The organism is Holosporales bacterium (assembly GCA_031263535.1).
Taxonomy (GTDB): Bacteria; Pseudomonadota; Alphaproteobacteria; order UBA3830; family JAIRWN01; genus JAIRWN01.
The window spans coordinates 1-56,764 of the sequence record JAISFO010000026.1 but is presented as its reverse complement, the minus strand read 5'-3'; the positions used below and the strand labels follow the sequence as shown (position 1 = coordinate 56,764).

At 44.5% G+C, this 56,764-nt stretch carries 45 protein-coding genes, 4 tRNA genes, 1 other RNA gene and 2 pseudogenes; 15 read left to right on the top strand and 37 right to left on the bottom strand.

Features of this window, described 5'->3' with window-relative positions; genetic code table 11:
- On the top strand, positions 1 to 485 hold a 485-nt coding region (locus LBL30_03240), incomplete at its 5' end, for a hypothetical protein (protein MDR1032103.1).
- Positions 486 to 643: 158 nt separating this feature from the next.
- On the opposite strand, the gene LBL30_03235 is transcribed toward LBL30_03240, so the two are convergent.
- The 10 genes and pseudogenes from LBL30_03235 to LBL30_03190 all read right to left on the bottom strand — a co-directional run bounded on the left by LBL30_03235 (position 644) and on the right by LBL30_03190 (position 11,097).
- On the bottom strand, positions 644 to 1,126 hold the full coding sequence (locus LBL30_03235; protein ID MDR1032102.1) for a crossover junction endodeoxyribonuclease RuvC: 483 nt from the start codon (positions 1,124 to 1,126) through the stop codon (positions 644 to 646).
- A 1,085-nt stretch (positions 1,127 to 2,211) separates the two neighbouring features.
- Positions 2,212 to 3,903 carry a hypothetical protein gene (locus LBL30_03230; protein MDR1032101.1) on the bottom strand — a complete coding sequence of 564 codons (1,692 nt, stop codon included), beginning with the start codon at positions 3,901 to 3,903 and terminating at the stop codon, positions 2,212 to 2,214.
- Between the two features lie 135 nt (positions 3,904 to 4,038).
- Positions 4,039 to 4,236: pseudogene (locus tag LBL30_03225) on the bottom strand (hypothetical protein).
- An 87-nt stretch (positions 4,237 to 4,323) separates the two neighbouring features.
- A complete protein-coding gene (locus LBL30_03220; GenBank protein MDR1032100.1) occupies positions 4,324 to 6,348 on the bottom strand; it encodes a DUF927 domain-containing protein in 2,025 nt (674 codons plus the stop codon).
- Entirely contained in the window at positions 6,345 to 6,587 is a 243-nt protein-coding gene (locus LBL30_03215; GenBank protein MDR1032099.1) for a hypothetical protein, read from the bottom strand. The genes LBL30_03220 and LBL30_03215 overlap by 4 nt, the downstream gene beginning before the upstream one ends.
- Positions 6,588 to 6,925: 338 nt before the next feature.
- On the bottom strand, positions 6,926 to 7,822 hold the full coding sequence (locus LBL30_03210) for a hypothetical protein (GenBank protein MDR1032098.1): 897 nt from the start codon (positions 7,820 to 7,822) through the stop codon (positions 6,926 to 6,928).
- A 189-nt stretch (positions 7,823 to 8,011) separates the two neighbouring features.
- Positions 8,012 to 8,087: transfer RNA gene (locus tag LBL30_03205), tRNA-Ala, on the bottom strand.
- 22 nt (positions 8,088 to 8,109) lie between these two features.
- Positions 8,110 to 8,724 (bottom strand): 30S ribosomal protein S4, encoded by a 615-nt coding sequence (rpsD, locus tag LBL30_03200; GenBank protein MDR1032097.1) that lies wholly within the window; start codon positions 8,722 to 8,724, stop codon positions 8,110 to 8,112.
- 113 nt (positions 8,725 to 8,837) lie between these two features.
- Positions 8,838 to 9,153: a transfer-messenger RNA gene (ssrA, locus tag LBL30_03195) on the bottom strand.
- A gap of 27 nt (positions 9,154 to 9,180) precedes the next feature.
- Positions 9,181 to 11,097, bottom strand: a complete 1,917-nt coding sequence (locus LBL30_03190) for a PBP1A family penicillin-binding protein (GenBank protein ID MDR1032096.1) — start codon at positions 11,095 to 11,097, stop codon at positions 9,181 to 9,183.
- A gap of 110 nt (positions 11,098 to 11,207) precedes the next feature.
- On the opposite strand from LBL30_03190, the gene recO reads away from it, so the two are divergent.
- From recO to LBL30_03170, 4 genes are all read left to right on the top strand, one after another.
- Positions 11,208 to 11,984 carry a DNA repair protein RecO gene (gene recO, locus LBL30_03185; GenBank protein ID MDR1032095.1) on the top strand — a complete coding sequence of 259 codons (777 nt, stop codon included), beginning with the start codon at positions 11,208 to 11,210 and terminating at the stop codon, positions 11,982 to 11,984.
- A tRNA-Val gene (locus LBL30_03180) sits at positions 11,975 to 12,049 on the top strand. Before recO ends, LBL30_03180 begins: the two co-directional genes overlap by 10 nt.
- A gap of 259 nt (positions 12,050 to 12,308) precedes the next feature.
- Positions 12,309 to 12,533, top strand: a complete 225-nt coding sequence (locus LBL30_03175) for a hypothetical protein (protein ID MDR1032094.1) — start codon at positions 12,309 to 12,311, stop codon at positions 12,531 to 12,533.
- A complete protein-coding gene (locus tag LBL30_03170) occupies positions 12,533 to 12,916 on the top strand; it encodes a type II toxin-antitoxin system VapC family toxin (protein MDR1032093.1) in 384 nt (127 codons plus the stop codon). The genes LBL30_03175 and LBL30_03170 overlap by 1 nt, the downstream gene beginning before the upstream one ends.
- Before the next feature lie 47 nt (positions 12,917 to 12,963).
- Here the strand turns inward: LBL30_03170 and LBL30_03165 are convergent.
- The 10 genes from LBL30_03165 to hslV form a co-directional block, all read right to left on the bottom strand.
- A tRNA-Leu gene (locus tag LBL30_03165) sits at positions 12,964 to 13,049 on the bottom strand.
- Between the two features lie 60 nt (positions 13,050 to 13,109).
- Positions 13,110 to 13,688 carry an RsmD family RNA methyltransferase gene (locus tag LBL30_03160; protein ID MDR1032092.1) on the bottom strand — a complete coding sequence of 193 codons (579 nt, stop codon included), beginning with the start codon at positions 13,686 to 13,688 and terminating at the stop codon, positions 13,110 to 13,112.
- A complete protein-coding gene (locus tag LBL30_03155) occupies positions 13,676 to 14,392 on the bottom strand; it encodes an rRNA pseudouridine synthase (protein ID MDR1032091.1) in 717 nt (238 codons plus the stop codon). The genes LBL30_03160 and LBL30_03155 overlap by 13 nt, the downstream gene beginning before the upstream one ends.
- Positions 14,393 to 14,522: 130 nt before the next feature.
- Complete coding sequence (locus LBL30_03150) at positions 14,523 to 15,113, bottom strand: hypothetical protein (GenBank protein MDR1032090.1); 591 nt, start codon at positions 15,111 to 15,113, stop codon at positions 14,523 to 14,525.
- Positions 15,103 to 16,518 carry a sigma-54 dependent transcriptional regulator gene (locus LBL30_03145; protein MDR1032089.1) on the bottom strand — a complete coding sequence of 472 codons (1,416 nt, stop codon included), beginning with the start codon at positions 16,516 to 16,518 and terminating at the stop codon, positions 15,103 to 15,105. The genes LBL30_03150 and LBL30_03145 overlap by 11 nt, the downstream gene beginning before the upstream one ends.
- 16 nt (positions 16,519 to 16,534) lie before the next feature.
- Complete coding sequence (locus LBL30_03140; protein ID MDR1032088.1) at positions 16,535 to 18,550, bottom strand: HAMP domain-containing protein; 2,016 nt, start codon at positions 18,548 to 18,550, stop codon at positions 16,535 to 16,537.
- 124 nt (positions 18,551 to 18,674) lie between these two features.
- Positions 18,675 to 18,917 carry a hypothetical protein gene (locus LBL30_03135; protein MDR1032087.1) on the bottom strand — a complete coding sequence of 81 codons (243 nt, stop codon included), beginning with the start codon at positions 18,915 to 18,917 and terminating at the stop codon, positions 18,675 to 18,677.
- Positions 18,907 to 19,920: a tRNA dihydrouridine synthase DusB gene (gene dusB, locus LBL30_03130; protein MDR1032086.1), complete on the bottom strand. Its 1,014-nt coding sequence runs from the start codon at positions 19,918 to 19,920 to the stop codon at positions 18,907 to 18,909. The genes LBL30_03135 and dusB overlap by 11 nt, the downstream gene beginning before the upstream one ends.
- A 2-nt stretch (positions 19,921 to 19,922) precedes the next feature.
- Positions 19,923 to 21,245 carry an ATP-dependent protease ATPase subunit HslU gene (hslU, locus tag LBL30_03125; GenBank protein ID MDR1032085.1) on the bottom strand — a complete coding sequence of 441 codons (1,323 nt, stop codon included), beginning with the start codon at positions 21,243 to 21,245 and terminating at the stop codon, positions 19,923 to 19,925.
- Positions 21,242 to 21,811 carry an ATP-dependent protease subunit HslV gene (gene hslV / locus LBL30_03120; GenBank protein MDR1032084.1) on the bottom strand — a complete coding sequence of 190 codons (570 nt, stop codon included), beginning with the start codon at positions 21,809 to 21,811 and terminating at the stop codon, positions 21,242 to 21,244. Before hslV ends, hslU begins: the two co-directional genes overlap by 4 nt.
- A 57-nt stretch (positions 21,812 to 21,868) precedes the next feature.
- Between hslV and LBL30_03115 the strand changes: the two genes are divergently transcribed.
- A complete protein-coding gene (locus LBL30_03115) occupies positions 21,869 to 22,222 on the top strand; it encodes a histidine triad nucleotide-binding protein (protein ID MDR1032083.1) in 354 nt (117 codons plus the stop codon).
- Positions 22,223 to 22,228: 6 nt separating this feature from the next.
- Positions 22,229 to 23,179 (top strand): acetyl-CoA carboxylase carboxyltransferase subunit alpha, encoded by a 951-nt coding sequence (locus tag LBL30_03110; GenBank protein MDR1032082.1) that lies wholly within the window; start codon positions 22,229 to 22,231, stop codon positions 23,177 to 23,179.
- Here LBL30_03110 and mnmA read toward each other — a convergent pair.
- Positions 23,150 to 24,244, bottom strand: coding sequence for a tRNA 2-thiouridine(34) synthase MnmA (mnmA, locus tag LBL30_03105; protein MDR1032081.1), 1,095 nt, complete (start codon positions 24,242 to 24,244; stop codon positions 23,150 to 23,152). The genes LBL30_03110 and mnmA overlap by 30 nt on opposite strands.
- Before the next feature lie 173 nt (positions 24,245 to 24,417).
- Here mnmA and LBL30_03100 point away from each other — a divergent pair, with 173 nt between their 5' ends.
- Complete coding sequence (locus LBL30_03100) at positions 24,418 to 24,714, top strand: hypothetical protein (GenBank protein ID MDR1032080.1); 297 nt, start codon at positions 24,418 to 24,420, stop codon at positions 24,712 to 24,714.
- Between the two features lie 42 nt (positions 24,715 to 24,756).
- Here LBL30_03100 and rodA read toward each other — a convergent pair whose 3' ends face one another.
- The 5 genes from rodA to LBL30_03075 form a co-directional block, all read right to left on the bottom strand.
- Complete coding sequence (rodA, locus tag LBL30_03095) at positions 24,757 to 25,878, bottom strand: rod shape-determining protein RodA (GenBank protein ID MDR1032079.1); 1,122 nt, start codon at positions 25,876 to 25,878, stop codon at positions 24,757 to 24,759.
- On the bottom strand, positions 25,856 to 27,595 hold the full coding sequence (gene mrdA, locus LBL30_03090) for a penicillin-binding protein 2 (protein MDR1032078.1): 1,740 nt from the start codon (positions 27,593 to 27,595) through the stop codon (positions 25,856 to 25,858). Before mrdA ends, rodA begins: the two co-directional genes overlap by 23 nt.
- A complete protein-coding gene (locus LBL30_03085) occupies positions 27,588 to 28,055 on the bottom strand; it encodes a hypothetical protein (protein MDR1032077.1) in 468 nt (155 codons plus the stop codon). Before LBL30_03085 ends, mrdA begins: the two co-directional genes overlap by 8 nt.
- Before the next feature lie 107 nt (positions 28,056 to 28,162).
- Positions 28,163 to 29,356 carry a dicarboxylate/amino acid:cation symporter gene (locus LBL30_03080; protein MDR1032076.1) on the bottom strand — a complete coding sequence of 398 codons (1,194 nt, stop codon included), beginning with the start codon at positions 29,354 to 29,356 and terminating at the stop codon, positions 28,163 to 28,165.
- Positions 29,357 to 29,479: 123 nt separating this feature from the next.
- On the bottom strand, positions 29,480 to 30,649 hold the full coding sequence (locus tag LBL30_03075) for an aminotransferase class V-fold PLP-dependent enzyme (GenBank protein MDR1032075.1): 1,170 nt from the start codon (positions 30,647 to 30,649) through the stop codon (positions 29,480 to 29,482).
- Positions 30,650 to 30,740: 91 nt separating this feature from the next.
- Here LBL30_03075 and LBL30_03070 point away from each other — a divergent pair, with 91 nt between their 5' ends.
- The 4 genes from LBL30_03070 (at position 30,741) to LBL30_03055 (ending at position 33,885) form a co-directional block, all read left to right on the top strand.
- Positions 30,741 to 31,409 (top strand): alpha/beta hydrolase, encoded by a 669-nt coding sequence (locus LBL30_03070; GenBank protein MDR1032074.1) that lies wholly within the window; start codon positions 30,741 to 30,743, stop codon positions 31,407 to 31,409.
- Positions 31,399 to 32,670 (top strand): tyrosine--tRNA ligase, encoded by a 1,272-nt coding sequence (gene tyrS / locus LBL30_03065; protein ID MDR1032073.1) that lies wholly within the window; start codon positions 31,399 to 31,401, stop codon positions 32,668 to 32,670. The genes LBL30_03070 and tyrS overlap by 11 nt, the downstream gene beginning before the upstream one ends.
- A 244-nt stretch (positions 32,671 to 32,914) precedes the next feature.
- On the top strand, positions 32,915 to 33,097 hold the full coding sequence (locus tag LBL30_03060) for a septum formation initiator family protein (protein ID MDR1032072.1): 183 nt from the start codon (positions 32,915 to 32,917) through the stop codon (positions 33,095 to 33,097).
- Positions 33,098 to 33,249: 152 nt separating this feature from the next.
- Positions 33,250 to 33,885, top strand: coding sequence for a hypothetical protein (locus LBL30_03055; protein ID MDR1032071.1), 636 nt, complete (start codon positions 33,250 to 33,252; stop codon positions 33,883 to 33,885).
- Between the two features lie 170 nt (positions 33,886 to 34,055).
- On the opposite strand, the gene rpoC is transcribed toward LBL30_03055, so the two are convergent.
- From rpoC to rpmH, 6 genes are all read right to left on the bottom strand, one after another.
- The gene (gene rpoC, locus LBL30_03050; GenBank protein MDR1032070.1) at positions 34,056 to 38,189 is read right to left on the bottom strand and encodes a DNA-directed RNA polymerase subunit beta'; all 4,134 of its coding nucleotides are present in this window, start codon (positions 38,187 to 38,189) and stop codon (positions 34,056 to 34,058) included.
- Positions 38,190 to 38,203: 14 nt separating this feature from the next.
- Positions 38,204 to 42,382, bottom strand: coding sequence for a DNA-directed RNA polymerase subunit beta (gene rpoB, locus LBL30_03045; GenBank protein ID MDR1032069.1), 4,179 nt, complete (start codon positions 42,380 to 42,382; stop codon positions 38,204 to 38,206).
- Positions 42,383 to 42,590: 208 nt separating this feature from the next.
- Positions 42,591 to 44,399, bottom strand: coding sequence for a hypothetical protein (locus LBL30_03040; protein MDR1032068.1), 1,809 nt, complete (start codon positions 44,397 to 44,399; stop codon positions 42,591 to 42,593).
- Between the two features lie 76 nt (positions 44,400 to 44,475).
- Complete coding sequence (locus LBL30_03035; GenBank protein ID MDR1032067.1) at positions 44,476 to 45,342, bottom strand: hypothetical protein; 867 nt, start codon at positions 45,340 to 45,342, stop codon at positions 44,476 to 44,478.
- Positions 45,339 to 45,950 (bottom strand): thioredoxin domain-containing protein, encoded by a 612-nt coding sequence (locus tag LBL30_03030; GenBank protein ID MDR1032066.1) that lies wholly within the window; start codon positions 45,948 to 45,950, stop codon positions 45,339 to 45,341. The genes LBL30_03035 and LBL30_03030 overlap by 4 nt, the downstream gene beginning before the upstream one ends.
- Before the next feature lie 84 nt (positions 45,951 to 46,034).
- Positions 46,035 to 46,172 (bottom strand): 50S ribosomal protein L34, encoded by a 138-nt coding sequence (gene rpmH / locus LBL30_03025; protein ID MDR1032065.1) that lies wholly within the window; start codon positions 46,170 to 46,172, stop codon positions 46,035 to 46,037.
- Positions 46,173 to 46,359: 187 nt separating this feature from the next.
- On the opposite strand from rpmH, the gene LBL30_03020 reads away from it, so the two are divergent.
- Positions 46,360 to 48,774: a PBP1A family penicillin-binding protein gene (locus tag LBL30_03020; GenBank protein MDR1032064.1), complete on the top strand. Its 2,415-nt coding sequence runs from the start codon at positions 46,360 to 46,362 to the stop codon at positions 48,772 to 48,774.
- 34 nt (positions 48,775 to 48,808) lie between these two features.
- Here LBL30_03020 and LBL30_03015 read toward each other — a convergent pair whose 3' ends face one another.
- The gene (locus LBL30_03015; GenBank protein ID MDR1032063.1) at positions 48,809 to 49,564 is read right to left on the bottom strand and encodes an NAD kinase; all 756 of its coding nucleotides are present in this window, start codon (positions 49,562 to 49,564) and stop codon (positions 48,809 to 48,811) included.
- 39 nt (positions 49,565 to 49,603) lie between these two features.
- Complete coding sequence (gene dnaE / locus LBL30_03010; protein ID MDR1032062.1) at positions 49,604 to 53,077, bottom strand: DNA polymerase III subunit alpha; 3,474 nt, start codon at positions 53,075 to 53,077, stop codon at positions 49,604 to 49,606.
- Between the two features lie 117 nt (positions 53,078 to 53,194).
- On the opposite strand from dnaE, the gene LBL30_03005 reads away from it, so the two are divergent.
- Both LBL30_03005 and LBL30_03000 read left to right on the top strand, forming a co-directional pair.
- Positions 53,195 to 53,647 carry an NUDIX domain-containing protein gene (locus tag LBL30_03005; protein ID MDR1032061.1) on the top strand — a complete coding sequence of 151 codons (453 nt, stop codon included), beginning with the start codon at positions 53,195 to 53,197 and terminating at the stop codon, positions 53,645 to 53,647.
- Between the two features lie 592 nt (positions 53,648 to 54,239).
- Positions 54,240 to 54,316, top strand: a tRNA-Met gene (locus LBL30_03000).
- A gap of 155 nt (positions 54,317 to 54,471) precedes the next feature.
- Here LBL30_03000 and LBL30_02995 read toward each other — a convergent pair.
- The 3 genes and pseudogenes from LBL30_02995 to LBL30_02985 form a co-directional block, all read right to left on the bottom strand.
- Complete coding sequence (locus LBL30_02995; protein ID MDR1032060.1) at positions 54,472 to 54,609, bottom strand: hypothetical protein; 138 nt, start codon at positions 54,607 to 54,609, stop codon at positions 54,472 to 54,474.
- A 347-nt stretch (positions 54,610 to 54,956) separates the two neighbouring features.
- Positions 54,957 to 55,442, bottom strand: a complete 486-nt coding sequence (locus LBL30_02990) for a hypothetical protein (GenBank protein MDR1032059.1) — start codon at positions 55,440 to 55,442, stop codon at positions 54,957 to 54,959.
- Positions 55,443 to 55,874: 432 nt separating this feature from the next.
- Positions 55,875 to 56,679, bottom strand: a pseudogene (locus tag LBL30_02985) (DUF927 domain-containing protein).
- Positions 56,680 to 56,764 lie beyond the last annotated feature (85 nt).

Sequence of the window (56,764 nt, the reverse complement as noted above, 5' to 3'; positions counted from 1 at the left end):
GTGAGGCGTATTTGAAGGTCTTTGATCTGGAGTCCGAGACTGGGGTAGAGATGTTTTCTATCAACATCAACGAGGTAAGAGCTCATTTGTTTAACTTATCGGCTAAGGGGAATATTTTGAAGAACATTGGCTGTATGAACACGTATCTCAAGCGATATCTGTATCTGAACATGCTGAACTTGGTGGAAGACGATGAGATAGATGCTACTGCTGAGAGAGCCTCAAGCTCGAAAGACCGCAATACCAAGCAGATTGTCCTGGAAAAGCCAGTAAAGACAGGAGACAAGGTACTTTCAAACAACCCCAAGGTAGAGAGCTATATTAGCAAGGCTGAATCCATTCATAATCCTAATGAGATGAATAGCTTCATTGCTAACTTGAAGGATGAGAAACTAGCTTCGACGGAGAAGCTCGCTATCTGGAATCCTATTGCAGAAACAGCCAAGCTGCAAGGATGGCAGTTGGTTAATGGAGCTTATATGTGAGTAGGGAAGATGAATTGTCGTGGGTGCTATCTGTTTTTAGTTAACAGATAGGCCATGAGAAGGAAAGCTAAAAGTACGAGCAGGCAAGCAAAGCCTTTGAATAATTCAGTCCAAGCAAATGAGCCTGACACTTTCATCAACCTCAGGTAGTAATCTACCTATGCTGCCTTATATAGAGGATTATTGCAACTGCAGCTACCACAAATAGCTATAGCCAATGCATCTGCGCCGTCTTTCGATACTGCAGGACATTCCTTCCCTAAAATCATCTTCACCCTCTGAGCTACTAAGTCCTTATCTGCCAATCCATAGCCAGACACATATCGCTTTACAATAGTAGGTGGAAACTCTTTAATTTCCACTCCTTCAATGGTAATCCTCAAAGCTACAAGAGCAGCGCCTCTGGCACAACCAAGCTTCAATGTAGACCGAGGATTCTTCGCATTAACAAAAATATCTTCAATTGCTGCTATGTCCGGTCGATATTGAGCCACGACATCAGATAACTTCGTAAATATATAACTCAGCCTAACACCCAACTCATCTTTGGGCCTAGTCTTAATCACTCCATGACCTACGTAAGATAATTGCTTTACCCCTCGCACATCACCAACGCCACTAATCGTTACCGAATTACTCACTCGATAGCCATCTTCTATCACTCCTCACCCAGTAGCACACAACCCAGGGTCTATGCCTAAAATAATCATCCACATCACCACATATATAAAATTACAGACAACTTATAGGCAAAAACCTTACAGAGGAAGACTGGCTGGGATAATTTAGCGGTATTGCCGGCATTTAATGAGCGGTTAGAAAGGGGCGTTTGGTATGGGTTAGCTATGTTACTGGCGAGTTTGTTGTGTGGACGGGCAGACTTGTTTAGCGCAGATCCGTCTGGCCGGGAGTATTGCGAATAAGGCTGTCTAGAGGCGAAGTCAACACAATCGCGTTTAAATAGCCGTGTAGCCAGATTCATTGGTTAATGTGGTTTATCCCCCCTATGAACAGAGTTTAATCTAACTCTACGGTCGATTGTGATAGGTGTTTAATTAACTTCTTAAATCAAATTAAAGGGTGGAGGTGGGGCGCGGTACACAACCAGACTAGTCTGTTCTGGCTGGGGTGTAGTGGTTGGTGAGATGGGTTGGCTAGCTCTATTTTGGCAGTAAAAAAGTAATTCATTTTTGGCTGTGCACTGCGAGTTTAAGTGGTATCACACACCCTCTTTTTTCAAAGAAACTGGCTAGCTATGGCTGGCTGATGGCTAGCCCAACCAAAACCTCAGCACATGGCTGTACACTGCGGGTTTGAGCGCATCATGGCTAGGTTGGCTAGCTGCTTACGGAGATCATATACGCGGAAACGAGTTGATAACTAAAAATGTAAAAACTAAATAAAATTGAAGCAATTGCACAGAAAGCAATAGAGGAGGATAAAGAAGAAGAAGAAGAAGAAGAAGAAGAATCTTCTTTCTCTCTCTCTTCTCTATATTAGCGTTCCGAAGCTTTTTCCTTATAGAATAATTATTCCCCCCTTTTTTTAGTTGTTGACAAAATTGCCTAAAACAACTTACATATAGTTGTGTATGTATAACACTTGAAAATGACCTAGCCAACCTAGCCAATCTAGCCAACCTGCTCTCTAATCGCCTTCCAGAGCCATTTTTGCTTGGCACAAAAGCTAGCCACACTATAAGGTCTACCTAGCCAACCTAGCCAACCTATGAGATTTTTTCTATTAACGCTGTTAGAACATTCCGAGTTTTGTTTTGTCCGAAGGTAATATAGTAGTCGTTAATATCTTTGGCTCTAGGGGGGGAGGGAAATAAGCTCTCAAAAATTCTGAGTTCCTTGGAATCAAAATGTATGTAAATGGGAATGCTTTGAAATTTTCTTCCTGCATCTATTTGAGCCCCCTCTGTACAAGAGAGGAAGACCTCTCCTTCTCGGCGACGTTGTTTATAGATATGCCTATAGTCGGATAAGCATATGACTTCACTTCCTATTACTCTGCTGACTGTCAGGGCGTTAGCAAACCCCTCACAATAGATTCTTCTCTTTACGGTTTCTTGTTGCTCCTCACCTAACGGAAAGCTTGCATTTTCGGGGATAGAAAAGAAGCCGTGTCCTTTACCATTACCAAACTGTAGTTTAGTTGAGGGAAAATTAATTCCATCCTCGCTAAGATGTGAGAACAACTCAATACCCCAGTACTTATCATTAACAAGAGAGTTTGTTAAAGTGAAGTCAAAGTACTCCACCACTAAAATCCCTTTGGGGAGAATAAGTTGGCCGTTCATACACAAATCTTCCTGCAGCACTTTGCAGTTGTGTGGTTCTAACCCCCGCGACTTTAAATAAGGGTGTGTTTGTTGCGTGCTACAACGACTCAATAGGAGTTTTATTATCTCTGGTAGGGAGGCGTCTTTAGAAAAGTAAGTATCCTTACTTGGCTCATTATCTTTACCAGACGAGTCTGTTGAGTTTTCTTCACTCAATACTAGAAGAGTTTGTGCACTTTCTTTTAAGTTCGCCACACTTGATTCAGACGTCTCTGAAAGCGTATTATTCAAGACGTCATCAAACGAATATTCCTCACTTGATTCATTTAAAACCGATTCAAATGAAGGCTCCTCAATTGTAGATGTTTCAGGTGAGGTTGTTTCTATATTTAAGGCTACACCAAACTTCTCTTTTGCTAGAGCAGCAACAAGCCTCCTTGCTCTTTTGTCTCCATACAATTGGTAATAGTCGTTAATATCTGTCGGATTGCGCGAACTGTCTCCTTTCAATTCTTTAAAAGCAAGCTTGTCCTCCTCTGTAAACGGCACGTGAATATACGGGAATTTCGTCTTCTCAGCGTTCTTTATTCCGTTATCATCGCTATCGGCAAAAATGAAAACTATGTCCTTACTGCAAAAGTGTAAGCTGGGAGAAATCCTCGGTTGAGACTTTTTACACGCCTTATAGGCTCCCTTAATCCCCGCACACACATTCACTAAATTATGACAGTTCAAGGCCACCATCACTGGCCAGTTCAACAGAAGGTTTATTGTTAAGCCAGTAGCATATCCCTCGCACAACACTGTAGAATTAGGCGCTCCTCCTTTAATGAGAGCAAACAGATTCATAAATGGCAGATTAAAAAGAAATTTCTTCTCAAACTCCCCTTCCTTGTTTTTGTAAGGAAGAATGTACTGAATGTTTCGCCGTTCCAAGTTGAAGTCATAGCAGGGGATAATTAAGCTCCCAGCGGGAATGGTCAGCTTGTTGAAGAAGATGAATTCTCTTTCACACACCTCAACGTCAATATTATGAAGCCCCTTCTCTTCTAAGTAAGGGTGTCGGCCTTTCTTTGTTAATTGCAGCAAGTTATTAATATCCTGCAGGTACTCAGCTGGAACCAACTGCATTTGGACTGATGAGTTATTTTTTACCAGACTCGTCTTGTATGCTGCTGCCTTACCAGTTGAGACTGTTCTGGGGGGGGTGTCTTTCGATACCAGACGAGTCTGTGCGCATGAACTACGACACGAGTGTCCACCGTCAAGAACATCCATCGCACCATAAAAGTCTACCCTCTTAACATTCTCAACAAGATTGATTACCGACCCCTTCGTATTACAACCAAAACAGTAATAGCCAGCTTGGTTAAGAATTAGAGACGGGGTTCTATCATCATGTGCGGGATTAATGCAGTGGGTTAGGTAGTTACTACCCTTTCTATATACCTTCAAACCCAGCATTCTCGCGACACTAGGACAATCGTTGTTGGCTATAATTCTGGCTTTGCGATCAATCCAGTCGGGAGGTCCAGATTTTACTCTGTCCATTTAATTCATAAGACCTTGCTGCTGGCGTTTTTCTTTCCAACTAATACTATTAGTGCATCTGCCTGTCTCGGCCTCTTCGCCCTCATCTACCTCACGAGTTTCACCTTCTGGCATTGGTATAACGATCTTATAAACACATAAACGGGCATGGTCGATCGATACCCGACTAATAAGTGTCTTCTGCCTTTTCTTATTCGCCCAATTCTCCCTCTGCAGCCACTTCATATTTTCTAACGCTAACAGCAGATTCCGGGCAGAGACATCTTTACAAAACTCACTCTTAAAAGAATCCCTAATGATAAAATAAGTGGTGTCCTCATGATTTAACATCCTCCACCCCCAGGAAGGAGTTAATACCCCTATCTGATCATGTAGCGTAACAACGCTTTGGCTTGTGTTTCTTTTAACAATGGGGAATCTCCCGTTATTGGCTTTTAACTTAGTCAGGAAGGAGTCGATAATAAATTCCTCCCTACTTTCGCAAATACTATCCCTCTCAAACCAAGCCTCACATATCGAATTCCTTATAGCCAGCGCACTGCTAAGAATATCCTCTCTCGCCTTCCTCTTGTCTATTGAACCTAAGGTTATCGCTCTCAAATCAAGAGCCATCAAGCCAATCGCCTGCTGACAAATTGGAATAGTTAACCTCTCTCGTAATATGTGATCGATATCCATGCCTTTATAGCTTACGAGAATACTATCCCGTGCCTCATTGAAGTATTTGTTCACAAATTCAATAAGTTTATCCTGATCGTAGTTGACATCAGGATGACTCAACAACTCCCTCACAAAAGCGTGAGCAATACCTCCAAAGTTCTGCTCAACCCCACCTATTATAGCTGCACACAGAGAAGTCAAATTCTCGTGACCGTGTAGGTTTTGTACTACGCTATCGGTTCTCAACCATGTAATGTCAAAATCAACTATCCTTGATAAGCTTCCTTCTATTACTGGTTTCTTGGCCGAATTCATTATCTGCTCAAACGATTTTTCTGAAGAGCTGAGAATCGTGCACTGGTAAGCCTTCTGCTTTTTTGAGCTACCGGATTTCAGACAACGCCCCCTTTCTAATCCAGAACTAGCAGCAAAAACAAATTTGTCGATTTCACCTGCATGATCGCAACAAAAATGCATCTCATCATAGACAACAACGGTGTTATTATTTTCGAGTGCCTTATTCTCCATATCGTTACAGGTGCTATTCCAAGTGAAAAAAGCATTATTGCTAGGCTTGCGATAAAGCGACAAAGCTAATTTCAAAGCGGTGCTTTTCCCCTTACGCGATTGCCCCACCAAATTAAAAATAGGTGCAATCGCAATTGGAACAAAAGGCAACAGCGAAGCAGTCAACGCGTAATAGGTAGCCGCTTGCAGAAGTGGATTGCCAAATAAGTACTTCCCCACATTAGCATCCCATTCTGCTGGTGATCTTCCCATAGGAGATTGGGTGGCCATCTCATAAGAAATATTACTAACCGTTCTAGCTAATGATAGCGGATCAGCAATGTAGCTTACGTCCTCAGAAGTTATATAAAAGAGTTCACCCTCATATGAATGCCACCCACTTTGGTCGAAGAGCTTTATCCTACGTAGACCAGATTCCTTGGAATATATGTGATCAATTATTTTCTGTTTCGTCCCTCGACGCAGGCCTTTACTTTCGAGAAATGGTATGAGCAGTTCTCCTCTTTTTCCCGAGAGCAACTCTCTAGGAATATCAACAACTCGTGAGGTATCAGCTTCCGTCTGGATTTCCACCCTCACCAATCGGTCATCATTTTGATCGATGATCATATTAAGACACTCAACGCCACACGACTCTGTATTAGGTCCCCCCAAGCTATTGACCGGTTTGTCAGTAACACTCGTATTGGGAACGCCACCAAAGATAGACTTAGGTAAATCTTGATTCGCTTCACTAATAGGCTTGGAATCAGCCGTAGATTTGATAGAATCATCCTCGATTTTTGAATTTGCCCCTTGCTCATCAGCGGGGGCGGTTGTTACATCTTTATCAATCATCGAGCCACCTCTGGCTTTTTAGGTTTCTTAGCCGCTCTTTGCTCGAGATACTCAATGACGCTTTCAACGGGGTAGGCGACTTGCTTGTATCCGATGTTCTCCTTCCCTTTTATGCCTTTGCCTTCGCTGTCGTACGTTCGCATTGTTTTTGCCCGCAGCATTCCGCCTGTCACAGCGTACAATTCGTCCCTCGTGATATAGGGCGACTTCCAGTCTTTGAACAAAATTCTAAAATCCATACAAAACTCCTTAAAAAAACATTCATCAAGCACCTACTTAATTCAGATGCAACAACAATATACATCGAAAAACTCTAGGAAAAGTGCGAGATTGATGTCTATTTTACGACGGTCGTAACGACCGTCGTTCCTGTATGGTCAGTTAAAACCAGTCTTGGCTTGGGTTTTAGACTGCTACGCATCAAAACAGAATTAACTGACGACCGTCGTAACGGCAGCCGTTAAATTTCAGCGTCTCAATGACTTCAAATAGGCAGATTTCTTGGACTACCCACGATGTTGTAATCATGCAACAAATGCAGATCATCTTTTACGACGGTCGTCAGCTATTTTAAGCGTTAAGGCTTATTTAGAACTTTTTTAGGCGCTTTTGACTGCCTTTTCCAGCATTCTTGGCTACCTTTGAGAAGGGTAATAATTGATTCCAAGAGATTAAACGAAATCTCTACTTTCTCCGTTTCCCCTTTATGATTTGGAAAACTGAACTTAAGGATATTGCTGTTTTCTTTGTGATTAACCGATAATCCTATCTCTTTGAGAGCAGTCACCACCTTTCCCCAAGCGCTTTGGTCTTTGATATCTTTGATTTTTATTGACTTTGACTTTATTCCTTCTAATTTATTTCCAGCTAAATAATTCAAAAACCTTACGTAATCTAGCTTTTGTGAACTCAGCCACTCCAAATTATGATACTGAACAATCTCATGCTTCTTCTTATGATGCTTCACTAGCTTCTTGGGTAAGCTCAGAGGGAATCTTGGATCTATGGCCTTCTCCTTATCCAGCCAGCTAATCACATCTATTATGTTAAAAATTTTATAAATTACCTTATGAGGTAATGAGGACAACGCAGACGCATATTCAATCGTGCGTTTAATATCTTCAGGTTTGTCATCTTTAATACTTAATTTCAATGGCAGTAAATAAGGACTATATTCGTATCTAATCTGGTCGGCCTTAAAGCCTACTATTTCTCGCTTTTGAAGCTCAAGCTTGTTGGCCAAAACAGCGCTGTCAATAATCTCATCAGCTTCTTTTATTAAAGAATGCTCCACAATTCCGCCATAACCCCCTGCTGGGTTATATCCTTTCATGTCTATCCCAAGCATAAGATACGGCAGCTCCAAAACCAGAACTGTATCTATGTCCAGATATCTTTCGACCTTTAAAGGATATTTCTCTTGTAACTCCTTTAACTCTTTTTTCTCCTCTGCAGTCAATTTTCTAAGGCTCATGTCTTTATTCCTAGATAAACATTCAACCAAAAGTAGTTCCTTATAGCATTAATCAATGCTTACCAATATTATTGAAATTTACAGAAACTTCAGTGATTTTCTTATAAAGAGTTGGACAGTAGTTGGATAAAATATAAAACCTTAAACAATCCTAAAAAACGAAATCACCAACAAATCCAGCAAAACTACTGGTGGAGTCGAGGGGGATCGAACCCCTGACCTCTACGCTGCCAGCGTAGCGCTCTCCCAGCTGAGCTACGACCCCTTTTGGCGTACTTTAAAACCTGTTAACGTGAGTAGAACTCAACCACAAGATTGGGCTCCATCATAACAGGATAAGGAACATCGACCAGCTTAGGAGCATGTATGAATTTGCCTTTCATAGAGCCGTGATCGATCTCTACATACTGAGGAACTGAGCTTTCGCCCGAGCGAACTGCTTCCAGCACGACGACGTTATTACGCATCTTTTCAACTAGTTCTATCGTATCGCTGTCCTTGACTCTGTAAGATGGAATGTTAACCCGTTTGCCGTTTACCTTTACGTGTCCGTGATTGACGATTTGGCGCGCTGAAAAAACAGTAGGAGCCAGTTTCATTCTGTAAATAACAGCATCCAGCCGTCTTTCTAAAAGTTCGATAAGATTTTCGCTGGTATCTCCATGCTTACGGGTTGCTTCCTGATAAAGAGAACGGAATTGTCGCTCTCCTATGTTGCCGTAGTAGCCCTTTACTTTCTGTTTAGCTTTCAGCTGTACCGCATAATCAGTAGGTTTTTTGCGATTCATGCCATGTTGCCCAGGTCCATACTCCCTGTCATTCACTGGACTTTTTGCCCGCCCCCACAGGTTTAACCCTAAGCGACGATCTATCTTATGTTTAGCTTGAATCCTTTTAGTCATTAAGCGCCTTTAAAACTCTTCAATAAACCAATAATTTACCATTGCTTCTAGCACATAAGCACAAAAAGCACAACAGTTAAGGATGAACGAGGCGGTTATACAGGATTAAACTTAATGGAGGGCGTTCTGTTACCCGGCACCCTCCGAACCGTGCTTTCAACGCTTAGTAGTTAGCCGTCAGGCTGCTACGCGCATATCAGGCAGTGCATAATCGTTTGCACTTATCAATTAGCCCGATAACGGCGGTACAATGCCGAGCAAAAATCATAACTTTCAATGCCCGTCGAGCCTAATTCACCCCCGCAGTTTTGGTGGAGGTGCCGGGTTCTGCCCCCGGGTCCGAATCATCTATTACTTATAACGTTTATCGCCATAGTCGCTTATGCAACACTGAGTATTATAACACAAAATTGTCCTATTGTTAAGAAAAAATATGAACGAGCGGCATTGCGAAGATTATCTGCGAGCATCCAAAGTGTTAATAAGATCACCTATATTTTTAGGCACACGCCCAAGTTGAGGGTAGGAGGTCAAATTTAACTGCGGAATATCAGAGGCTTTCAAAAATGATGCAAGGCCCACGCAAGCAAGCATAAAGTCACGCCATATGCTTGCTGGAAGCACTCCACCAAGGTTCTGCGTAGAGGTCATATCATCATGTCCTGTCCAAACACCTGCAGTGAATGAATGCGCCCCTCCAATAAAACATGCGTCGCGACCTTTATTACTGGTGCCGGTTTTACCGTAAGAACTTATTGGCAGCTGGCTTCGTTTACCAGTTCCGTACACCACTACGTTGGTCAGTATTTTGCGCATATTTAACACTACCTGATCTGGGAACACTTTCGCATTTACCTGAATCGGATTCTGGTAGAGAATTTTGCCGCTGGTCGTTTTTATGTTCGATATGGCGTAAGCAGGTATCCTGACCCCTCGGGTGTTAATGATATTATATGCGTCAACCAGCTCAAACAGCGATGTGTTACCGCTGCCCAGCGACAAGGTCAGGTCGTTGGGTAAATGCCCTTTTATGCCAAGCGTACGCGCTGTGTCGATTATCGACTGACACCCCAGTTTGCGGGCCAGCCTGACCGTAGCTGTGTTAACCGAAAAAACCAGTGCATCACTAAGCGATATTTCGCCCTTACTTGCCCAGTGATAATTTTTAGGGGACCACTCATCTATTCTTAAAGGAAGGTCACTTATCGTATTATGCGGCCTAAGCCCCTTATCAAGGGCGGAAAGGAACACAAAAAATTTAAAAACTGAGCCGCTTTGGCGCCCTGCCGTTGCGCGATTAAACTGGGACAGCTTATAGGAAAATCCACCCAGCATAGCCTTGATGGCCCCATATCCGTCGATGCATACAAGGGCAACCTGAGGGGGCACTTGTTTATTTTGCTTTATTAGGTTGTTTATATGCTTTGCCACAACCGCTTCCGCATGTGTCTGCATCCTGTAGTTAAGCGTAGTAGTTACAACCAAATCTTCGCTGCTTGAAGGAATCAGCTGGGCAATCGCCTCCATCACCCAGTCGGTAAAGCAGCGGTACCCCTCCCCGCCATGAGCGCTAGGTCGCAGGTTCTCTCTATGCTTATTTATCGCCAGCTCAGCTTGTTTTTGTGTAACGTATCCGGCTTGTATCATACTGACCAAAACTTTTATCGCACGCATATCTGCCTGATCAGGGTTATTAAACGGCGAGTATTTAGCTGGGCTTTTCAGGACAGCCGCAAGCTTAGCAGCCTCATAAAGCGTTAAGGATTTAGCTGGTTTTTGAAAAAACTTCCATGCCGCCGCGTCTATGCCATAGGTTCCTGATCCGAAATATACCCTGTTAAGATACATGGTCAGTATTTGCATCTTGGAAAAGCGCCTTTCAAGCCACAGCGCCAGCACTGCCTCTTGGATTTTGCGTCTTACCGACCTTTCTGGCGACAGGAAAGCGTTTTTGGCAAGCTGTTGAGTTATGGTTGAGCCTCCTTGAGCATACCTGCGTGCGCGAAAATTTGCCCATGCAGCGCGTAAAAGCCCCCAAACATCAATCCCGCAGTGATCAAAAAACCGCTTGTCTTCTATGGATATGATTGCCTGAGGGACGTAAATTGGAAGCTCTTGAGCCTTCACTGGCTTACGAAAAACGTCGCCATAGGTTGCCAGCAAGGTTCCATCCTCGGCCTTTATTATTATACATGGCGTTCTGGTTGGGGGAGAAATATCGTTTATACTGGGAAGGTCATACAAATACAAAATTGATAGCACAAACAGCACTGACATTCCGGTAAGCAGCGTCGCAAATACCAGCTTTACCCAACCTGACCGTCTTTTAGATGACTTGCCGCGTAAACGAGACTTCTTGCGTCTTTTGGCCATTTTTGTGCCGAAAGTTATAACGGCTCAGTATTGTACATAACCGCTGCATGTACAAGGCAGAAGTGATATTCTGAAACGATACATTTCGTCAGTACGACTATAAACAAATAATGGATTGGAATGATGACGCAGTGATTTTGTCCAAAACTCCATATGGGGAATCCAGCTCAATCTTGACGGTGATGTCAGAAAACCATGGCAAATGGGCTGGTTTTGTCAAAGGCGCCTCTGGCAGGCGAACTCGCTTCGCATTTCGGGCCGTTTTTGAGTGTGGGGATATTGTTCAATGTCGGTGGAGATCCCGTATATCCGATAATCTTGGGAATATGACGATTGAAACTAAGCTTCAGCCGTTTATCCTGGCGCATGCCAGTAAACACAGACTGCTGGCTATTAAATCAGTTTGTGAGCTTTGTCTCAGCTTGTGTCCAGAAAGACAGGCGATAAAGGATATTTACGATCAGCTAACCAAGTTTCTTCGGAATATAGCCAAGCCAGACTGGATCCTCAGGTATATTAGGTTTGAGCTTGGGTTGATGCAACACACAGGCTATGGGCTCAGCCTTAATAAATGTGCTGTTACCGGGGTGAGTGACGGTTTAGTTTATGTCTCGCCTAAGACTGGTCATGCAGTTTGCCAATCTGTTGGTGAGCCATACAAAGACAAGCTTTTAAAATTGCCCGGTTTTCTTGCTGTATCGGGCGACAATCATATCGTCACCTGGCAGGATGTGTTTGAAGGACTAGATTTGATTGATTTTTTCCTGCAAAAGGTGCTCAGCGGATATTCAAAATCCGTCCCCAGAGCCAGAGTTATGTTATTGCAAGCTCTTACCAAAGATTGTAAGAATACTGGCGCATCGGCCGTTTCTAATATGGATGCTTAGCTCAGTGGTAGAGCACTGCCTTCACGCGGCAGGGGTCACAGGTTCGAATCCTGTAGTATCCACCAAGTTTTTTTTTAAGCTAGTCTTTAAGATAAAACGATTCTCAATCAATTGTATCTTACTTATACAATTAGCTGTTGTATTAGTAAAAAACCAGTACTTCGTCACTACCGCCCCTTTGCTTTTCTTGCAATAAGAAAAAAGTCAAAAAAATAAATCATTAATGGGGCTTATGTGTAACAAAGGCTTAATGAAATATTACTTTTACAAGTTGCTTTATGATCGTTTTTATGTTATAATAACGTTCATATTTGAGATAGTATTATGAACATAACACTTACTGATTTTCGAGCTCAGATGTTTAAGCTGCTACCAAAGGTTGGGGCGGGCGAAATTCTAACTATCACTCACAAAAAGCGGGAGTATGCTCTTGTTTCTACTGAACAGCTTAGAAAACTTAGATTAATGGAGGCTTTGAGCAACCTACCTGTGCTTAGCGAATTGAGTAGAGATGATGTGCGTAAAGCCATTGATGATGGACGCTCTTGATGCGTGCAGTTATAGATACTTCGTATCTTGTTGAATTTTTGATCAAGCCGTTTAATGAGGGCTTTAGATGGGTATTTGACGCGGATCTGATAGCCCCAGATTTACTGGTGTATGAACTACATAATGTATTACTTAAAGCGCTAAAGATCGGTCAGGACGATCTTAATAAATTTCAAAAAATACTAATCAATTTGAATCTGAAATATATAAACATTGCTGGAGACGAAGAGAAAATATACCGACTGGCTTTTAAGCATAGCCTATCTTTCTATAACGCTTCTTACCTCTGGTTGGCTGTCAAAAATAACCTTCCTCTAGCAACCATAGACCGGCAGATATTGAAGATTGCTGAGTGTAAGTTCATATCGACTGGAACGGTATAGCTTAAGTGCTGTAGCTGTGACTTTAAAAATCTTAAGCGGCAAAACTTTGGTGCCCGTGGAGGGACTTGAACCCCCACGTCGTTACCGACAACAGATTTTAAGTCTGTAGTGTCTACCATTCCACCACACGGGCAAGCTGCGCAGCAGGCGCGATGGCAGCTTATCCTCCGCCAATGTGAAGAGCAATATTTTTCTAAATTCCCGAATCGATATATCGGATAACTGTAAATTTAGAGCTGGAGATAATGCGAGTTTTCTCTTCAACCAGGCGTTTTGGCAATTTTAGATTAAATCCGGCTTCCGCCTCCAGTACCAATAATGCTCGATTGCACAGCCAGCCATTGTTAAGCACGTATTCCAAGCATCGCCCTATAAAATTTTTGTTGTATGGCGGATCTAAAAACATCAAGTCAACAGACCCGCGACTGATCTTGTCTTTTGGCACAAGAAATAGGTCAGAGTTCAATATAGTGCATTTTTCCACCAAGAACTTAGCGTTTATCTTTATGAGGGCGCAGTTGCTGCTAGATTGTTCTATAAAAATCACCTCTTGCGCTCCGCGCGAAGCTGCCTCTATCCCAAAAGCGCCAGTTCCGGCAAAACAGTCAACAACGCACGCGCCATCAAGCGTTTCTTTACTACCAATATTGGCTAAGTTAGACAGGATATCAAATACAGCCTGACGCCCACGGCCAGAGGTTGGTTTGGCACATTCTATACCAGCGGTTGACAGCCGCCTGCCTTTATACTTTCCTGCAATTACTCGAAGCATTTTGCAAACCGTTTTAGCAAGTGCCTTGGCGCTTTTCTAAGCTGATGAGGAGCTAAATCACCAAGCTTAAAAGGTCCATATGAGACGCGAATAATCCTTGCAACTTTTACCCCTAGATAAGCCATTATCTTCCTGACCTCCCGGTTTTTACCTTCGCAGATGCTGATTTGAAGCCAAGAGTTTAGCCCTAACGACTTTTCAACCTTAACAATAACGCCGCCATACTGAACTTGTTCAATAGTAACACCGAACTTCAATTGCTGAAGGCGTTTAAGGTCAATATGACCAAAAACTTTTACCCTGTAGGTTCTGATAAACCCATTGCTGGGCAGCTCCATATAACGCGCGAAGGCGTGACAATTGGTGATTAACAGCAGCCCTTCAGTATTTATATCAAGACGCCCAACAGATATAACGCGCCCTATTTCTTTAGGCAGATCGGCAAAAACCGTAGGCCTTCCCTGCGGGTCTTTATGAGTAGTAACAAGGCCCTTGGGCTTATGGTAACACCAAACAGCGTACTTAATTTCCTTGGGTAGCAATTTCACCCCATCAACACAAACTGTTTGCTGATGATCGACGATTAAGGATGGCACTCGCGCTATTTGACCATTAATACTAACGAGTCCGTCTGTTATTAGACAATCCGCCTGCCTTCGCGAAGCAGGAAGGTGCATGGCAACGTATTTGCGCAAACTGATCATAGACTAATAAATGTAGTTCATTTTTGAGCGAATTTTTGTATTAAATAAATATTTTTAATAGTCAGTAACATCAATAGTAGATTGAGTCTCAACGAGAAAGTGCTTAATCGAAGATGAAATAATTCGCCAATTACGCTTTCGAGGTTAGAGAAACAAGCAGTTTAATTCTAGCGCTGCTTGTTTCTTTAAAAGAAAGGCTTAGCCCACCATCCTTTGAATATTGCAAAAAGTAGTCTGCTAAGGCGGTTTTTGATGAATGCTCAGACGCCTCGGATACCAGGCCAGCTAAATCGCCGTTAGATAAGAAAAACTCGCCTGTTCCCTCAAGGCAAAATTGATCTTCGGCAAGATTATACAGCTTAAAAATACATTGCTTTCTGGATGAACCGACGATAATGGCCAATAGCATAAAAACGCCTTTGGCCAATTGACTGTGCGGTTGAAGAGCTGAGATATCCAGGCTCAAATGCACGCCCCTGCTGCTGGCATATTCGCCCATCACATCCTTGATTTTCTGCCAGGTAATGCTGTCCTTGGCGCTTATTATTCGAAAAACATTAATTACGGCAATTGCCTTTTTGATGCTGCCCTCAATAGCTGACAATATATCAGGATCTTTGTTTTCAAACGCAACGTCTAAGCCAAGCTTGATTGCCCCAATAGGGGAGGCAACATCGTGGCATAACCTTGAGATAAGAGAGGCGGTTAAATCAGTTTTCAATGTCTACTCCGTCGTCAAGACGCCTTTTTTCTCTGGTTAAGTCCATGGACCTGAGCTTTCTGTGCAGAGCAGATCTTTCCATACCTATAAAGCTTGCGGTCTTTGACACGTTACCCAGAAATCGATTGACCTGCATAAGCAGGTAATCATACTCAAACATCTCGCGAGCTTCCCTCAGCGGAAGGTTAACAAACCGATCCATGTTAACACTTTCGTCAAAAACAGCATGCTTCGGGGACTTGATTTCTGGTGGAAGAGATTCGATGGAGATTTCTTCTTCATCGGCCCCGCCACTCATGATCAGCGTCCATTCGATTACGTTTCTCAGCTGCCTGACGTTGCCGGGCCAGTTATAAGATACAAGCAAAGCCAACGCTTCTTTGCTTATCTTTTTTGGCGGCAAACTGAAGAAATCATTGGCGTTATCAAGGTAGAAATTCACCAGTTGTTCTATATCCTCTCGCCTGTCTTTAATAGGCGGAACCTTTATTGGCACAACCCCTAACCGGTAGTACAGATCTCGCCGGAATTTGCCTTGGTTTATTAGCTCTTCGATGTTACTTGATGTTGAGCTGATCAATCTGGCTTTAATATCAAGCGCTTGTCGCCCTCCTACCCGCTTATAGGCATTTTCCTGCAGCGCTCGCACAAGTTTGGATTGCAACTCGGCCGACAGGTCGGTGACCTCTTCAAGAAACAAAGTACCCTCACCAACCGCGTCCAGCGCGCCGTGAGCCGCTATCTCTCCGTTGAGGTTTTCTTCACCGAACAGCTCTTTTTCAAAAGCGCCAGAGTCCACATTGGCACAGTTGAAAGAAACGAAAGGTAAATCTTGGCGAGGTGAGCAATTATGCACTTCAAATGCTACTGCCTCGACCTCTACGCCAATTGGCCCAGTCACAAGCACGCGGCTGTTGGTACCGGCGACTTTTTTTATCATTTGCTTAATCTGGCTGATATCGCCAGATTTACCTATAAGCTGGTTGTCTCGACCGATTCTTTTACGCAGCTTAAGATTTTCCTCGACCAGCAGGCAAGACTCGGCAGCTCGTTTAACCGCCAACAGTAACTTATCGATAACAAAGGGCTTTTCGATGAAATCGTATGCTCCACGTCGCGTGGCTTCTACTGCCGCGTCTATCGTTCCGTGCCCGGATATCATGATAACCGGCAAATGGGGGCTTTTTTCTTTTATCTTCTGCAGGATTTCTATACCAGCCGATTCATCGGTGCCTATCCACAAATCCAGCAGAACCACCGATGGAAGGAAGCTTTTTAAAGTATTCATTGCTGACAAGCCGTCGTTGGCTTGTTTGACGACATACCCTTCGTCACGCAATACGTCCGAGATAAGGGCTCTTACCTCTTGCTCGTCATCTACTACCAGGACTTCTTGCCTTTGCATAACTACAGCAAATCAATCATTGAATTTTGGGGACAAGCATAGAAACCTTCGCTCCACCATTTGGCACGTTTTCCAAAAACAGCTTACCGCCATGATCTAACAGTATCTTTTTCACAATGGCTAAGCCTAAACCTGTTCCTTTTGAACTCATCGTTACGTAGGGGTCTGTCAGCTTATCAAGGTGCTCTGCTGGAAAACCTGGGCCATTATCTTCAACAGTCACCTCTATGTTGTCGCCTTTATCTAAAGCATTAGCCAAAATTTTGGGCTGTTGTGGTTTTTCAGGCATGTCCCCGATTGCATTGACTGAGTTAAGTACAACGTTGCTAACCGCCTGGTGTAGCATTCTGGCATCACCTTTTACGCTCAGCGTATCATATTTGCAAGCGTTTACAAAAGCAATGTCTGGGTTTGCAACTTGCTGCAGCAATAATGCGTCACTGAATATCTCGACGAAATTGAACTCTGCAAAGACAGGCGACGGCATTTTTGCAAACTGACTAAACTCATTGATAAGCCGCTTGATATCCCCAACCTGACCAACGATTGTTTTTACAAGATTTGAAAAGGTTTCCTGATCGTTACTAATTTGCCCAAGATATTTGCGCTTAAGCCTTCCGGCGGCCAGCTGTATGGGGGTTAGTGGGTTTTTTATTTCGTGAGCAACTCGCCTGGCGACATCTGACCAGGTGGCCATTTTCTGCGCAACAAAGAGCTCAGTCAAATCATCAATTGAAACAATATACCCGTCGATATCTTTTGTTACCCTGACATAGAAAACACGGACTTCTAGTCCTCGTTTTACTTGAAGCTCTTTCTCATATGTACTGCTGTTATTGTGATCCAAAATATCCTTTATCTCAGGAAAAAGCCTGTATATCGGCTTCCCCAGGCATTTTGAAACGCTTACATTCAACAAATTGCAAGCAGCCCGATTAATAAGAAGCACCTTCTTATTATTGTTGAGGCTTATGATGCCGGAAGAGATATTTGCAAGCACGTTTTCAATAAATTTATTTGCGTCATGCAGTTGAGTTTTCTGCAAAGTCAACTCACTGACCATCTGATTGAACGATTTACCCAGCAAGCCCAGCTCGCCTTTAGCGTTATGTTCTGGAACCCTGGCGTTCATATCGCCGCTGCGGATTTTCTCTGCAACGTTGATCAGGCGGCCTATTGGTTTAATCAATTGCCATGAAACGGTAAGCGCCGCGCTTACTGCGGCCAATACTAAAAGCAAACTTACAGCCATGAAAACCGCAATAAACCCAAGCTCTAAGTGCGAGCGTTTGTTTTGTAAATTTTCGTATTCATAAGTGGCTTTCTTAGTTTTCTCCATATAATCAATAGCAGAGTTGTCCAGCTGTCGGCCAATCAAGACGAAAAAGGTGTTACCCATGACTTCTGTAGACGTTAAAGCGCGCGCAAATTGGTATTCTGACCCACCTACAAGAACAACGCCCTGCTGCCAAGCTTTTATCAAATCCTGATGTTTCACAGGCGCAAACTCGGCGGCAAAGCTGAATGGTGACCTGGCAATAACCGCCATGTTTTGATCAAAGACCACTATATCCGCCAGCGATTTAAGCGTTGTAAGCTGTGCCACAAAATTGTTTCTGGCGTCCTCTGAGTCAATAATCGCGGGCAATTGATTTGATATTAAATATGCAACTGTATTGGCGTCCTCGATTATGTTTTTCTGATGTTCTTTAATATATAGCTCTGCCACTTGCTTTGAGGCAGACAGCGCGGCTTTATTGCGCTCGGAAAACCAGCTTTCTAATTCTCCATGAAAAAACGCAGCGGTGAAAATTATCATTATCAGACATGGCAAAATGGCCAGAATAGAAAACCCCAGAATTAACTTAGTCTGCAGGTTTGATCCAGCCAGTCCTGTACGCTTTTCCGACCACAACCGCGCCAGGCGTTGAGCAACTATAAACGCCGCCAGCAACAGCAAAATTGCGTCCAGATAAATCAATACGCTCCATTGATGCTGGCCAATGCTGAAAAAATGTTTGTGGTGAACCACATACGTCAAAGCACCTGAAAAATAAGCCGAAACGAAAACTAAATACGACAGGATTCTTCTTAGCTTTGGTTTAGATGAAAAGCTGTGAAACGCGTGGTAGAATCTGTATATGTGGCTTTGTTTTTTAATCGCAGGCCCTCCTTGGAGGTGTTGCTATTTTATTTCTAAAGGTATTGCGGTTAAGCCCCAGCAATTTGGCTGCCTGAGTCTGATTACCGTCAGTATAGTTGAGTGTTTTATTAATCAAAATCTGCTCAACCTCATGCATTATATAATCGTACAGGCTTGAAGGAATTTTATCCTGGCGGGTTTCGGCGAAATATCTTTCCAGTTTGCCTTCTAAAATTTTCGACAGATCATCTTGCATGACTGCACCCCTCGCCTGCAAAGCTTTCAACCAAACTCAACATATCGTTTATAGAGGACGACGCATTTACTCTACTGCGCAATTCTGCTGCCCCGTCCATTCCTTTTGTGTACCAGCAAATGTGCTTTTTTGCGAGCTTTGCGGCAATTTCACTGCCATAGAAAGCCAGGAAATCTGACATAAAATCACTTAAGTATTTCAGGATTTTGCTTTGATTCGGTTCAGGGTTAACTTCGCCGGTTTTTAGAAAGTGGGCGACATGGCTTAAAATCCAAGGCTTACCCCGGCTTGCACGTCCAATCATGATACCGTCCGCACCTGAATCATTAAGCGCCTCTATGGCCGTATTTTCATCCACTATATCTCCATTAACTATAACTGGTATGTCGACAGAATCCTTGACCTTTCTTACAAATTTCCAATCGGCAGCTCCGCTGTACAGCTGGTTTCTGGTACGAGCATGTACAGTAATCATCTGCGCCCCATTGTCACGTAATATGGCGGCTAGCCTTGGGGCATTTAGGGATTCGCTGCTCCAGCCCATACGCATTTTCACAGTAACTGGCACTTTTACAGCCTTAGCCACGCCGCCGACTATTTTCGCAGCCAGAATTTCATCCTTCATAAGGGCCGATCCGGCAAAGCCCGTAACTACTTTGCGGACAGGACACCCCATGTTTATGTCTATGACATCTGCACCTATATCTTCGTTTATTCTGGCAGCTTCGGCCATGCTGAGTGGGTCATTCCCGACGATTTGGACTATTTTCGGGCTGCCAGAGGCAGGCGACACCATACGCATAGTACGCCCATTCTTACGGTTAATTGCTTCAGAAGCGACCATCTCGCAAAATGTAGGGACTGATCCAAAACTAAGCACGCGTTGGCGATAGGGCAGATCGCTAACCCCTGCCATAGGGGCAAGGAAAACCGGGGTTTCTATGTTTAACGAGCCGATTTTTAGAGGTTTTATAAGCATGTTTATAACGCGCGAAACCCACAAAATCAGAGTATGAACCTAGACAAATCTCTGTTGGAAGCCAAAGCGCTTATGGCGTTCTCTACATATTTGTCGTCTATCACAACAGTCTTGCCCTTGTAATCCTGTACGTTAAAGCTGACCTCTTCGACCACCTTTTCCAAAATTGTATGCAAACGCCTGGCGCCTATATTCTCAACGTTTTCATTTATCTCTGCCGCAGTACAAGCAATCTTGGAAATACCACTTGATGAAAACTCTAAGGTAACGTCCTCTGTTGCCAGCATAGCCTGATATTGCTTAACCAGACTGGATTCCGGCTCAGTTAGTATGCGGATGAAGTCTTTATCCCTAAGCGGTTTCAGCTCAACCCTTATGGGAAGGCGGCCTTGCAGCTCTGGTAAAAGATCAGAAGGCTTTGTGACATGAAAAGCGCCAGAAGTAATAAACAGGATATAGTCGGTTTTGACAGTTCCGTATTTTGTAGAAACCGAGCATCCCTCGATTAAGGGTAGCAGGTCCCGCTGAACCCCTTCGCGACTGACGTCTGCGCTGGAAACCTCGGCACGGGCACAGATTTTATCTATTTCATCGATAAATACTATGGCATTTTGCTCAACATTATGGACGGCCTCGCGAACAATCTTGTCTTGATCCAACAATTTTTCAGCCTCTTCAGCAGCCAGCTTAACTCTAGCCTGGGCAATCGTCATTTTACGTGCTTTGCTTTTGCCGCCAATCCTCAGGCTCTTATTTATCATGTCGGTGATGTTTATCATCCCCATCTGGGCGCCAGAAGCCCCGGGTATATCAAAAAACGGCGTTGGACCAAGCGATGGTTGCTCAGACACTTTAACCTCTATTTCTCTATCCTCCAGCTTTCCAGAATCAAGCATTTCCTTGAACTTACTGCGGGTTTCTTCCGAAGCTTTTTCCCCAATCAGTGCAAGCAGAATGCGCTCTTCAGCCAAGTCTTGCGCTTTCTTATGATTTTGCCGTCGAGCAAGCTCTTTCGCGTCTGAAACTGCAATTTCGATTAGGTCTCGGATAATCTGTTCAACGTCGCGCCCTACATATCCAATTTCTGTAAATTTTGTTGCCTCAACCTTGATAAACGGCGCTTGAGCAAGACGCGCCAGCCTTCGCGATACTTCTGTCTTACCAACTCCGGTTGGACCAATCATCAGGATATTCTTGGGCAGAATCTCCTCTTTAAGCGGGCTTGGTACCTTTTGCCTGCGCCAACGATTGCGCAAAGCCAAAGCTACTGCTCGCTTGGCCTCAACTTGACCGACAATATGTTTATCTAGCTCGTCAACGATCTGCTTTGGAGATAATAGGGTTTTCATTTGTCCTTTCCGGTTAGCTTTTCTAAAGTCACATTTTTATTAGTATAAATACAAATATCTGCCGCAATATCCATGGCTTTGCGTGCGATCTCCTCAGCAGAGAGTTTGTTAATGCCGATAAGCGCCCTTGCCGCAGCTAACGCATAATTGCCGCCAGAGCCTATGGCGATTATGCCGCCTTCTGGCTCAAGCACGTCGCCATTGCCGCTTAGTATCAGCGACGTTTGTCTATCGACTACGGCCATCATGGCCTCTAAGCGCCTGAGGTACTTATCGGTGCGCCAGTCTTTTGCAAGCTCAACACATGCGCGGGTCAGCTGTCCTTGAAACTGCTCCAGCTTGGCTTCCAGCTTCTCAAACAAAGTCAGCGCATCTGCTGTAGAGCCAGCGAACCCCGCCAGTGCGCTGCCTCCGGATAAAGTTCTGATTTTTCGGGCAGTGGCCTTGACTACGCACGCCCCCATGGTCACCTGACCGTCGCCGATGATTACGACTTCGTCGCCCTTACGTACAGAAAGTATTGTTGTTCCGTGCCAAGCGACGAGCTGATCTGAAATGTGTGTCATTTTATGTTTTGCTGTGGTAAACGACAATTATATGCTGTGCCAGCGAGTATAATCAAAATGCTGAAAGAATACGACAGAAATAATGTTTTCGCTAAGATTTTGCGTGGCGAGGCCAAGTGCTCTAAGGTCTTTGAAAGTGACGATGTGCTTGCAATCCGCGATATATTTCCCAAAGCGCCTCAGCACATTTTGGTCCTGCCAAAAGGCGAGTATACGTGCATGACAGACTTTATTGAACATTCGTCTGACGCCCAGATTGCCGCGTATTTTCGTGCGGTTGTTAAAATTGCCAAAGAGGCCGGGCTGAGCGAAAGCGGCTACAGATTGGTAACGAATACAGGTCCTGACGGTTGCCAAGAAGTCCCGCACTTTCACACGCATATTCTTGGTGGAAAGAAGCTTGATGCTTAAACGGCCATGATAACGTTCAAGTTCGAAGAGCCCATAGTCGAGATCGAGAGTAAAATAAACGAGCTTAAGCCGCGTGTGGCTGCTGAGCCCAGCGTTGCAGAGGAGGTTTCCAGGCTTGAGCAAAAATTAGAAAAGCTGCTAATCAAGATTTATGAAAACTTATCCGCTTGGGAGCGAGTCCAGGTTGCCAGACATGGCGACAGGCCCAAAACCCCTGATTATATAAACGCTTTGATTGAGGACTTTACCCCTCTTGCCGGGGACAGGCTGTTTGGCGAGGATTGTGCGATAATCGGCGGCATTGGTCGCCTGGATGGCATATCTGTTGTAGCGCTTGGCCAAAACAAGGGCCATGACACAAACGAAAGGATAAAGTGTAATTTCGGTATGCCAAATCCTGAAGGCTATCGTAAAGCTCGCCGTCTTATGCAAATGGCGGATCATTTCAGAATGCCGCTGATCACGTTTATCGATACCGCCGGCGCCTTTCCTGGGGTTGGTGCGGAAGAACGCGGTCAAGCAGAAGCCATCGCTAAGTGCCTGGAGGAAAGCTTAAAGCTCAACGTTCCGGTTATCAGCACTGTAATAGGGGAGGGGGGCTCTGGCGGCGCGATAGCGATAGCTGTAGCCAATCATATCGCCATGCTTGAGAATTCTGTTTATTCCGTGATATCGCCCGAAGGTTGCGCGTCAATCCTTTGGAAAAGCCGGGAAAATGCCGCAGAAGCCGCTAATGCCTTGCGCCTTACGGCTTATGATTTACTAAAACTGGAAATAATAGACGAAATCATTAAAGAGCCCATCGGCGGCGCTCACAGGCATAACAAAAAAAACATTCAGCTAGTTGGCGATACTATCAAAAGAGCCCTCAGAAATCTGCTTAAGGGTGATATCAGCGATTTTTCAGAGCACAGAAATAAAAAATTCTTAGCCATGGGCAATGCAGGCTTGTCTTAAATTCGTCAACTCATCAACAGCAGCAGTTGGCAAGCATTTGCCGTGAATACATCCTCCGCCCAAGACCCTGTCCCCAGCATAGAAAACTGCAAACTGTCCCGGGCTCAGGGCAAAAGCAGGCTGTTTAAGCTCGACTATAACGTCACTTTCCCCGTCTAAAGGTATTATTTTAGCTGGCATAGGGGATTGAGCATAACGTGTTTTGACAGATACTTCCTGTGGCAAGCGCCCAGGGTCAATAAGCCAGTTAACTTCTTGTACTTGGAATTTGTTGTACTCCAGCTGACTTTGCTCGCCCACAATAAGCCGATTGTTTTCAGAATCCATATCAACGACAAACAATGGCTTGGATCCGGAAACACCCAAGCCTTTTCGTTGGCCGATTGTATAGTTCCACAGCCCCGCATGTTGCCCAACAATATTGCCGTTTGTATCGACAATGTCTCCAAGCTTTGGCTGGCAGCCAAGTACAGATTTATAGTCGCCGCTTGGAATAAAGCAGATATCCTGACTTTCCTTCCTATCTGCTGTGCAAAGCCCGAACTCGGCGGCCAAACGCCTGACCTCTGTTTTACACTTATCGCCAAGCGGGAATACCAAAGACTTTAGGGTCTCTCTTTTCACCCCAAACAAAAAGTAACTTTGGTCTTTGGTCATATCAACCCCTTTATAAAGGCCGATTTCACCGTCTTGATCTTGTGCTGTTTTTACGTAATGTCCAGTTGCCAGCGCGTCTGCGCCCATGCCAGACACTGCGTCAAACAACAGGCCAAACTTGATTATGCGGTTACACTTTGCGCAGGGATTAGGGGTGATCCCACTGATATAACTGCTTTTGAAATAATCGATGATGTTTTTGCTAAACTGATCTTTGAAGTCAAAAACATGATGATCTATTTTTAACTGATCGCAAGCACGCTTAGCGTAATCTAAGGAAACTTTGGCGCCCTCGCTTTCACAAAGAGACATCGTAACGCCAAACACTTCATGCCCTTCTTTTTGCAGAAGCGCAGCTGTGGTGCTGCTGTCAACCCCGCCCGATAAGGCAACTGCTATGCGTGACACAAAACTTATCAATCAACGATCGCTGGATGCTAGCAAACATTACTGAAAAAATAAACGAACCGCTTAGCTGCAGATGTTTTGCGCTTCTTGTTCAGGCAAAAAACATACTTATTAACCATTTGTTCATTTGACAGTATTATATTGATAATAGTGCAAATAGAGGAAAGACGATTATGAATAAGAAAGTATTATTGAGTATGGTAATAGTTGGTAGCTTTACTATTGTTGACAATAGTATGGCAACTCCAAAGTGGCTTAATGACATTGGTAACTGGTTTAAAGGTGCGGAGAAAAAAGTTGAGAAGGTAGTCGGAAATGTTGTGCATGAAGTAGAACATGTGGGTGAGCAAGTTCTGAAAACAGGAGGACGGCTGGCTGGGCAAGTTGTTAATACAGTAGGGCGTGTGGCTGAGACAGGTGCTAACATTGTCGCACAGCATCCTGAAATTATTAGTGCCCTTGCAAAGTAGTTATTCGTTTTACGAGTAACATCTACTCAGGTGTTGTGGAAGTTATGGTCTGATGTGGGTTTTCTTGTTGAGGCCCACACAGAGCATAACTCCCAACGCGATCATGAAGGTCATCATAGAACTGCCTCCGTATGAAACTATCTGAAGCGGTATGCCAACTACGGGCAGTATTCCCATGACCATTCCTATGTTTATGAATGCATGAAGACCGAACATTACCGAAATACCACTAGAGACTAGCAGGCCAAAGCGTGATCCGGATTTTTTAGCTATTTTCAGCCCACTAATCACTATAAAAGCATACAGAAGGATAATGGCCGCCCCTCCAAGAAACCCAAGCTCTTCGCAGATTGTGGCAAATATGAAATCGGTGTGTTTTTCGGGCAGAAAGTTCAGTTTAGATTGAGTTCCCATCAAAAACCCTTTCCCCAAAAAACCGCCTGATCCTAGTGCGATTTTGGACTGAATAATGTGATATCCAGAACCAAAGGGATATTTTTCTGGGTTAAAGAACGTAAGAATGCGGGCCTTTTGATACTCGTGCATCATTGGCCATATAAAAGGCAATGCAAGCACCGCCGGTAAAAAGCATAAGAAAATACGCCTAGGCTGCTTTTCCACAATCAGCATCATGAACATGCCTATGCCGGCAATAATTGCCGCAGTCCCTAGGTCTGGCTGCTTTAATACGACAAAAAATGGCACGGTGATGATAAACAGAGGTACGGCATATCGTTTAAGTAGTCCTGACCAAATAAAACTCTGTTCTTCCAGGTTAATGTCCGAGTAATATTTGGATAAGGCTAAGATGACGGCAACTTTCATGACTTCAGATGGCTGAAGCGTGAATATGTAAAGATTCACCCAGCGTTTAGCGCCCATACCGGCAAATCCGGCCAGTTCTACTGCCATCAAAAGTACCAAGACGATCAGGTAAAAGTGGTAAGCCCAAGTATGCCAGAATATGATGCTTGAATTGGCAATAAGGATCATAAGCAAAAACAGCCCGCAAAACCTAGTCGCATGTACCAAAGGCTTGCCAAGCCAGATTCCTCCACCAGTGTTGTACTGATAGGTTGTGCCCAAAACGGCCAAAACACATACAATGGCAATCAGGCCGACATGGTTCTTGAGCAGAGGATTAATTGTCAGCAGGTTTTTCATTTGCTTCGATATAATCAAACACTTGACGAGCGACTGGAATACAGGACAAAGCGCCAGATGTTCCATGGTCAACCACCACCGCAACTGCGTATTTGGGCCTGTCTGCGGGGCCATAGGCTATAAACAAAGCGTGGTCTTTATACTGCCACGAATGCCCCCTCTTGTCCGATAAAGATACCACTTGGGCTGTTCCGGTCTTGCCGGCTATGGGATATCGGGCGCTGTATCCACGGGCATATCCGGACGATCCTGGTTTATTGCATACCCAGAACATCCCGTTTTTAACAATCTCAATGTGTTTAGGTGAAATCCCCAAAGATTCACGTGGTGACATCTTACCTTTACTCAGCGTCGGAAAGACTCTATATCCGCCATTGGCGATCTGGGCTGTCATAACGCATAATCCTATTGGCGTGACAACAATTGAGCCTTGCCCTATTGCGGTTAGGACTCTCCGTGCAGCACGCCCCCCGCCTGAAGGCTTGCCAATTAGTATTTTCCCAGACTGTTCATGTGGAACATTTACTTCTGTTTTATCGCCTAACCCAAAGACTTCAGCCATTTCGGTAATATCGGAAAGTTTAAGCCGCAGCCCTAGGTTATAGAAAAAAACATCACACGATGACGCGATCGCTTGCTCTACATTAACATATCCGTGGCCAGCGTGCTTCCAGCAATGGAATATGTGATTACCAAGTCGCATGTATCCTGGGCAGAATATTTTTGTGTTCCTGTCTATCACGCCAGCCTTTAAAGCAGCTAGTGCTACAATCGGCTTGAATGTAGACCCAGGTGGGTACAGCCCCGCAATCGACCTGTTCATCAATGGGTTGGTAGAAGCTTGCATTACATGCTGCCAGTACTTCTGATTGCTTGTAAGTTTATTGGGATCAAAGCCAGGCACCGACACCATTGCCAGAATATGCCCGTTTTCAATGTTCATTACTACGCATGACGCTGCTTTGTGGACCGAAAGCAACTGGTACACAAGCTTTTGCAGACCCGCGTCTATGGTTGTTTCAAGGTCCTGGCCACTTTCGGCTTTATCGTCGCAAAGATCCTTAACAGGGACGCTGCGTGCGTTGACTTCGGTCTTTTTTACCCCAAACTCCCCAGCAAGCATAGGGTCAAAGTGTTCTTCTATGCCAGTTTTGCCGCACTTATATTCCAGCGGTAGAGCTTGCTTAGTTGACGGGGCGGACATATATCCAACAATGTGGCAAGCTGATGCTTCCAGCGGATATACTCTGTAGTAGTAATTATCCAAATACAAGGTTTTGTATTTGTTTAACAGTGGCAAACATTGATTCGCCTGAGCCCAAGCCATCTCGTCTTTTATAATTATATGGCTGTACGGCGGGGTTTTTCTAGCTTCCTGAAAAAGATCAGGCCTTATAAACTGCACGGCCTGAGGATCCGCTAGCAAAGACTTAATATCGGACTCTAAGTCTTTTCTTACGCTACTGTCGCCGACCAGGCGGTATTTTGCCCCTGTGAAGGCCAGTGGAATATTGTTTAAAGCGATAATTCGGCCTCTTTTGGGTATTATAGGTCTTATACGAATTCGATTTCTGTTGGATAGTAAAGCATACTTTTCATGCTGTACCACTTGCAGATAATAAAGCCGCCCAATCAGCACAATCGTTAGTAAAACGGTCGCAGATATTGCAAACCTAATCCTGTCTGTAAAAAGCGTATCCTTAGGCTTTTTACGCATACTTTAAGGGTTCTTTACGGGAAAACAAGAGCACATACGTTACTGGGTACAGCAGCATAGTGGCCAAAAACTCCAACGCTGTTTTGGATGTAGTAAACTCAATCGATGAAACCGTAAGCAATTCTTGCAGATAATGCAGTGTTGGCATGATACAGGCTAGTATCATCAAGAACAGAGCGTACACTACAATAAAACCAGCGTCGTACAGGATCGCGCTTAGGGCATTTACTGCAATGCTTAGCATCATCACCCCTATCAACGTTAAGCCGCAGAAACTTCCGCTAATCAGATCGGTATAAATGGATGCGATACCAATCTCGATAGTATTAAAACTGGGGCGTCTGTACACAAGGTGGTCAAAAAAAAGCAGCAACAGAAACATCTGCGGGTTTACTGGAGCAGTCAAAATATTGACCACTGAAAACAGATACAGGGTCAGAATGATAAACAAAAAGCGCATAGCCTCTGTAACCGCAGCAAGAAAATCAGCAGAATCCTACCGAGTATCTTATATCAGCTTAAGGCGGCTGTAGCCATTGCTATGTCTATATTATGAATTCTGACGTTTTACTTTCTCAACCTCATAAGCTTGTCGAAAGCAATCGCTAGCGAGCCGTTTCCTGCGACGTTACAGCCTGTTATGAATGGATCGAACAGGACATACAAACCGGTTATTAATCCCAACATATCGGCGTTAAATTCAAGATATTTTTGTAGTACAGGCAGCATTACAAGGATGCCTCCACCAGGGACCGCTGCTACGGCGAATTTAGCCGCAACAAAATGCGCCGCAAAAATTAAGTATGTTGCAAAGTTTGGTAAATCCTTACCGAATGAAATCAACATTACTAGTGCAATAAATGGTATAAAAAAGCAATCCCCAATCAAGTGAATATTCACCGAGCATGGGGCGATAATTCGTGCATTATCTCGGTCGATAGAGTTTTCCTCAGCCGCCTTAATCGACAAAGGCAAAGCCGCCGCGCTTGACATGGAGCCAAATCCAGTTATGGCTGCTGGCAATATATTTTTTAGGTAATTGCTATATATTTTTAAGCTGCCAGTCGACAGGGCAAAAAGCTGAGCGAACACATATCCGTATGCAGAGATAAGGAAGATCAGCATAACCGCTAAATACTCGGACAAAATCTGTGAGATTATTCCGTCTCGACTGAGTTTTACCACCGTTCCGAATATAAAAAGCGGCATCAGTGGTACCAAAACCTTAAAGAAATATTTTATGAAGGTGTTCAAAAAACAGGACAAATGCTCATGCGCTTTGCGAACGCTTGCGCCAAGTTTTGTGCCTAAGTCTCGACGAGCTATTACGGCATAAGCAACCCCACACACAACCGCAGATATCAAAGCGATGTCGTTTGAGATGATTTTAGGTAAAAAGAAGCAAAACAATGGCGCGAAAGAAGCAGCGCTGCTTGCAGAAATTGTGTCAATCGACGATATAAGGCCAGCGCTGACGCAAGATGCGCCAAGAAAATAAGCAATAAGCGTATTAATAAAATTTGAACCCACTATAAGCGGGATTGCTATGGCCAAAGACTTAACAGAGCCAACGCCAATTCTGCAGATAGACGTAAAAATCAAAGAGAATATGACCAAAGGCAAGGCAAAGATCATACACTCTTTAATAATCAGGCTTATCGAGTAAAAAAACGCGCCAACACGGTCAGGCAGCAGCCCGCCTAACAAAAAGGCCAAAAGTGCTGAAGCTAAGAAAACAGCAGAGGCTGCAAAACCCTTCATAATCTAGCCACACAAAAATAAACCGCAGCAAGTTTAAAACAAAATTCGATTAAAAAACACAATTTTAGCTGAATGACTGCTTAAATTTATACTAGCCATTGCTGTCGCCATTCGGAAAAGAAATCAAGTGGATAGCTTTTTATATATGGGGCTCATAGACCTGAGTCTTTTGACGCTTTCCACGGTTTTTTGGGCAACGTACATAGCGTCATCCTCAGTGGTAAATCTGCCAAACCCAAACCGTATGGCCGTATGTACTAGGTCTTCACTTATGCCCATTGCCTTAAGCACATAAGATGGCTCCAGCGTATCAGAAGTACATGCTGAGCCCGATGAAACAGCCACTTCAGGCATTGCCATCATCAAACTCTCACCCTCTACCCCAGCAAACGATATGTTTAGGTTGTGCGGGACGCGTTTATCCTTATGGCCATTCAGGTAAACCTGCTCAAGGTTTTGGGCTATATACTCAAAAAATCTGGATTTAATACGGCTAATGTTGTCGTTGACTTCGTGCATTTCGGTACGCATAAGCTCACAAGCCTGACCAAGCCCTACGCACAAAGGAACCGGTGTTGTGCCTGGAAAAAGCTGACGCTCTTGCCCGCCGCCAAAAATCAATGGGCGAAGCTTTACCTTTGGGGATGAGCTAATATATATAGCGCCCACCCCCTTTGGAGCATAGATTTTGTGTCCAGAAAGGGTCAATATGCTGATGTTGTCTTTTGCAACGTCTATATTAATCTTCCCAATTGCCTGAGCGGCATCGGTGTGAAAAATCACCCCGCGTGACCGGCAAATCTGACCAATCTCACGTATTGGTTGGATTGTGCCGATCTCATTATTAACCGCCATTATTGAGACCAGCAGCGTTTTATCGCTGATAAGCCGTTCGACAGCATCTGGCTCTATAATCCCATCGATTGTCGGCTTTATATAGTTTACCTCAAACCCCTCTTCTTGCAGAGCTTTACAAGACTCCAGCACGCATTTATGCTCGATAGCAGAAGTAATAATATGGTTGCGTTTTTTGCCATAAAATCTGGCACAGCCAATGATGGCGGTATTTGCGGCCGCGGTTGCCCCCGAAGTAAATAAAATATCCTTGGCCTGCGCGCCAATGATTTGGGCTGTTTGCTCACGCGCTTTTTCTAAAGCTGTGCTGGCTTGGTAACCAAACTCATGGTCAGAGCTTGGATTGCCATAAATTTCACAAAAATACGGCAGCATAGCCTCAAGAACGCGAGGGTCGCACTGGGTTGTCGCCTGGTTATCGAGGTAAATATTTCTCATTTTGCTTGCTTTTGACGGCCAAATGTGCTAATAACATAATATTAGTACAAACATTGCCCAATTAGCACAGTCTAATACTAGGAGATTACATATGCCAGAAGTAATTTTTGATGGTCCTTGCGGCCGTATAGAGGGGGTATATCACCACAACCTATCCCCGTCTGCTCCGCTGGCGATTGTCCTGCATCCACATCCGCAGCAAGGCGGCACAATGAACAATAAGGTAAATTTTACGATTTACAGGGCTTTTGCCGATTCTGGATTTTCCGTAATAAGGTTCAATTTTCGTGGAGTTGGCCGATCAGAGGGCGAGTGTGGCAAGGGCGAAGGAGAGATTGCCGATGCAACAGCGGCTCTTGATTGGATTCAGATGGTTAATCCTGGGCAACGTGACCTTTGGGTAGGCGGGTTTTCGTTTGGCGGGTGGGTTGCTATGCAAATACTTATGCGTCGCCCGGAAATCAAAAATTTTGTGACGGTCGCGCCTCCGGCAAATCTGTACGATTTTAACTTCCTGGCCCCATGTCCTATTCCAGGCATGATTGTTCAGGGGGACGGTGACAATATCGTCTCTGCCGAGGAGGTCACCAAGCTGGTGAAAAAAATACAAGCCCAAAAGAAAGTTGATATTAATTATGTAATCATGGAAAAAGCGGACCATTTCTTTAAAGAAAACCTTGAAACGCTTTCTGCCCATATCAAAAGCTATCTGGCATCAGAACTGAGTCGCGGTAAGAAAAAGGTTGCTAATGTCTCGTAGCTTTAGGTCTTCGTTCTTACAAGAGGCTTACGAGCGCGGATTTGTTTACCAATGTACTGATATCGACGGTCTTGATGACCTTTTGTCAAAAGAAAAGATTACTTTTTATATAGGCTGTGACGCTACGGGCGACAGTTTTCATGTCGGACACCTTGTACAGATTCTTATATTACGTTTGCTGAGTAAACATGGGCACAGGCCAATACTGCTTATTGGCGGGGCAACGACCAAAATCGGTGATCCCTCTGGAAGGGATACTGCTCGGCCTATATTGACCGATCAGGAGATCGCTTATAACGCAGATGGTTTGCAAAAATGCCTTGAGCCCTACCTGAAATTTGGTGAGTCTGCAAATGATGCATTGCTAATAAACAATGCAGATTGGCTGGATAAGCTCGAGTACATTTCCTTTTTAAAAGATGTCGGAAAGTATTTTTCTGTTAACAGAATGCTGACATTTGACACCGTCAAATCCAGGCTGGAGCGTGAGCAGCCATTAAGCCTGCTAGAGCTTAACTATATGATAATGCAGGCTTATGATTTCTTGGAACTGTTTGACAGACATCAATGCAAACTGCAGATAGGTGGATCTGATCAATGGGGCAATATTGTTTGCGGAACCGAACTGATCCGTCGTGCCAGATCGGCCAGCGTTTATGGCTTAACCACTCCACTACTTTCAACCAGTGACGGCAAAAAAATGGGCAAAAGCGCAGATGGAGCTGTGTGGCTGCGCGCAGATAAGCTTTCGCCTTACGATTTTTGGCAGTATTGGCGTAATATAGACGACCGCGATGTTGGCAGGTTTTTGCGTTTGTTTACTGATTTACCGCTCGACGAAATACAGCGCTTAGAGCAACTTCAAGGGCAGAGCTTGAATGACGCGAAGATAATTTTGGCGGATGAAATTACCAGGCTGACCCATGGGCGCGAGAATCTTGAGGCGGTAAGGACAACAACTCAAAGCCTGTTTGGTGATGGCCCAGTAATAACCACTAACGAATTCTTGAACGGTCCGGTGTATGAGATGGATCGTGAGACCACCCTTGGGCGCCAGTCAATAGTTGACCTTTTCGTAAAAACCAACCTGGTATCGAGCAGAAGCGAAGCAAGGCGCCTAATCAAAGGTAAGGGGGCGTATCTTAATGATGAGCCAGTTTTCGATGATATCTTGATTATTAAGGCCGAGCATTTTGACGAAAACTCTACCCTGCGCCTATCCGCCGGCAAAAAAAGAATCGCCGTAGTGAAATTGGTTTAGCCTAAGCGTAGCTCTCTGCAAAGCGCTACCGGTTGATTAGTTTTACTTTGCAACAGAAGTTTTTTTTATAGAAAGCTAGAACTAATCATTTCTAGTAAAATTTACCCACTAAGATCGCACCTATCTTCTTGCTTTCCTGCAGGGTTGCTAGCGTCTTTATTGAGGTTCATAACGACCCAGATCAAGCCCCCTGCGACGGGACAAATATGCTACTCCAAATATGCTAACTCGATAATACAGCAAGATCACAGTTCTAAACGATCGCCTAAGTAACTTAAAACAACAAAGTGCTTCGCTTGAAAATAGCGTAAGCAGGTTAAGAAGTCGTTCGCTTGATCCAGATCTTCTAGACGAGCAAATCAGGAAAATACTTGGCTGGAACGAAAAGGATGAGATCGTAATAGTAGACCCAAGCTATAAATTCTGACTGCATGGCCCAAAGCTTTGTTATGTATTAGAGTCAAAATCATATCCGTACCTTTGCAGAGTGTCAGGATAAATTTTGTAAAAAAGTGTTGACTTCTGAAAATTTTTTTTGTAAAGTATTAATGGTTATTGGAATTTATATTAGGAGAAATTATGATTACTAAAAAAACTTGGTTGGTTGGTAGTATTGCTTTATTAGGTTTAGGTGGAGCTTTTGATAGTAATGCTACTCTCAGACCGGACGGTCGTTGGACGGATGTAGATGAATCGTTAATGAGTGCTCCATCAGCTGCAACACGATTTGATGCGCTAGAGGAGCATGAAAAGATAATATACAATTGGGAGGATAATCCTTCTCTTGCACATATGAAGTGGATTAAAAAAGCGGGTGCAACTGAGTTGGGTACGCTCGGTATGTCAGAGTTTACTCAGGATACAGACAGCTTTTTGCTAAAAATATCAACTAAATCGCCAGCTAGCCTTAAAGAAAAAGGGGTTCACCTTATAGCTGATATGTTCTTTCATGAAAACGTATTTACTGCTTATCAATTTTTAATAGTTGAATACGCTGCTATGCGCTGCGCTGGTTACGATAAACAAGACGTATTTTATCGTGTACTTTCCGAAGCGATAGCAAGTAAGAAAAAGGATCCTTCCAGCCCTTTCGAGGAGGATAGTATATTTAAATTTGATTCAATTGGTCGTATTATTGACAAATTATTTGACGAAAAAGAAAAATTAGATCAATATTGTCAAGCAATAGCTCAAGTGCATGAGTTATTTGATTGATATTTTTAGACAGTTTTTAATAACAGAGGGCCTCGGCCCTCTTTTTTGTTTCCCTAAGAATATCAGCAGATATTTTTTCGCCTAATATATTTAAAAATAAATCTTCAATTTGAAATTGCGCTTATCTTCTTGTTTTCCTGCAGTGCCGCCTAAATCCTTTAGATTATATATCAAGCCGCTATGCTGTTAGAAGATACGGCGTTGTCCAAAAGCTCAGCGGCTTTGCGGATTTTTTTGACAACATGACCGGTTCCTGCCGGTATCAAGCGGCCAACCATGACGTTCTCTTTAAGCCCCGTAAGCTCATCGACTTTGCCCATAGTTGCAGCTTCCGTCAGCACGCGAGTTGTTTCTTGGAAAGACGCAGCAGAAATAAACGATTTGGTTTGTAAGGATGACCTAGTTATTCCTTGCAGGATTGGCCTGTAAAATGCAGGAGTACCGTCATTCTTAATTGCTTGATCATTTATGGCGCCTATATCCAGCCTATCTACCAGCTCGCCTACAACCAGCGGAGTGCTGCCAGCGTCAAGAACCTCTACTTTTTGCAGCATTTGACGCAGAATAACCTCAATATGCTTATCGTTTATATACACGCCCTGCAGGCGATAAACGCTTTGGACTTCATTAACAAAATGGTTGGCGAGCGCCTCAACACCCATGGTCTGAAGTATATCTTGCAAAGCAAGATCGCCGTCGATAATAACATCGCCTTTCTTAACCAAATCCCCCTCTTGCACAGTGACGTGCTTTAGCTTAGAAACCATATACTCGGCAGGAGGAAGATCTTTATTGGTAGGATTGATCACAATTCTACGCTTGCCCTTATAGTCTTTGCCAAATTCAACCGTACCGTCAAAATCGCTGATTACTGCGCGATCTTTTGGTGCGCGAGCCTCAAACAGCTCAGATACCCTAGGCAGACCACCGATAATATCTCGCGTTTTACCTGATTCGCGCGGCAAGCGCGCTAAAATGTCACCAGCATGAACCTCTTCGCCGTTGTTGACGGAAATAATACTGTCAACAGATATATAGTATTTCGCTTCCTGGCCATTTGATAGGATTATAGGATTATCATTGCTGTCAACGATTAAGATTTGCGGCTTAATATCAGCTCCACCAATGGTTTGCTGACGCCAATCGACTACTACTTTAGTGGAAACACCCGTCGTTTCATCAATAACTTCACGTATGGACACGCCGTCTATGAGATCAATATACTTCACACGCCCCGATTGCTCGGTAATGATTGGAAGTATGTATGGATCCCACTCGGCCAATTTCTGACCGCGTTTGACTTGGTCTTTATCGTCAACCAATAAAAACGACCCATATGGCAGCTTGTAAGACACGATTTCCTTGCCTTTTGCATCGATAAGCGCGACCTCAGAGAACCGGTTAGTTATGACCTTTCGGCCGTTTCTGTCTTTAACCAGTTTTCTGGCCTTTACCTTTACTTTGGCGTCTGTCAAAGCCTCGATCGAGGACTTATCGGCTCCGCGCTGCGCGGCCCCTCCTATATGAAAGGTTCTAAGTGTCAGCTGAGTTCCTGGCTCGCCAATGGATTGCGCCGCGATAACGCCAACGGACTCTCCTTCGCTGACCAAGGCTCCACACGCCAAGTCTCGTCCATAACATTTGGCACAAGCGCCATGCTTAGCAGCGCAAGTAAGAGCAGACCTGACTTTTACCTCAGTAACCCCGGCTTGAGCGATTTTATCCGCACAACCTTCGTCTATCATCTCACCAGCTGCAACGATAACAGTATCGTCATCTGGATACTTTACATCATCGGCAGCAACGCGGCCAAGGATGCGGTCCAACATGGACGACACGACCTCTTCCCCGTCAACCACATCCGAGATCATCAGACCATCATGTGTGCCGCAATCACCTTCAACCACCACACAGTCCTGAGCCGCATCAACTAACCTTCTGGTAAGATAACCAGAGTCAGCTGTTTTCAAAGCGGTATCGGCCAACCCTTTGCGGGTTCCGTGTGTTGAGTTGAAATATTCAAGCACCGACAACCCTTCTTTAAAATTGGACATAATTGGCGTTTCGATAATTTCTCCAGACGGTTTGGTCATAAGACCGCGCATACCAGATACCTGCCGCATTTGAGCGGCCGAGCCTCTTGCCCCAGAATGCACCATCATGTACATCGGATTTTCTGGCTCACCGGGCTTGGCCTTTGATATATCCGCCATCATAGCTTCGGCAACTTTGTCCGTACACTGGGACCAGACGTCGACAACTTTATTGTACTTCTCACCATAAGTGATAAGCCCGTCCATATACTGACGCTCAAACTCTGCCACTTGCTTACGAGCCTCGTTGATAATCTTGTCTTTCTGCTTAGGCACGATAAAGTCATCCTTGCCAAGCGACAGCCCAGATACAGTAGAGTACTTGAACCCCAACTGCATAAGCTGGTCAGCAAAAATCACCGTCTCCTTCCGCCCGCAATAGCGATAAACCTCGCCAATCAAGGTATCTATGTCTTTTTTCGCGAAGTGCTTATTAACCAAAGAAAAACGCAAATCAGCATGCTTGGGCAGGATTTGGGAAAGTATTACCCGACCCGCAGTTGTTTCCACACGCTCCAGCCCATCCGTTCCGTCGCTGTTTGTCAGGCGAACCCTGGTTGTTATTTTGGAGTGCAGGGTTATCTGCTTTTGCTGCAAGGCTTGTTCTATTTCACCTATATCGGCAAACAGACTGCCTTCACCGGGATCTTTCTCACGAGCCATCGTAAGGTAATATATGCCTAACACGATATCCTTGCTTGGCACTATGATTGGCTTACCGCTCGATGGACTTAGGATGTTATTAGTAGACATTATCAAAACGCGGGTCTCCAGCTGAGCTTCAACAGATAAAGGTACGTGCACAGCCATCTGATCGCCGTCAAAGTCTGCGTTGAAAGCCGCGCACACCAGCGGATGCAGCTGGATAGCTTTTCCTTCAACCAAAACTGGCTCAAACCCCTGAATACCCAGCCTGTGCAATGTAGGCGCACGGTTCAGCAAGACTGGATGCTCACGAATTACCTCTTCCAGAACGTCCCAGACTTCGTCACGCTCTCTTTCCACCATGCGTTTGGCATTCTTTATCGTTATGGCATGGCCGTACTTCTCAAGCTTGGCATATACAAACGGCTTAAAGAGCTCAAGCGCCATCTTTTTAGGCAGGCCGCACTGATGAAGCTTTAAAGTTGGACCGACAACGATTACCGAACGGCCAGAGTAGTCCACTCGCTTACCAAGCAGGTTTTGTCTGAACCGACCTTGCTTACCTTTAAGCATATCGGACAGCGACTTAAATGGACGCTTATTTGCTCCAGTAATGACTCGTCCATGTCGGCCGTTATCAAACAGAGCATCAACCGCTTCCTGAAGCATGCGTTTTTCATTTCGAACAATGATATCCGGGGCACGCAAGTCTATGAGCCGGCGTAATCTGTTATTTCGATTTATAACTCGCCGATACAGATCGTTCAGGTCAGAAGTCGCAAAGCGTCCACCATCCAGCGGAACCAAAGGCCTAAGTTCCGGTGGAATTACCGGGATGCAGTCAAGAATCATCCACTCCGGCCTGGTACCCCATTTGACGAAACCTTCTATCAACTTTAGCCGTCTTATAATGCGTTTGCGTCGGATTTCAGACTGACTTTCATTCAGCTCTTGGCGAAGCTTGATCAACTCGCCCTTAAGATCGATCGACGCCAGGATGGATTTAAGCGCCTCTGCTCCAATGCCGGCGGTAAATGAATCTTCGCCATATTCTTCTGTGGCGCTGTAATACTCATCTTCATTAAGTAATTGATACTGCTGTAATGGCGTTAAACCGGGCTCTATTACGATAAAACTTTCAAAGTACAAAACCCGCTCCATCTCCTTGACGGATATGTCGATCATCAAAGCGATTCGGCTTGGCATAGATTTAGTGAACCATATATGCGCAACCGGGGATGCAAGTTCGATGTGGCCCATACGCTCACGGCGAACTTTTGATAAAGTCACCTCAACGCCACATTTTTCACAGATAACGCCGCGATACTTCATGCGCTTATATTTGCCGCACAAGCACTCATAATCTTTCACCGGGCCGAAGATCTTTGCGCAGAACAATCCGTCTTTTTCTGGTTTAAACGTTCGATAGTTTATGGTCTCGGGCTTCTTGATTTCGCCATACGACCAAGACCTTATTCTTTCCGGACTGGCGATAGAAAGCCTGATAGCGTCAAAGCTGTCTATTTTATTGATTTGACCGAAAATTTTGTGTAACTGCTCTGCCATTGTGCCTTTCTCCCTTAAGAGTTGCCTTCCAAGAATTCAAGATTAAACGCCAAAGCGTTCAGCTCTTTCACCAAAACATTAAACGACTCTGGCATGCCGGGCTCTATGTTTTGATTGCCTTTTATGATGGTTTCATAGGCTTTGGTTCGCCCCTCTACATCATCTGACTTAACCGTAAGCATTTCCTGCAAGGTATAAGCGGCGCCATATGCCTGAAGCGCCCAGACTTCCATTTCAACGAAACGCTGCCCACCAAACTGCGCCTTACCGCCAAGAGGTTGTTGAGTAACCAAACTGTAGGGGCCTACGGACCGTGCATGCATTTTGTCATCGACCATGTGATCCAGCTTGATCATATAAAGGTGACCTACCATAACCTCACGATCAAAGTATTCGCCGGTTCTGCCGTCGATAAGACGAACTTTGCCAGTAGGACTGCACCCAGCCGCCTTCAGATTCTCAGAGACTTCGTCATTACTGGCGCTGTCAAATACCGGCATTGCCATAGGCACGCCCTTGGTTAAGTTAACCGCCAATTCTGCAATCTCACCGTCATCCAGCTTATCTAGCTCTTTTTTATCCGATTTGGCGGTATATATCTCTTTAAGCTGATCCCTTATAACGTCTAAGTTTTCTTCACTTCCCGTCATGCTTAGCAGGGTTTTCTCGATCTGCTTGCCGAGGCCATGTGCAGCCATGCCCAAATGAGCCTCAAGGACCTGACCAATGTTCATACGCGACGGAATACCAAGCGGATTAAGGATTATGTCTATAGGCGTTCCGTCCTCCATATACGGCATATCCTCGACCGGCACTACTTTTGAGACAACGCCTTTGTTTCCGTGGCGACCGGCCATTTTGTCCCCTGGCTGAATCTTACGTTTAACGGCCACGTATACCCGCACTACTTTAAGAACCCCCGGGGCTAAATCATCCCCCTTGCGCAGCTTTTCAATCCGATCGTCAAATTTCTTTTTAAGATTTTCGGTTATCGAGTCGAATTGTTTAATCAGCTTTTCTATATCTTTAGCCGCCTCTTCGCCCTTTATCTTAAGCTGACGCCATTTGCCTCTACCAAGGGTGGACAGCATGGCACCTGTAATCTTCTTGCCGACCAGGCTTTTATCTGGAGAGGAAGCTACAGTCTCACCTTTAAGCAGTTCTGAAAGCCTGAAATAGAAATCTTTTTCTATAATCTCTTTTTCCGCTTCAAAATCTTTGGACAGGCGATCGATTTCGACTTGGTCAATAGCCAAAGCACGCTCGTCTTTTTCAAGCCCAGTACGCGAGAATACCTTCACGTCGATAACTGTGCCTGCCGCCCCTGGCGAAACACGCAACGACGTATCTCGCACATCAGAAGCCCGCTCACCAAATATTGCGCGAAGCAGTTTTTCTTCTGTCGACAGCTGAGATTCGCCTTTAGGGGTAATCTTACCCACCAGAATATCGCCGGCTTTTACCTCTGCGCCTACGTACACTATTCCGGCTTCATCAAGGTTATGTAAGGTCTCTTCGCTTATGTTAGGGATATCCCTGGTAATCTCTTCATTACCAAGCTTGGTGTCACGAGCTATAACCTCGAACTCTTCGATGTGTACCGAGGTAAAATGATCATTACTGACCAGCCTTTCGGATACTATAATCGCGTCTTCGAAGCCTAATCCTTGCCACAGCATGAACCCCACCATGACGTTTTCGCCAAGCGCTAACTCACCCAGCTCTGTTGACTGGCCGTCGGCTATGATATCTCCAGTCTTTATCACATCGCCCTTTCTGACCAAAGGCCGCTGATTGATGCAGGTATTTTGGTTAGAGCACTCGAACTTACGGAGGTTATATATGTCAACGCCAACTGACGAGAAACTGCGCTTGCCTGTAGTTTTTATAACGACACGATTGGCGTCTACTTGATCAACCACTCCATCCCGTTTGGCTACGATTGTCACGCCAGAATCCCTTGCAACCGCGCACTCAACGCCCGTTCCAACAAGCGGTGCTTGACTTCTGAGAAGCGGTACTGCCTGTTTCTGCATGTTCGACCCCATCAAAGCACGGCTGGCGTCGTCGTTACCAAGCGCTGGTATAAGCGCCGCTGCTACAGAGACTACTTGCTTAGGCGAAACGTCCATAAGATCAATCGATTTTGGCGAAACAGTGATTACATCCCCGTTTTTACGGCACACCACTAATTCACCGACTAACCTGCCATCACCGGCAGTCTCTGAATTAGCTTGCGCAATCGTATACTTTGCCTCTTCCAAAGCCGACAGATATACGATCTCGTCCGTCACAACGCCGTCGTTTACCTTGCGGTATGGCGTTTCAATAAATCCATATTTGTTAACACGCGCAAAAATCGCCAGCGAGTTTATAAGGCCGATATTCGGGCCTTCTGGGGTCTCAATCGGGCAGATTCGCCCATAATGAGTCGCATGGACGTCGCGAACCTCAAGCCCAGCGCGATCACGAGATAACCCGCCTGGCCCCAGCGAAGAAATTCGTCTTTTATGGGTTACTTCGGCCAATGGATTGGTCTGATCCATAAACTGAGACAGCTGAGATCCGGCAAAAAACTCTCTTACAGTGGCCGAAACAGGCTTCGCGTTAATAACGTCATTAGGCATGGCGTTTTCTATCTCAACGCCGCCCATCTTTTCCCGCACGGCACGCTCTATTCTGGATAACCCTATACGGAATTGATTTTCAAGCAGCTCGCCAACGGCGCGTACCCTGCGATTGCCAAGGTTATCTATATCATCAACCTCGCCTATTCCGTCTTTCAAGTCGTGCAGGATCTTTACTGAAGCTACAATATCCCTTTTGGTAAGTACTCTTGGCGTATCGTCATGTTCAAACCCAAGCCTGGCGTTAAGCTTTACGCGCCCCACGGCAGACAGGTCATACCGCTCAAAATCAAAAAACAGCCCGCTGAACAGCAGCTCTGCGCCTTCTATGGTCGGGGGCTCACCCGGGCGCATTATCCGGTAGATATCCGCAAGCGCTTCTTCCCGGCTGTTGTTCTTATCAGCCGCCAAAGTATTTCGTATGTATCCACCAACGTGTATATTGTCGATAAACAAAACATCCAGCTCGTTGATTCCTTGCTCTTCCAAAAACTTAAGGCTTTCTTCAGTAAGCTCATCCCCAGCTTCCACCAGAACCAATCCGTTGGACATGTTTACGATATCAATTGCGCTGTACTTACCAACAATGTCTTCCGGCTGAACAACCAATTCTTTCAGGCCGGCTGACTCTAGCTTTGACAGCACTTTGTTGTTAACCTTGGCGCCAGCCTTAAGCACAACCTCGCCCGTCTTGGCGTCAATTAAATCCTTATCCAAGCTAACGCCTGCAAGCGCTGCCGGGAAAAACTCCCTTCGCCAGAAGCTTTCGCTCTTGTTATGCCGGTAGTGTATCCTTTTGTAAAAATAAGAAAGAATCTCTTCCTTGCTCATACCACAGGCTTGGGATTTGTCGAGTGGCTTGCCGGCTTTTTCGGCTTTAACTATCGCTTTTTCAGTTTCGTCAGACGGCAACGCCATCAGCAAAGTCGTCACAGGAAGCTTGCGCTTGCGGTCTATGCGAATGTTGATGAACTCTTTGGCATCAAACTCAAAGTCAAGCCAAGACCCACGGTAAGGAATCACATGCCCGGCAAACAAGAACTTACCGGACGCGTGGGTTTTCCCATTATCATGATCAAAAAACACCCCAGGCGAGCGCTGCATCTGCGAAACAACAACCCGCTCAACACCATTTACAATAAACGTACCGTTAATCGTCATGAGCGGAATATCGCCCATATAGACGTCTTGTTCTTTTATATCTCGAACAGAGCGTTTGCCGGTATTTTCGTCGACGTCCCAGATAAGCAGCCTGAAAGTCGCCCTAAGCGGTACTGCAAACGTTAATCCACGCTGACGGCATTCATTTTCGTCGTACTTCGGCTCATCAAAATAATATTTTTGAAAATCTATCTGAGCTCGACCAGAATAGTCTTTTATCGGAAAAACAGACTTAAAAGCAGCCTGTAGCCCTTCGTCAACCCTGTTTTCTGGCGAGACGTCGGCTTGCAAAAAACGCTCATAGGAATGGCGTTGCAGTCCAACAAGGTTCGGCATATCCATTACTTCTTGAATTTTGCCGAAATGCTTACGCAGCCTTTTACGCTCGGTAAAGCCTTTTATCATTGTTTGCTCCAGTTTTGTTTACAGAAAGCCCATCGCTGAGCGACGGCACACCGCGCCCTCGGTATAAAAGAAGGGTATTGCACAGATACAGATCGTTTTAAAACTTAGTTAATTATTATCAGACTAATTAGAAATATTAAAGAGATATTTTATATAAAAAAACTAAAAAGTTATATTTTTAAAATAATCTGGTCGATTTCATCAACAATCAGTCCTTCATCTGATAAAGCTCAGTAAGGATTCTAAATGCATCTGGATCTGGCGCGAGATTCCAGACAAGCGATGTCAATAATTCCCTATAATACCACTCGGCGAAAGGTAAAACTTCCGAACCGGAGTAGCAGTATTCAGCATTTGATATGCGCTGATTAATATACTCGATCCAGCCTTCTTTTTCACCAGCCAAGTGTCCCCACCGAGCAGGTTCTCCTGTCTCAAGCGACACGCCAAGGTCGCTGCATTGTTCGACGAATACTTTACCATTTACCAATCGCACTCCAGTGATGGTGGCAAATTCTTCGGAGTAGGACCAAATTTCGCTAAAAGTAAACTTTGTCAGTGCTTCCGAAAAAGATTGAGGCGTAAATTCTTCAGCTACAGAAGAGGTGGCTTCGGGAGAAACAGGGATTAAACATCGCGCTAAGGCGCTCAATTTTTCTGCATCATCTTGTGGTCCTTGCCCCATTAATTCTGTAACTTTTGCTTGAATTTTCGTGGAAACTGTTTCGTATTCGTTTGAGCAAATTGCTTTTGTAAAAGGATTTTTAGAATAAATGGACCAGAAAGGATCTTCTTGACTACTACTCAAAGACGAAAACCCAAGACATAAATGACTCCCGTGAAACAGCTCATGCTTAAAGATCAAGCGATGATTCATGTGATAACTTTCTGCTTCATAGCTCTGACAAGAAATTGCATAAAGATCAAACTCTGAACCAATTTCTGTATTAAAAACTAAAACCGGATAATTCATGGCAAAAAGAGACTTTTTCGCGTTATATAACGATGATAAAATGATGATCAAGCCAGCGTTTTGAGGCGCACGTAATTCGTGTGCCGCTAAAAACATCACAAAACTTTCTCGTTCCGTCCTAGACATATCAGGTACGATGCCCTCGACAAAATGATGTAGCGTTTGTGAATAGCGCTCTTTCTCTGAATCAATTACAGCAAGTAATACCGAACCACTAAATCCGGTCTTAACCTCTATATAAAACGACGACTTTTGTAAAACCCTTCCCCAAGAAACAGCTATCTGTTGTTGGTCGTCAACTAAATTTCTAAAAGCAGCCGGACTCTTTAACCCCTGCTGTTCTAAGCAAGCCATGACGCTGTCAAACGTTATTAGCATCAAGTTGTCTGGCGAAATACCAAATCTGTCGCTGCCGGCAGGGCATCTTGATACCGGTCTTGCAAAATCGGACAGCTCAGCCAGAACAGGATCGGAAGCATTTGCAATTTCTTCGATCTGCCTTCGATTTACACAACCCAGGCAAACCTCATCTCTGTATTTACACCAATTAATAAAACAACAATTTTTAGCGCTCTGTCGAAACTCAGAGTGTAATGAATCATCACGAAATGGAGGAGTATAATTTAATGATCCAAAAAATCTACTACTCTCATCCTCTTCCATTTTAGGTAAGTAATTACGATCTAAAAAGCTGAACGTCTCATCCACAGCCTCACTTAGATTCGAAACGTTAATTCCTTTATCATCAGCAAACGCTTGCATTTCTTGCACAATATTTTCTTTAACTTGTTGGCAGCACTCAATTACCGCCGACCTATTCATGTCGAGCCAGACATTTACGATTCTTTCATCCCGAACTTCGATGTTAACATGCCGGAATTTTTCCAAAGCCGCCCGTCCCTCAGGAGATAACATCGGGAATAAATAGTCTCTAACTTGATCAAAATTTTCCGCTGACGAGAACTTTTGAATCAACGGATCTGGTGCAGCCGAATAGCAAACAGACGAAACTGATATAAATATGGCGGTAAAAATCTTTTTCATTTTTTGTAATTAATAAAATTTAAGCAGCTATATCATTTGGCGCATTATTTTGCAAATAGTTTTTTTAATTTATTTGTCAAAGCAAGTTCAAATCATCCTGAAGCCAGCGACTTATGATGCTGTTAAAACCATGCTTGTTGAAAAAGCTATATGCTACATCGGGCACAATTTGGCGGCGAACAAGGTTTTCAATCGGCGTCTCAATAATAAGATCTGTCCTTAACGTAGACAGTTTTTTTGAAATATAAGCGTCCTCTTTGTATTTGACGAGCCTTTCCCTAACCTTAATCGGTGTAATTTGGTCAGGGTTGGCAAATATACTATCCAGTGACCCAAATTGTTGCAACAACATGGCTGCGGTTTTGGGCCCAACTCCGGCTATCCCAGGGATATTATCACTGGCATCGCCAACCAATGCTTGAAAATCAATCATCTGATGCGGGTATATTCCGTATTTTTCGAAAACACTTTCGCTGGACAAAAATTTAGACTTCATTGGATCGTAAATTTCGACATTGTCGCCCATCACCTGAATTAAATCTTTGTCAGACGACACGATTTCTGTCAGTAAACCGGACTCTTTAGCTTTGGCGGTATAGGAAGCAATTAAATCATCGGCTTCTACTCCATTTTCTTCCATATGTGGGATGCCCAGGACGTCGCATACCGTCCTAACCATTGGGAACTGGGGGATAAGATCTTCTGGCACATCGCCTCTGTTGGCTTTGTATTCAGCGTATATTTCATGCCTGAAAGTTTTTCGGCCAGCGTCAAAAACAACGGCAATATAGTCATGCTTATGAGCGTTTGCGATCGACAGCGTCATATTGCAAAAGCCATACACAGCGCCAACTGGCGTTTGGTCGTATTTGCTGATCAGTTTCGGCAGAGCGTAAAACGCCCGATATATAAAACCAGAGCCGTCAATAAGTATAAGCTTCATAAATCTATCGAACGCAATTTCTGCCTTATTATGTCGTCTAGCTTATCTTTAGGTATAGCACCTTTTATCACAGTGTTGCCTAGCACGATTATAGGCGTGTCTGGATCAGGGATTAAAGACATTACTTCATCAAAGTTTGATTTAAGCTCTTGTATAACAGCAATGCTGTTAACAGCCTGCTTTGCTAGACTCAGGTTCAAGCCTGCGCGAGCCGCCGGAGTCCAGCAATTTGGCATCGCTTTGGGCTTTCCTTCCATATCTTTAAAGTACTGTTCGGCGCTTGCTTTAAAGGCCCAATATTTCCCCTGGGAATGGGCCGCCAGCGCCATAGCAGAGCAATCCAGCGACAGCCTGCCATGCACAGGAAGCTCTTTATATACAATTCTAATTTTCTTATATTTTTTAGCCATAACACTCAGGTCGCGCAAGACTCCATAACACTTTGGACAAAGACAGTCGGTGTAAACGACAATGGTAAGCTTTGGATTGTCTGAGCCGTATGAAGGGATAAAAGGCCCGCGAACTTTAATGACTTTTTTGTCAGGGACTGTTGGAGTTTTCCTTGAGCTTAAGGCGTAATCGGGGGGAAAGCCCTGACATAAAACCAAACAGGCAGCAAGTGCCGCTGATTTGATTTTAAGCTTTTGTTGTGGATTTCGCGCGATGTGAATATTTATGCCCGATAGGTCAGATTAGGCGGATAATTTAATCCGACCCTTAGCGCGACGATCACGAAGCACTCTTCTGCCGCCAACAGTCTGCATTCTAGAGCGAAAGCCATGGCGACGCTTGCGGACAAGCTTACTTGGCTGATAGGTCCTTTTACTCATAAACGCCTCAACACGTTGCTGTTAAGGGCGATGCTACACTATGTTGCCAACCGTGTCCAGAGCCAAAACAAACTCCCTGCATGTAATATATCGTTGACGCACTCGCTACATCAGCAACCCGAAATGGTTGAATCTGAAACTTTATGATAAAATAGCCCTCGTTTATTCTCGTGCGGCTTTCATGTCTTTGCGTAAATTTTTTTGGTCAATTACTGTAGCTTGCGTAACGCTTATAACACTGTCAATTTGCGCGGCTGTAGGGCTGTTGTTTTCCGTTAGGCACTACAGCGCGGCGATTCCTAATTACTCGCTTATAGACCACTATACGCCCCCGCTGGTAAGTCGGGTTTACTCTGTTGACGGGAAGCTTTTATCAGAATATTTCATGGAAAAGCGGGTTTTTGTGCCAATCGACACTGTGCCGCAAAAGTTAATCGATGCTTTCCTTGCGGCTGAGGATAAGACCTTCTATCAACATAAAGGGTTGGATTTTCTTGGGATCATAAGGGCGGCAATTATCAATTTGGGTAATATTGGTACAGGAAAACGTTTGGTTGGCGCTTCGACAATAACACAACAAGTGGCCAAAAACATGATGACCGGTAATCGGGTCTCTTGGATCAGAAAAATCAAAGAGGCCCTTTTGGCCATAGTTATCGACGCCTCTATCCCTAAGGACAAGATACTGGAGCTCTATCTTAACCAGATATACCTGGGCGTTGGGGCCGATGGTACTGCTGCTTATGGTGTTGCGGTTGCTGCTCAATCTTATTTTGACAAAGCTTTGGATGAATTGACACTTGGCGAGTGTGCATATCTGGCAGGCCTAGCGAAGGGCGCCGCCAATTACAGCATAAAAAAGCACTACGCGCGGGCAATAGAGCGTCGTGACTGGGTAATCGACCGGATGCTTATGAATAAATTTATATCCCAGCAGGAAGCTGACGCTGCCCGACAGGAACCGCTAAGCCTTACCCCAATTGAAGAGCGCCAGCTGTTCAAAGCAGACTATTTTACCGAGGAAATACGGCGGTTTTTAGTCAGTAAATTTGGCACAGACAATGTCTATAAAGCCGGATACAGCGTACATGCAACTTTGGATCCGGAACTTCAAAGCCTGGCTGAGCAATGCCTTTGTGACGGTATTTTAGAGTTTGATCGCAAATACGGCTGGCGCGGCCCAATAGCCAACATAAATTTGTCCAAATACGCGGATGAACTTAAAAAAATCGCACGAACGCTGCCTAAGTTGGGCAACGGCTGGACGATTGCATGTGTGACGGCGCTTTACAAAGATAATGCTGAGATTAAGCTGATAAACGGCGCTGTTGGCAAAATACCACTGGCGGAGCTTAAGTGGGCCAGAAAAAGCCTGGGTAAAAGCCTGCTTGGGCCGCAAGTTAAGCTGCCATCGGATGTTTTGAAAATTTGCGATGTTGTATGGGTCGAAGCAATCAAAAACGGCAGCTTTGCCCTAAGGCAATTACCCAAGGCTCAGGGCGCTATTATCGTAATGAATCCGCTTAATGGCCGAGTGTTGGCTATGCATGGAGGATACAGCTATGCCGTCAGCGAGTATAACCGCGTAACCCAGGCGGTAAGGCAACCTGGCTCTATAATCAAACCGTTCATATATTTGACGGCTATGGACTGTGGGTTTGAGCCTATCTCTATAGTCCGAGATGAACCTCTGTCGATTGAGCTCGGCCCAGGTCAAGAAGCTTGGACGCCACACAACGTTACCAACAAATTTTACGGAGATGTAACGCTCAGAAGCGCGCTTGAGCGCTCTATCAACAATGCTACAGTCGCGCTGTCTCAGGAAGTTGGGTTAGAGGCCATTGCCAGAACCCTGCAGAAACTTGACATCCTTCAAAGCCCTAACATTTATCCGGCAACGGTTTTGGGGGCTGGCGAGACTACGCTTATGAAGCTAGCGCGTGCCTACTGTATCCTTGCCAATGGCGGCAGAAGCGTTGCTCCTGTGCTTATCGACCAGGTACAAGATAAAAACGGCCGCGTGATATTTAAGGGTGACAGAAGGATATGTGAAGGGGTCATGCACATTGGCCCGATGTCAGACGCGCCTCCAGAGATAACGGACGACACCGAACAGATGTTTGATGCGATAAGCGTCTATCAAATTACCCATATTCTAGAAGGAACGTCCAGGCGTGGCAGCGCAATAAGGGCCAGGCATTTTGATTTTCCGTTTGCATGTAAAACTGGGACTACCAGCAATAGCGACGACACTTGGGTTTTTGGCTATACCCCGAACCTGGTCGTCGGCATATGCATATTTTTCGACCAACCAGAGTGTTTAGGTGAGAAAGTCCTTGGGGCCAACTTACCTTTGCCAATCTTGATTAAGTTTTTTGAAAATATAGGATCTTATTACAAAACAGCGCCTTTCCGCGTACCCAAAGGCGTTAAGTTTCAAAGGGTGGATCTGGACACCGGCCTGCCCAGCAGTGACGAAAAACACTCAATCTACGAAGCCTTACGCGAAGAGCCTTTGGATAGAACGAGAATTCATATTATTGGCACCAACGGCAGCACTCCCTCACCATCTGTAGACACTATCAGCAAAGCCCTTGAGTGAGATAGCGGTAAGCGAAGAATGAATTGCCATTATCCTAAGACAAAAATTGCTCGCTGAGGACCCGGTCCTCTAGTTTGTGGTTGCTGTCAAACAGTAAAGTCGCCGACCTGTCAGGATCCTGCTTCACCGAAACCGTATATATATCCCTAAACTCAATATGGTCGGCAACTACGCTGACTGGGCGCTTTGGGGCCTCTAGCACTTCTATTTCAATTACTTCAGAGTTTTTAAGCAGGGCTCCCTTCCATCTGCGAGGGCGAAACGTGCTTATAGGGGTTAACGCCAACAAATCCGAGCCGATGGGAATTATCGGGCCATGGGCAGAGAGGTTATAGGCCGTGCTGCCTGCCGGGGTGCTGATTATTATGCCGTCACTGATTACTTCGTCTAAACGAGTAATACCGGATATTTTTATTTTAAGCTTAGCGGCTTGGCGCGTCTGCCGAAAAAGATATACCTCGTTGAAAGCAAAAGCACAGTGCCGTTGGCCTTTTGCGTCTGTTCCCTCCATAAAAAGCGGATGCAATATGCTGGGCACAGATGCAGAAATCCTGGCCGGAAGGTCATCAAGTTCTTTTGTGTTAGTCAGAAAGCCGACAGTTCCGTGGTTTACTCCGTATATAGGCACGTTGCAGGAGATATTCTCGTGTATTGTCCTAAGAATAAAACCGTCTCCGCCCAAGGCGACAATGACGTCAGCCTCGGCTGCGTCACAGTTACCATAGCTTTTTGACAGCGACTTTATAGCTTGGGCTGCACGATCGCCGTCCCCAGAAAAGTGTATACGCATAAAGGTGCTTTGGTCACAACAAGCTTTAACAGGCCCCTTCTATACTGCCGCAACGAATTTATCAAGCGCAAGAAGAATTTCTGCGGTTAGGCCGTATTTGCCCAAGACCGCCTCTGCTTGATAGTCGCCGATATCTATACAAACTGTTATTTCCGCCCCAGTTTCTTCAGGGGTAAACTGCGCAAGCGTTTTTTGAAGTTGTTTAAGCTCTTCCTTCGACCTGCAGATAAGATGCAATGAGTCGATTTTTCGCGTTACAACGTCTTCTATCGCTTCTATGCTTTTAGCGCCTAAACGCAAATCCTCTTCCTGCATTTTACCATATACAGATGTCCTGAGCATTTTACCAATTTCAAGCAGGCCACGGCTTTCGGCCAGAAGTTCAGAAAATACTACAACGTCAAATGTACTTTGCAGATCGGACATTGTCACAAACGCCAGCTTCTTGCCGTTATTGGACGTTTTGGTTCTTACATCAAGAACAACACCCGCCACATAGCAATGCTCGCCAGGATTGCTTTTGAAAAAGTCTTTAAGCTCGGACGAGCCGTGTATAAACAATTTGTCCAGATATTGTTTATAGCTTTCCAAAGGATGCGAAGACATGTAAAAGCCAAAGGCCTTAAGCTCATAGCTTAACTGCTCAAGGCTGGACCACCTGGGGCTTTCGGCGAAAAAATCCTTGTCGTATTTGACTTCGCGCTTAGTCTCAAAAAGGTTCTCTTGAGGCGAATTTTGCATTTCTTGTTGCTTTTGGCCTATCGCCAGGGCTTTTTCTACATTTTCGAACAATGTCCTTCTGTTTGGATTGATGCTGTCAAAACAGCCGGCGCTTACAAGTCCATCGAAATGCTTTTTGTTAGATACTTTGGAGTCAAATTGACTTGCTAAATCTACTAGTCCCACAAAAGGTCGACCAAGCTCTTCCCGCTTGTTGGCAATGGTCGTCATTGCGGCCCCACCTTGGCCTTTTATGGCCGAAAGGGCGTACCTGATGGCAAGTTTGCCTTCTAAAGGCTCGACCGAAAACTCTGACTCTGACTTATTTATATCGGGCGGCAGCAGGGGAATTCCCATATTCTGAAGCTCTTGCTTATAGGCGCAAAGCTTTTCCGTATTGCCCATATCAAGATTCATTAAAGCGGCCATAAACTCGACCGGGCAGTTGGCCTTAAGGTAAGCGGTCTGATACGACAGCAGCGCATAAGGCGTTGCATGGCATTTGTTAAATCCATATCCAGCGAATTTGCTTATTTGGTCGAATAATTGGTTGGCCAGCTCAGGCTCGACGTTATTTTTTTCGGCCGCACCTTCCACGAACCTTTTGCGCTGAGCGTCCATTTCCTCCTTAATCTTCTTGCCCATCGCCCTTCTAAGTAGGTCAGCCTGCCCAAGCGTATAACCGCTTAGGACCTGGGCTATTTGTATGACCTGCTCTTGATAGACCATTACTCCATAAGTTTCTTTAAGTATTGGCTCAATAATCGGGTGGGCATAGACGACCTTCTCTTTGCCGTGCTTACACGCTATGTACCTTGGGATGTCGTCCATCGGGCCAGGTCGATACAATGCCACCAAAGCAATCAGATCTTCAAAGCGATCTGGGCGCATATTCTTGATAACATCTTTCATCCCGCCGCTTTCGACTTGGAACACGCCCAATGTCTCAAGCCTGTCGAAAAGATTGAACGTCTTTTTATCGTCTAGAGGGATTTCCTCGATTACCATATCGATCCCTCTCTTTTTAAGCAGGTCGATCGTTTGCTGAATGACCGTAAGTGTCTTCAGCCCAAGAAAGTCAAACTTTATAAGGCCAGTTTGCTCAACATACTTCATGTTAAACTGGGTAACGGGGATATCGGATTTAGGGTCGCGGTAAAGCGCTACGGTCTCTTCCAGCGGGTCTCGCCCTATCACCACCCCGGCCGCATGGGTTGAAGCGTGCCTATACAAGCCTTCCAGCTGAATCGATATATCGACAAGCTGTTTAATATTGGGGTCGTCCTCGATATATTTTCGCAAGGCTGGCTCTATCTTAATCGCTTGCTCAATCGTCATGTTAAGCGTGGGATTATTGGGCACCAGCTTACATATCTTGTCTACATACATATATGGCAGCTGCAGAACGCGGCCCACATCGCGCAGCACAGCCCTAGCTTGCAACTTACCAAATGTGATTATCTGGGCAACCCTGTCGTACCCGTATTTCTCCCTGACGTATTCTATGACCTTGTCGCGGTGCTTTTGACAAAAGTCAATGTCGAGGTCCGGCATAGAGACGCGCTCCGGATTAAGAAATCGCTCAAACAGCAGCGAAAATTTTATAGGATCAACATTGGTAATAGTAAGCGCCCAAGCGACAACCGAGCCAGCCCCAGACCCTCTGCCAGGGCCGACCGGGATATTTTTTGACTTGGCCCATTGCACGAAATCAGCAACTATCAGGAGGTATCCGCAAAATCCCATTTGGATCAGGACTTTTATTTCGTATTCCATTCGGTCGTGGTATTTCTTGGCAAAATCTTCGAACTCTGCGTCGGTAATACCATAAAGTCTTTTGGCCGAAACCAAGCGTTTCTCTAGGCCTTCTAGGGACTTACGCCGCAATTCGCTTTCCTCCGTCTGCCCCTCGGATACCGGGCAAGTCGGCAGAACTGGCTTCTTTTTTTCGATAACAAAAGCGCAGCGCTGTGCAACTGTTGCCGTATTGTTGATCGCCTCTGGCAGGTCGTCGAACAGGCTTCGCATCTCGTCGTCCGACTTAAAATAATACTCTGGGGATGAGGTTGCTCGTTGTGACTCAGCTAAAGTAACGCCTTGTCCAATGCATAAAAGCACATCGTGCGCTTCATAGGTTTTTGGAGAAGCAAAAAACACGTTGTTGGTTGCAATCAAGGGCAGCTTTTTATCAAAGGCCAAATTTACTAAATCGTCTTCGATCTGTTGCTCTATGGGGTCATTATGCCGGGATATTTCTATATACAGGCGGTCGCGGAACAGCTCGCTTAATATATCGGCACATGATAAGGCTATGTCTTTTTTGCCAGAAGCAAACATTTGCCCTATTTCCCCATATTTACCGCCGCTTAGTGCAATCAGCCCATCTGTGCGGTTTTGAAGCTGCTTTAGCGTAAGTTCCGGCTCATTTGGATTTGGCGACTGCAAGTAATATTCACTTGCCAGTTTTATCAAGTTTTTATAGCCAGCTTCGCTTTGGACCAGCAGGATCAGCTGATATTGGTTGTGTTTTCCACCGGCAGACGTTGGCATAAATTGGTCTTTCCCCATTAATGACCGCATATTTAAAGCGCAGCCAATGATCGGCTGGATGCCACTTTTTGCACATTCGATTGAAAATTCCAGCGCGCCGAACAGATTGCCAAAATCGGTCAAAGCAACCGCTGGCATGCGACTTTCAACACATAGCTCAACAAGGTCGTGTACCTTAAGCGCCCCTTGCGACAGCGAATATGCAGAATGCGTACGCAGGTGTATGAAAGGAAGTTTGCTCATATGGCTAGCGTGTGTATCTTAATGTTTACTAAACCTTATATTTGATGGTAAAACAACCCCGTAATTGCTGGCGTTAAGCGTCTTTATCTGGGGCAGCTCATTCAAAAAAAACTGCATATGCCTGAAGAAAAGCGGGCAAGGTTACAATCCCGCATTGCCGTTTATCTGTTGTTGAGGAAGGGCGATGAAGTTCTTCTCTCGCTCCGGCAAAACACTGGATACCGAGACGGAAGCTGGAGCATGGTGGCCGGACACGCTGAAGAAGGCGAAGGCATAATTGACGCCCTTATTCGCGAAGCAAAAGAAGAGGCGAATATCGATATAAAACGCGATGACCTGGAAGTTGCTCACGTCATGTATTTTTATGGCGATCGTCCTTATGTGTATTTTTTTATTATCTGTAAAAAATATTCCGGAGAAATTCGTAATATAGAGCCTCACAAATGCGGAGGCCTGAAATTTTTCAAAGAAAACAACTTGCCGCCAAACACTGTAGAAGCGGTAAAAGCAGCAATTGAAAATATCAAAAACGGAAAACTTTTTAGCGAAGTTGTTTTATCCCACGGCTGAATGAATCAATATCCAGATCTCAAAAGTAAGAAAAAGAGCGCGATTTTGTATATATAGCTTTAAGCCTTCGCGATTTTTTTGTGCAGCCGTACCGCTGATACTCAGCAAATCTTTAGGACTTGTTTTAGCGTTTTTTGGCTTTGGAACCACAGATTATCTTAAATAACTTTAGCCCCTCATTTATAAGAATCGTTTTGTTTTATAAATGTGAGGCGAGAAAAGCTCCCACTTCAAGAACCTTTAGACGCTCATCATTTTTCGTGCCTTAATTTAATCAGCCGCATTCGCACAGCCACACAAGTCTTGCGACATAGGGTTAACGATCATATAAACGGACTGATACAGCAATGTCTGCTAAAAACTCTAAAAGCCCAAAAGGAAAAAATCCGAAAAGAATAAATTAATAATTGTCCGAAAAAAGTGCTAGGATACCGCCCTGTTTGAGATTTTTTTCTTATGATGTTTTTGCAGCCAAAGTTCGTGCAATTGTTGCATTTCTTACTTGAACGGGCGGTTTTCTGTGTTGTAGAACTACGACAATGTTAAGTATATATTGCATTTTCAGAAAAGGATTTTCATCAAGATTTTCACTGGCGGAGTAGCTCAGTTGGTTAGAGCAGCGGAATCATAATCCGCGTGTCGGGGGTTCAATTCCCTCCTCCGCTACCAAGATATTTACTGACTTTATGGGTAGTTTTATTTTTTAAGATTGTTTAGATATTTATAATTTGTACAACTGGTGTACAACTTTTGTGATTAGGTGACGGAAGCTTTTATGGGATTGTGATTATATTGTTTAGCATTGATTAATGCTATGCTCTCTATCAGAGAGCTGTTCGCATCAAAGTAATGATTGGAGTATAAGTCGTCATAGAACAAATATCTATCCCTCCTTTCACTTTCTCTAAGCGAGCATTCTCGACCTTGAGCTCTCCATCCACTATCTCCAATGTCCTCTTCATAACAGCCTCTCTAATAAAACCAATCACACCCTATCAGTCAAATTATACTGACTTACTTTTGACTACTTTTTTCCATTACCATTTATTCCTAAAAACATAAATTTTAGAGTATGCCGTTTTTGATGTTTTTTTTCTGTCTTACTGTCTCATCTCCTCTAAAATGGTTGTACAATGCGGATTTTGCAGAGACAAGTTCGTAAAAAAACCTTTGTCTTGAGACAGATCTTCTGTCTCTGCAACAATGCTGTTTTGGCATTTTGTTTCAGCATTTTCCCCATCCTAGGGCCAAAAAACAAACACTGAGGAAGTAAGACAGTTTTTTGTGTAAAAAACAGAACATTTCATTTTTAGTTAGTATCATTCTTTGTAGAGTTTTGTTCAACAGCCTCATGGTTGACAGGAAGAATAACATATCTGTTTTGCATGCCATCAATTCTGACACGTGCATTTGCTCCATCTTTTTCTTGCAGCATCCCTTTTTTATGTAGTGCATTACGTACTGACTTTACGCTGTAGTATTTGCAAATTTCGTCTCGGAAGACTTTGGGGATGACATAGTAGACAGTTTGTTCTTTACAGACATTTACATATCCCAAGGAGTTTTGTATCACTGACTGCCCTGGGTATACTGCCAATTTCCCATCATCTGTATTTTTAGTGATCTTTTTAAATCTGTCTTGATACTGTATTAAGTAATCCCTCACATGCTGAACTATTTCTTCCCCCTCAACGTTCTTCTTCCCTCCTCGGCCGCTTAACCAACGAGCAAAGTTAAAGCTTATCGATTCTTCAATCTCGAATGTTTCAGGCAGCACCTTAAGCCTAATAGCCATAGTCCCAGCCACTTTGAGTACAGCAAATGACTCTGCTACTCTAAGCACTTGGCTATCGGCATCCGCTAATTTAAACTTCGAAACCAACCCATCTAACGCTACTTTATAGAGTTTGTATAAACTATCTGCAAACCCCGGCGTCTCGGATATTAACGCAACCAGCCTACTCATAAACTCATAAGCGACTACGCTAGGATACTTAGCAGCAACATCTTTAAGATGATTGGCAAACTTAGCAGCTTGCTCTCTACGTTTGGACGAATCCGTAGGCTCAAAATCATGTAAAGTGTTAAATATCCCAATCTCATCAGATATGAGCGTATCTATCTCGATAAACCTTACCTCCATGCCACCTTTAACTTTATCACCAGTCTCATTTAGCGTGTCCTCTAGCCCACTCTCACCACTACTTAAAATATTTAAACGCCAAGACTTGATCTCTTTGAGCTCTGAATCTTTGCTGAATCTTCCCTTACTCCTTCCGTTAGAGATCATGTAAATCACTGGGCCAAACTTCTTGACAGCCAACTGGCTAAGTTCATCAAGAGCCAAAAAGCCATCATTGTGGAGCGTAAGAATCCCTTCAAGGGCATTGTCAGTAAAGCGCCACTGCATTAAAAACTGCTTAAGGTGTCCCCAAATAGAAGCAGCTATTTGAAGTGCAGTCGTCTTACCTTTAGAGGTCTCCCCCGCTAAATGAAAAATGGTTGATCCTATATTCGGAAAAAACTTCAATAATGGACCACTCAATGCAATCAACACAGCAAGTGTAAGGATATGATTGCCAGCACAGTATTTACCTACATTCTCCTGCCACCTTTTCAGGGTACCTTTTTGGTCATACCCCCAGTCTTGAGTACTTTCTGCTAACTCATACACTTCTTGAGCATTAGGAATGCACAGCCACAAATGATTGACATATGTACTGATGCTCCTTGATCCAACCAGGCTTTTTAATCTGTCGAATCCTCTTTGGCGACTTCGCTTCCTGCAAGTAAGCTAATATATTCTTTTTGGAGCTAGTAGAAAAATCTAAGCCTTTGTCTGCTAGGATTTTTAAAGGTTCTTTATTGTCCAAAAGAATCGAGAAACGTATATTAACAATCTGATTGTGATTATCAGAATCCTTGAACTCTACTCGTTTGGTCCACTCATCACTTTCGGGTGTTCTACTCAATGCGATAACTCTTATATAGCTTGGGCTGACGAGACTTTCTTTACCGTTTTCGTCAGCTATCCATAAAGAGCCGTCCTCCTTATAGTAATACCCATCACAGTTGGGATTGCCCCACTTGTTAAACGCTCCTTCGCATGTCTCAACG

Bases quoted from the DNA above. Each gene is read 5' to 3' on its own strand.
- LBL30_03175 (MDR1032094.1), top strand. From the start codon at position 12,309: ATGAACATAACACTTACTGATTTTCGAGCTCAGATGTTTAAGCTGCTA.
- LBL30_03220 (MDR1032100.1), bottom strand. From the start codon at position 6,348: ATGATTGATAAAGATGTAACAACCGCCCCCGCTGATGAGCAAGGGGCA.
- LBL30_03110 (MDR1032082.1), top strand. From the start codon at position 22,229: ATGATAACGTTCAAGTTCGAAGAGCCCATAGTCGAGATCGAGAGTAAA.
- LBL30_03160 (MDR1032092.1), bottom strand. From the start codon at position 13,688: ATGCTTCGAGTAATTGCAGGAAAGTATAAAGGCAGGCGGCTGTCAACC.
- rpmH (MDR1032065.1), bottom strand. From the start codon at position 46,172: ATGAGTAAAAGGACCTATCAGCCAAGTAAGCTTGTCCGCAAGCGTCGC.
- hslV (MDR1032084.1), bottom strand. From the start codon at position 21,811: ATGACACACATTTCAGATCAGCTCGTCGCTTGGCACGGAACAACAATA.
- LBL30_03005 (MDR1032061.1), top strand. From the start codon at position 53,195: ATGCCTGAAGAAAAGCGGGCAAGGTTACAATCCCGCATTGCCGTTTAT.
- LBL30_03190 (MDR1032096.1), bottom strand. From the start codon at position 11,097: ATGGCCAAAAGACGCAAGAAGTCTCGTTTACGCGGCAAGTCATCTAAA.
- LBL30_02995 (MDR1032060.1), bottom strand. From the start codon at position 54,609: ATGAAGAGGACATTGGAGATAGTGGATGGAGAGCTCAAGGTCGAGAAT.
- recO (MDR1032095.1), top strand. From the start codon at position 11,208: ATGGATTGGAATGATGACGCAGTGATTTTGTCCAAAACTCCATATGGG.
- LBL30_03215 (MDR1032099.1), bottom strand. From the start codon at position 6,587: ATGGATTTTAGAATTTTGTTCAAAGACTGGAAGTCGCCCTATATCACG.
- LBL30_03080 (MDR1032076.1), bottom strand. From the start codon at position 29,356: ATGAAGGGTTTTGCAGCCTCTGCTGTTTTCTTAGCTTCAGCACTTTTG.
- LBL30_03210 (MDR1032098.1), bottom strand. From the start codon at position 7,822: ATGAGCCTTAGAAAATTGACTGCAGAGGAGAAAAAAGAGTTAAAGGAG.
- hslU (MDR1032085.1), bottom strand. From the start codon at position 21,245: ATGAAAACCCTATTATCTCCAAAGCAGATCGTTGACGAGCTAGATAAA.
- LBL30_03075 (MDR1032075.1), bottom strand. From the start codon at position 30,649: ATGAGAAATATTTACCTCGATAACCAGGCGACAACCCAGTGCGACCCT.
- rodA (MDR1032079.1), bottom strand. From the start codon at position 25,878: ATGAAAAACCTGCTGACAATTAATCCTCTGCTCAAGAACCATGTCGGC.
- LBL30_03155 (MDR1032091.1), bottom strand. From the start codon at position 14,392: ATGATCAGTTTGCGCAAATACGTTGCCATGCACCTTCCTGCTTCGCGA.
- LBL30_03055 (MDR1032071.1), top strand. From the start codon at position 33,250: ATGATTACTAAAAAAACTTGGTTGGTTGGTAGTATTGCTTTATTAGGT.
- dnaE (MDR1032062.1), bottom strand. From the start codon at position 53,077: ATGAGCAAACTTCCTTTCATACACCTGCGTACGCATTCTGCATATTCG.
- LBL30_03035 (MDR1032067.1), bottom strand. From the start codon at position 45,342: ATGAAGCTTATACTTATTGACGGCTCTGGTTTTATATATCGGGCGTTT.
- LBL30_03115 (MDR1032083.1), top strand. From the start codon at position 21,869: ATGCTGAAAGAATACGACAGAAATAATGTTTTCGCTAAGATTTTGCGT.
- LBL30_03085 (MDR1032077.1), bottom strand. From the start codon at position 28,055: ATGCGCTTTTTGTTTATCATTCTGACCCTGTATCTGTTTTCAGTGGTC.
- mrdA (MDR1032078.1), bottom strand. From the start codon at position 27,595: ATGCGTAAAAAGCCTAAGGATACGCTTTTTACAGACAGGATTAGGTTT.
- LBL30_03230 (MDR1032101.1), bottom strand. From the start codon at position 3,903: ATGCAGTTGGTTCCAGCTGAGTACCTGCAGGATATTAATAACTTGCTG.
- LBL30_03145 (MDR1032089.1), bottom strand. From the start codon at position 16,518: ATGCAAAGGCAAGAAGTCCTGGTAGTAGATGACGAGCAAGAGGTAAGA.
- LBL30_03070 (MDR1032074.1), top strand. From the start codon at position 30,741: ATGCCAGAAGTAATTTTTGATGGTCCTTGCGGCCGTATAGAGGGGGTA.
- LBL30_02990 (MDR1032059.1), bottom strand. From the start codon at position 55,442: ATGGCTATTAGGCTTAAGGTGCTGCCTGAAACATTCGAGATTGAAGAA.
- LBL30_03040 (MDR1032068.1), bottom strand. From the start codon at position 44,399: ATGAAAAAGATTTTTACCGCCATATTTATATCAGTTTCGTCTGTTTGC.
- rpoC (MDR1032070.1), bottom strand. From the start codon at position 38,189: ATGGCAGAGCAGTTACACAAAATTTTCGGTCAAATCAATAAAATAGAC.
- LBL30_03170 (MDR1032093.1), top strand. From the start codon at position 12,533: ATGCGTGCAGTTATAGATACTTCGTATCTTGTTGAATTTTTGATCAAG.
- LBL30_03135 (MDR1032087.1), bottom strand. From the start codon at position 18,917: ATGCAAGATGATCTGTCGAAAATTTTAGAAGGCAAACTGGAAAGATAT.
- rpsD (MDR1032097.1), bottom strand. From the start codon at position 8,724: ATGACTAAAAGGATTCAAGCTAAACATAAGATAGATCGTCGCTTAGGG.
- LBL30_03100 (MDR1032080.1), top strand. From the start codon at position 24,418: ATGAATAAGAAAGTATTATTGAGTATGGTAATAGTTGGTAGCTTTACT.
- rpoB (MDR1032069.1), bottom strand. From the start codon at position 42,382: ATGATAAAAGGCTTTACCGAGCGTAAAAGGCTGCGTAAGCATTTCGGC.
- tyrS (MDR1032073.1), top strand. From the start codon at position 31,399: ATGTCTCGTAGCTTTAGGTCTTCGTTCTTACAAGAGGCTTACGAGCGC.
- LBL30_03015 (MDR1032063.1), bottom strand. From the start codon at position 49,564: ATGCGTATACACTTTTCTGGGGACGGCGATCGTGCAGCCCAAGCTATA.